Here is a 54,697-nt window from a genome sequence, read left to right on the forward strand (position 1 = left end):
TGTTATTGCCTATCAGCTTGAAAAGCACGGATTTAAAGGCGCTCTAAAGGTAATTAAAGCGCAAGTCCAAACACTACAGACAGCTCACTAAGATCTGTTCTTTTTTAGTGTCGTAAATATTGCTGAGCTAGGGAAACAAGCTTTTACGCTTTGCCGTGCTCACGCGTAAAGACGAACTCGGATGTATTCGAAAGATCAGACCGATAAGAATACCCGCCAGCCGTAAAATCTTTCAATCCTTCCACTTTGTCTATTTGCTCCTGAATCATGTATCGGGCCATCATTCCGCGCGCGCGCTTAGCTGAAAAACTTATTATTTTGGCTACACCATCCTTAATTTCTTTAAAGACGGGAGTGATGACTGTGCCCTCTAAATTTTTGACCTGAACAGCTTTAAAGTATTCATTAGAAGCAACATTAACCAAGACTTTATCATCTTGGTCAGCAAGCTGCTTATTCAGTTCTTTTGTAATTTTATCACCCCAAAAATCATACAAGTCTTCACCGTGGGGATTCCGAAGCTTTGTTCCCATTTCCAAGCGATAGGGCTGCATGAGATCCAAAGGACGAAGTAATCCGTAAAGCCCTGAAAGAATACGGAGATGATCCTGAGCATACTTTAATTCATCATTACTAAGACTTGCCGCGTCCAGGCCAACATAGGTATCACCCTTGAAGGTATCAACCGCTACTTTTGCGTTATCCAAGGTAAAAGGAAAAGAGAACTGACGGTAGCGCTGATAATTTAAGTCTGCCAGATTTTCACTAATACCCATCAGATTTCTAAGATCTGCACGGGTTAAATCTTTCGCCACAGAAAGAAGATCTTGTATCTGGTCCTCAAAGACAGGCTGAGAAGTTAAAAAATCTGTTTTAGCTGCACTCTCGTCTAGTTTTTTGGCAGGAGAAACAACAGCTAACATGAGAACCTCGGCATACAGATAATAATGAGTTAAGTTTGTTTTATAACGTAAGAACTAAAGCATCAACAAACAAGAAGCATATCCCCTTTTTCGCTATTTTTTTGGCCTTATTCTGATCACAATTGCTCACCAAAAGCTTACAATCAAAAATGCTCATCACGTGATACTCTGCTGGGCATGATAGTATACTTGGCTTGGTAGATACTGGGCTTGTTAATTAATCTACAAACGTTCGACGGATGACCTCATGCAGCGGCTTAAGCTTACATTTGAAAACTCTCAAGGTAATGCTCTTTCAGGAGCTCTTGAATTACCTGATCAGAAACCATTAGGTTATGCTCTCTTTGCACATTGTTTTTCTTGTGGGAAAGACATTCCTGCAGCCACAAGAATTAGCCGTAGTCTTGTCGAAAAAGGATTTGCTGTGTTCCGGTTTGATTTCACAGGACTAGGTGGCAGCAACGGTGACTTTGGGAACACGAACTTTTCATCCAACGTCTCAGATTTAGTTTCGGCGTCCGAATTACTCAAAGAACAATACCAGGCCCCAAGCCTTTTAATAGGTCATAGTCTGGGTGGTGCTGCTGTTCTTGCTGCTGCGGGCCATATACCCGAAGCCCAAGCCGTAATCACGATCGGCGCACCAAGTGATCCTGAACATGTAAGTCATCTTTTCTCAGATCAGGTAGAAACGATTGAAAAGGAAGGCGTAGCCCCCGTTAAGCTCGGGGCCCGAACTTTTAACATAACCAAGCAGTTCCTCACCGATATCTCTAACCACAATATGAAAGAGCACATCAGTAACCTGGGTAAAGCCCTGTTGGTTTTTCATTCACCCCGCGATACGACTGTCAGCATTGATGAAGCGAGTAAGATTTTTACAGCAGCCAAACATCCCAGAAGCTTTATTTCGCTTGATCAGGCCGATCATCTACTAACCAATGCTGCCGATGCGATCTATGTTGGTCATACAATCGCAGCTTGGGTAGAACGTTATGTATCAACCTCCCCTTCCCACAAAGGAAGCCTGCCGTCACCAGAAAAAGGACACGTCATTGTTAAAGAAGAAAACAAAGCCTTTTTAAGACACATAAAAACAGATCATCACAACTGGCTCGCAGATGAGCCCCTGGCAATGGGCGGTGGCAATCTGGGACCAGATCCATATGAAATGTTATTGGCAGCACTGGGCACCTGTACTTCTATGACAATTAGAATGTACGCCAACCACAAAAAATGGCCGCTGGAAGATCTAGATGTTGAGCTTTCTCACTCTCGGGAACATTGCCAAGACAGCGCTGAGTGCGAACAATCAGGACAGCAAATAGATCTCATTACCCGTAACATAACGTTAATAGGTGAAGAACTTACAGACGAGCAACGTCAACGTTTGTTACAAATAGCCGGAAAATGTCCCGTACATAAGACACTTAAGAATAAGATTGTTATACAGGATAACCTTAAGCACAAAGAGTGAGCTGACTGACTAAACAACGATGTCACTTGAAAACCTTCATCGCACTCTATATACATTTCATATACAAAACATATATGGATTCGTTAAATGGGAATTGTGAAGGTATCCAGCGAAATACACGAAAACATTCGTGTCGCGAGCAAAGCTATGACCAGATCAATCAATGCTCAGGCAGAACATTGGATGAAAGTTGGTATGCTTGCGGAAAGAAACCCGGGGCTTAATTACGGTGAAATTCTGTCACTGCTCCTCAAAGAAGCGGAGCAATCCACACAACCGGAAAATCAGAACACACCTGCGCAAAAAGCCCCGAATAGCCGGGTAACGGGAACTGACAAATAATGCAACAACCCGTCATTAAAACCTCAACTGAGATTGATAAAATGCGTGTTTCTGGCGCACTTACGGCCAAAGTCCTGGAAGAAGTCGAAAGCATCATCACGCCAGGGATTTCAACGATGGAGATCAATGATTTTTGTGACGATTTCATCCAAAATCAAATCAATGCTACTCCGGGAAGCAAAGGGCAATACGACTATCCCTTTGCCGTTAATACATCCGTTAATCATGTTATATGCCACGGCATACCATCAAAAACTGCAAAGCTGAAAAAAGGCGATATCATCAACGTCGATTTAACCGTTCTGAAAAATGGTTACTACGGTGATAGCAGCAAGATGTTTGCTGTTGGTAAAATCCAGCCTCATGCACAAAAGCTAATTGATATCACGCGAGAATGTTTGTATCAGGCGATACAGGTTGTTAAACCCGGAAAAACTTTTGGCGATATAGGATTTACAATCCAAACCCTGGCCGAAAAGAACGGTTACTCGGTTGTACAAGAATTTTGTGGCCACGGTATCGGCGCAGAGATGCATGAACCGCCAGAAGTCAGACATTACGGGAATACAGGTGAAGGTATTGTTCTCAAAGAAGGTATGACCTTTACAATTGAACCCATGATCAATCAGGGCAAGGCGGCCATAAGACAACATCCTGATGGCTGGACCGTATCGACAAAAGATCGACGCTTATCAGCCCAATGCGAACACACGATACTGGTGACAGCCAAAGGGTATGAAATATTAACCTATCGCGACGAAGAGAAAGAGTTTATCCCGAGGACAACGTCGTAAATGATGTTGATGGCAATGCCATAAATAACAACTTAATCACCTAACCTCTTCCCCATACTAACGCGAGGTTCAATGCTGTAGCCAAGGCTTTGATATAGCTTAACAGCCCCTTCATTGCCATCGCGTACTTGTAAATTCAATTTCGTACATCCGAGAGAAGCAAGTGCTTTTTCGGCAAGAGCAAGTAACTTACTGGCAATACCTTTCCGTCGATGGCTCGGTGTGACAACAACACTATATATCCAGCCTCGACGGCCGTCATACCCGGCCATAGTCGAACCGACAATCGTATCACCGTCTGCTGCAACAAAGAGTAAGCCGGGTTGATAGCTTTCTTTACTATCCAAAATATCCGTCGCTTTATTCCAGAGCGACGGATTGGGATCATCTTCTTCCCATAAACGGATTACCCCTGCCCTGTCTTCTGGGCGATAAGACCTGATATCCATAGTTCCCTCTTTATTGGACAGCTCCAGCGAATGCTTGCTTTCACAAGTCGCATATTTTGTCAAAGTTGGCGGTTTCCGACTTGCCTAGATCAAAGATATTGGTCTAGGGTTACCCTACTTGAAAGAAGATTCTTTTAAGTATGTGCAATTAGGCGCTTGTTCTCAGGGCAGGGTGAAATTCCCGACCGGCGGTAACTTTTGAACGCAATATGCAGAAGAAAGAAGCCCGCGAGCGCCCTTGGCTTTAAGATCTTTCGGGATCGAAAACCAAGGGGTCAGCAGATCTGGTGAAACTCCAGAGCCGACGGTAACAGTCCGGATGGGAGAGGATAGGCAGGAATAAACATGGCGGTAAGCCTGTTTGTTCTGCGTGTGCGGATGAGCTGTATCGAGCTGTGTATCTGGCAGATATTAATCATTCGCCCTTTCTGAACACGCCCTGATTCTGGTTACGCCGCTTATTAGGAGTGACAACCATGAATCAGATCGCAAATGATCATAATAATAGCCACCAGTCTCTGCTGGCGCAGTTCGGTACGCCGTATGAAAGAGTTGAAAAAGCTCTTACTTTCATGCGTGCTGGTAAAGGTGTCCTTGTCGTTGATAACGAAGACAGAGAAAATGAAGGCGATCTCATTTTCGCTGCTGAGACACTGACGAATGAACAGATGGCAATGCTTATCCGCGAATGTAGCGGTATCGTATGCCTTTGTATGACGGACGAAAAACTTCGTAGTCTTGATTTACCGCAAATGGTACAGGACAACAACTCGTCAATGGGAACTGGCTTTACGGTTACCATCGAAGCAAAGGTTGGGGTCACCACCGGTGTATCCGCAGCCGACCGTGTCACAACAGTCAAAACCGCAATTGCTGATGACTGTAAACCTGACGACTTGGCCCGTCCTGGTCATGTGTTCCCTTTGCGCGCCATGGCTGGCGGAGTTCTCACACGTCAAGGACACACAGAAGCTACCTGTGACCTATCAGCTATGGCGGGATGGAAGCCAGCCGGGGTTCTATGTGAAGTGACCAACCCCGATGGCACAATGGCCCGCTTGCCCGAAATTATTGAGTTCGGGCAAAAACACAATCTACCTGTTGTCTCTATTGACGATATTATCTTGTATCGCAAGAAAACAGAAACAGCTGCAATGGCTGTGTAAATAACAGTAATTCATGCTTATCACGACAAGGAGGCCTCTTATTTTAAGGGGCCTCTTTCTTTTCTGGGTTATCTTTATTGAATTACCCCTTTATTGAATTACCCCTTTATTGAATTACCCCTTTATTGAATTACAGGGCAAGAATCAGATATTCTGAACGAGCCTTTATCCGTTACCCCATTCCTCTATAAATTTATGGAGGTAACAATGTTAGAAAAAACAACAAACATTCAGTTTATTGCAATTCCAACAGAACGTGCACGACACCTTCAATCCGGTGGTACGGATGAAAATGGACACGAGCCAGAGACAATGGTTTCAGATGGCAACGGGTTTCCTTGTCGCCATTGCTTGAAAGGCATCGAAAAGAATGAAGAAGTTCTGGTGGTTGCATATCGCCCCTTCCCAGAAAAACAACCATATGCTGAATCCGGCCCTATTTTCCTACACAAGAAAGCTTGTACCTCTCAACAGAGCAACGGGAAAATACCAGATAATATAAAATCGCAGGGAATCACTCTTATTCGGGGATACAACAGTGAAAACAGGATTGTTTATGGCACAGGAAAAACCATCAAATCATTAGACATTGAAGCAGAAGCATTAAGAATGTTCGAAGCAGATAATGTTGCCTACATACATGCACGATCAGCCACAAACAATTGTTTCACATGTCGCATTGAACGTGCCTAATTTTCATGTCGTTCTGATCATCCTGAAATATAAAAAGCCCTGTGTTAACACAGGGCTTTAGTTTTTGAACGAACAGATCTTGCTATTGAACGAGCACCCATCCGCCATTAGTTTTCTTAGGCAACATAGATGCTATATCAGCATCTTTTTCAATTCGGAAATCGGTTGCAGATAGGACGCGGCCATCCCCGGCGCGAAGTAAGCGCAGATTAACAAAAACACTATGTTCGCTGATAGAGTAAGTTCCGGTTAAAACAGCCTGAGCATTTTGACGACCAGCCAAAAATGCAAGATCCCGGGAAAGCATCAACTCACCTTGTCTTGGACGAACGGCCAGCGAGTCCCGCATTTTAACCTCTGAAACACTATAGCCTAATTGTGCAATACGTCCGGAAAGCTGCTCACCAACTGTACGTCCAAATGTTGAACTGGTCTCCAGCGCATCAATATCAACAATCGACGAGACAAGAACAGACGCATTCTGATCCAACACTTGGTTAGATGTCATTACCAAGGTATCAGCAGCCCTATAAACCTCTGGCAACAATTCAACAGTTGTCTTCGGTTTTTCAACGGGTTCGCTATACACATTAAGAGATTGCGGTGAACAACCAGCTAATCCAATTATCAGCGCAGTCGACAGAAAAAGATGTTTCATAGTCATAACTCCCTACTGCGTCACAATGGCGATGGTTTGCACAGGTAATTTTTCTTCCGGCTTTGTGAGCGTAGCACGTGTTGGGCGGTCTGCGGGTAAACTTGTCATATACAAAGAAAGCTCTTCCGGACGAATATAAAGGACTTCTGATTTCTGGTGAACCAATTCTGCGCCATGAGCAACTGATGTCGTCAACACCAATTCAGCATCTGTAACGGCGCCATAATCAATTAATCCACGAACGAGTTCCGTTGCAACCAATCCAGCACCAATTGTACTCAAAGATCCCCAAGTCCCGTACTCTCGAATACCAATAGCAGTGGCCAGACCAAAAACAGATTCAGGCGATGCAGGCAAACGATACCCCTTATCATCATAGAAAAAGCTTTGTACTTGATAATTTACGATGATCGCATCTTTGGGAGAGGAAACAACAGGAACGCCTTTTGCCAGAAGTTCATTTTCAAGAATGCGTTTAAATGCGCGACTAAAGGGCATATCAAACGGGCCAGGTTGAACATAGAAAGGTTTAGGTGATGAATAGCTCGACGGCGCCTTCTCTTTCCCACCAGACGACGCGGCCTCTATAACAGGCGAAACCCCAAAGTCAGGCATTGCAGATAAATCGGACACAATGCGTGTTGAAGATCTCTGTCCCAGAAGATTCCAGTCATTCCAGGTAAGAACTTTGTATTGGCTGTGGGTCGTTTGAGGCTCTTGATCACGCTTCACCCAAGGCTTTCCACAAGCAGACAAAGTAAAGCTGGCAATAGCCAAAAGTATCACGGCTGGCTTCAACATGAAGCATCTCCAATACAGATTCAACACACGGCAATGTTAGACATTCATACTTATGCCTAACACCTGTTTACCGATAAACTCTTTCTGTACCGTTAATTTTCAGATGAAACTTAGTTCAATTATGCATCAAATTGAAAGTTCAACGAAAATCAGTTCACGCCACCCTCTGGCACCCAGCCCGTTTGCCACTGTTCCAGCGGGGATAAAGTCGCCTTTTCACCGTTCTTAAAAAAGGAACTATCGACAGACCACATATTGGATTTAGCACTATTATTCCCTGTGACCTGTTCCAGCACTGCCGTCGCATGAAGTATATTACCGTTAACCCAGCTTCGTAACATCGGCTCTCTCAATGCATGATATTTCAATAGGCCATCTCTCTCGATCAGAGAGATAAAATTAGAGGCATTAACTGCTTCATCAATGCAATCCAGTTGTCGATCACCAACGTCACTGATAAAGGTGCCTGCCTTATCTTTATCAGTACCGTTTTGCTGACCTGCAATTGCTTCTATACGCCCGATGGCAACTGTTATCGCCTGTCGTTCTTCGGCAGGTGAAAGTTCTTTCGCTTTAAATAACTTCTGTATCTCAAGCCACTGACCTTCACTTAACGAAACCAGTCCCTTGTGCTGACACCCATGACCGTAACAGTAACCGACTTCATCAACATCATAAGAGGTCGACAGGTGAGACAAAGCTTTCTCTGATGGTTTTGTAACATTGCAACCCGTGACTGCTAGTAACAAGAACATTCCAGAAATCAATAAGCTTTTGGACACAGAAAACTCCATCAAGGTAAAAATATCAGCCGCAGAAATGCCACTAGGCACCATCGATTGCAACAAGATATCGACACAGAAAGGTTGAACGAGATAATTTTATGACGATATTTCCTAAGAGATCCGCAGTTATCCATGTAAAATTCTAGACAGTGCAAGACAGATAAGCTACCAGCTTCATCTTGTAGAGACTGATAACGATATATCAGAGCTATAATTGACAGCTCACCCAAGGAGAAACCAATGAGCCAGCTGCAAATTCCAACAGAAATTCCTGTTCACGACGACAATCGTGATTTGATGAATGCGCTGCTCATGATTGCTCAACGGGCGGGTGAGATCATTATGGAAATTTACAACAGGCCTTCCGGAATTGAGGTAGAGGAAAAGGATGACTCCTCCCCCGTCACCGAAGCCGATAAAGCTGCGGAAGCATTTATTCTCGGTGCATTGAATACTGTAACACCAGATATTCCCGTCGTTTCAGAAGAAGCTGCCTCCGCAGGCGAAACGCCTGAAATTGACAATGGGTTATTTTGGCTGGTTGATCCTGTTGATGGCACAAAAGAATTTATCAATAAAAACGGTGAATTCACCGTTAACATCGGCCTGATCGAAAACGGCATTCCCGTTGCAGGCGTTGTCCATGCCCCTGCAAAAGGATTAACCTGGGTATCTGCAGATATCTGTGTTTTCTTTGAAGAAGGATACGAACCAGTTGTCGCTCAGGTACGTTCAATTCCTGCCGAAGGAGCCACCGTTGTCGCTAGCCGACGCCATGGTGATAACGACGACTTAAATGCCTTCTTGAAAACCCGTAAAATCCACGAACAAATCGGTGCTGGCTCTTCCCTTAAAATTTGTTTAATCGCGGCTGGCAGAGCAGACCTTTATCCGCGTTTTGGTCCGACAATGGAATGGGATACGGCCGCTGCGCATGCTGTTCTTCTTGCTGCCGGGGGACATCTGAGCGATGCGGATGGAGATCCTTTGACCTATGGAAAATTCAATTTCCGAAATCCGTATTTTGTTGCCGAAGGCGAACATCTGGATGCCGGTTTTGATTTATCTGACGAAGACCTTTCCACAGAAGAAACGTAAACAGATTTAATCCGATGGAATCAGTTTCCCAAAACAGATATCCAAATATCTTTAATGCAGACCAAGCAGGGTTGTTGAATGCTTGCAACTTGCTGCGTTCGGGTGAACTGGTCGCATTCCCAACAGAGACTGTTTATGGGCTTGGGGCTGATGCAACAAACCCAAAAGCCTGCGCATCTATATACGAAGCAAAGGGCAGACCAAGCTTCAATCCTTTGATCGTTCACTTCCATGATTTATCAGAGGCCCAAAAACGGGTCGTCTTTAATACAAAGGCGGAAAAGCTTGCCCAAGTCTTCTGGCCGGGTCCTTTAACGCTGGTTTTACCCAGAACAGAAAACTGCGATATTGCTGAACTTTGTTCTGCTGGTTTACCCAGCCTTGCTGTGCGTGTACCAGGCCACTCAATCGCCCATGCTTTACTCAAGCAATCAGGCCTTCCGCTGGCAGCCCCCAGCGCTAATGCATCCGGCAAGATAAGTCCGACAAAATCGGAACATGTCGCCTATTCATTAGGAAACAAAGTATCCTGTATCCTAGATGGCAAAGACACAGCTTGCGCAGTTGGACTTGAATCAACAGTCATTGATTTAACAGGAGACATTCCCGTGCTTCTTCGCCCGGGGAATATTACCAAGGAAGAGATAGAAACTGTTATAGGCTCCATCCAACTTGGCAAATCCTTAATGGAAAGCAAAGCAGAGCAACAAGTTTCATCTGAGACACCAACAACAGAAGATACATGCCAAACACAGAATCCGCTTAAATCCCCCGGCCTTTTGAAAAGCCATTACGCCCCCACACTCCCGTTACGGTTAAACGCTACAGAAGTAGCAGGAGATGAAGCCCTGCTCGCCTTTGGCAACAAACCATTGTTAGGTTCATCATGTTGCCTAAACCTAAGTGAAGAAGGCGATTTGTTAGAGGCAGCTGCAAATCTTTTTTCAGCTCTTCACGAGCTGGATCAAAAACAAGGTATCCAAGGCATTGCGGTCATGCCAATCCCCGATACGGGTTTGGGCCTTGCAATTAATGATCGACTAAAACGCGCGGCTGCCCCCAGATAAATACACCCTTTAAATCTATCTAGCCTTTTAAAACCCCGAACTCTTGCAACGCTTTATTCATGAGTGCTGGTTCTGTGAAGTGGATCGCTTTGAACCCCAAATCCTTGGCAACCATAATATTATCTTCACGGTCATCAATAAAAACGCACTCTTCCGCTTTCAAAGAAAAGTCAGATAACAAACGGTGGTAAATCCTTGGATCCGGTTTTGCCAGTTTAACAGTGCCAGAGACCGTTATGCCTTTGAAATACTGTAAAAAGGGAAAGCGTTTTTGAGCGTGAGGAAATGTCTCTTCCGACCAATTTGTTAAACCATAAAGCGGCGTCCGTTGAGCATGGAGTTTTTCAAGCGTTTCAACCGTTCCTGTAATTTCATCCCCAAGTGTATCGGGCCATCTTGTCAATAACAGGGCGAGCGCCTCTTTATATTCAGGAAATTTCCCCTGCAACTCACCAATGACACTGGAAAAACTTTCTCCGGCATCCAACCTGTGATTTGCCTCAAAGGTAAAGACATCACTTAAGTAACGCTCCATTTCTTCTGTACTGGAAAATTCTGGTTGGTAAAGGTAACGCAAATTCCAATCAATAAGCACGCCACCAAAATCGAAAACAACATTTTTTATCATGAATCTCTCGAGAAAAATCTGTTAAAACAAACGGGTAAAAGAATATTTCTGGCCCCCCAGAGAAAAGAGATTTAGGCTTAGGCCATCCCTTATCAATCAATCTTACAAGAAATCCTGTCAAAATAATGACCGACAAAAATATTTCTCCGAAGCTTCCCAAAGAATTCCTTTCTGACCTGGAAACAGCTATCGGCGCCAAGGCGATGATTACCAACCTTGATGACATTGCCCCTTATATGGTTGAGCAACGGGGTCGTTTTGTCGGGGAAACATCTTTGGTTGTAACCCCCAAAACAGCAGGGGAAGTATCAGACATAGTCAAACTATGTGCAGAACATAATATCGGAATAGTTCCTCAAGGCGGCCATACCGGGCTTGTAAGTGGCGGCATACCCTTTGTTGGTGACAATGCCATCGTACTTAACACCAGCCGCCTGAATAAAATACGGGCTATTGATCCGGTAAATAACACCATGATTGTCGAAGCCGGCTGTATTTTACAGACAATACAAGAATATGCAGCAAAACATGATCGCCTGTTTCCTTTATCCCTAGGCGCAGAAGGCAGTTGTCAGATTGGCGGGAATATTGCGACGAATGCCGGCGGCATTAATGTCATCCGCTACGGGAATACACGACAACTTGTGCTAGGCTTAGAAGTCGTTACTCCTACGGGTGAAATATGGAATGGCCTTAGGGCCTTGCAAAAGGATAATACAGGCTATGACCTGAAACAGCTCTACATTGGATCAGAAGGTACACTCGGGATTATCACAGCAGCCGTTCTTCAACTGTTTCCAAAACCGAAAGAGCAACAAACTGCAATTCTGGCACTTAAAGACCTAGAAGACGCCCTGCCGTTACTCAATCTGGCTCAATCAATGCTCGGTGATGCGTTGACCTCTTTCGAGCTATTGCCACGGATTGGTATAGATTTCTCTCTTAAACATGGTCAAGGCGTGGTTGATCCAATTGCAGGGCGATATGATTGGTACATTCTGATGGAAGCTTCTGTCGCGATCACCCATTCCAACCTACAAGAGCTTTTCGAAAGTTATTTGGAAACAGCCTTTGAAAGAAATTGGGTACAGGATGGTGTCTTGGCGCAAAACAAAGCGCAATCCGATAGCTTTTGGTTACTACGGGAAAACATCACACTGTGCCAAAGACCAGAAGGTGGCTCCATAAAACACGATGTTTCTGTTCCTGTTTCATCCGTACCTGCCTTTATCAAGACAGCCAATGAAGCCGTTCAGAAAATGATCCCAGGTATTCGACCTCATCCCTTTGGTCATTTAGGTGATGGCAACATTCACTACAATCTATCCCAGCCTCTGGATATGGATAAACAGGATTATTTGAATCGCTGGGAAGAAGTAAACAGGGTTGTTCACGACATCGTACATAGCTTTAACGGATCAATTTCAGCTGAACATGGCATAGGCCGTGTCAAACGAGATGAAAACCAACACTACAAATCACCAGTAGAAATGCAATTAATGAAAAGTATAAAAACCACGTTAGACCCCAAGGGCATTATGAACCCCGGAAAGTTAATACCAGAAAATTAGTACCTAAAAATCAAGACCCGTGAGCTAATAGCGATAAATTAAATTTCCTCAAAAGAGTGCATTCAGTAATGATTATTAGACCCCATAAGGCAGAAGATGCGGCCGAGCTGTTGCAACTGTTTCACGATACAGTCCACAACGTAAATATTCAGGACTATAGTCAAGAACAAATAAATGCGTGGGCACCGGAAAATTTTGACCTCAATCGTTGGCAGGAAAGAACAAAAGGTTATTTTATTTTCGTTGCAGAGGACGATAGCGGCATCGTTGGTTTTGCAGAACTTGAAACCAATGGTCACATCGATTGCTTTTATGTCCACCATCAAAAACAGGGTCTTGGTATCGGACACAAGCTAATTGAAGAAATAGAGCGAAAAGCCAAGGCCCTCAACCTGAATGAAATCTTCGCCGAAGTCAGCATTACAGCACGACCATTTTTTGAGAGAAAAGGTTTCAGAGTTCTAGAGGAACAAGAAGTTTCTATCAGGGGACAGAACCTTAAAAACTATAAAATGAATAGACTTCTTGTATAACCAATAACGGGCATCACTCTGCCTAACCATACCTGATTCAACAGATAGAAAAAGCCCCGGACGATTGGGCGTTCCGGGGCTTCTAACGAATACGAATGAAATTTATTTCATTGTCGGCATCATAAATTCGGCACCACTACGAATGCCCGTTGGCCAACGAGTTGTGACCGTCTTCAAACGGGTGTAGAAACGAATACCTTCAGGACCGTGCATGGAATGATCACCAAACAGAGATCTTTTCCAGCCGCCAAATGAATGGAATGCCATTGGTACCGGAATTGGCACATTTACCCCAACCATACCGATTTGGATTTTGTGCGAAAATTCGCGCGCGGAATCTCCGTCACGGGTAAAGATAGCGGTACCATTTCCGTATTCATGATCGTTGACCAACTTAACAGCTTCATCAAAGGTATCGACACGAACAACGGCCAACACTGGACCAAAGATCTCTTCTTTGTAGATGGTCATATCCGATGTGACGTTATCGAACAAACACCCACCGATGAAATAGCCGTTTTCAAGGCCTTCCGGTTTTTTACCGCGACCATCCACAACCAGTTTCGCGCCTTCATTCACGCCAGCATCAACAAAGCCAGTGACCTTTGCCAGATGCTCCGCAGAGATCAATGCCCCCATTTCGGCGTCAGCAACCTCGTAATGTGCAATTTTAAGAGCTTCAACTTTAGGCGCCAGCTTCTCAATAAGAGTATCCGCAGCTTCATCACCAACCGCAACAGCAACTGAAATGGCCATACAACGTTCGCCCGCGGAACCGTAAGCAGCCCCCATGAGCGCATCAACAGCTTGATCCATGTCGGCATCCGGCATCACAACCATATGGTTCTTTGCACCACCAAGAGCCTGAACCCGTTTACCATTCGCTGTACCTGTTTTATATACATATTCAGCAATCGGAGTTGATCCAACAAAGCTAATCGCTTTAACACGCTCGTCTTCCAACAGAGTGTCAACAGCTTCCTTATCACCATTGACAACGTTGAGAACACCATCTGGCAAACCAGCTTCTTTCAGAAGCTCGGCAAGTCGCAAGGGGCAAGATGGATCTTTTTCAGAAGGCTTCAGAACAAAGGTGTTACCGCAAGCGATTGCGATAGGGAACATCCACATGGGAACCATTGCCGGAAAGTTGAACGGTGTGATCCCCGCACAAACACCAACGGGTTGACGCGCAGAGTGACTATCGACACCAGTGCCAACATTTTCACTATGCTCACCTTTCAAAAGATGTGGAATACCACACGCAAATTCGACAACTTCCAAACCACGGGTGATTGACCCCACAGCATCGCTAATCACTTTACCATGCTCAGCGCTAACCATGGCCGCTAACTCATCCATGTTCTGTTCAATAAGCTCTTTGAACTTGAACATGACCCGCGCGCGGCGCAATGGTGGTGTTGCCGCCCACCCCGGTAACGCGGCTTCGGCTACAGCAATCGCGTCCCGAACTTCTTCAGCAGACGCCAATGCCACTTCACCAGAAACCTGCCCCAAAGCAGGGTTGTGAATCTTGGCTGATCGACCGCCTTTTCCTGCGATCTTTTGTCCATTAATAAAGTGCCCAATTTGTTGGCTCATTCGCCTACTCCCACATTACTAGTTTCAGCGATTTACACGCCGTAACAAGGTTTTCAATTTCGTATTTATCATTTTGAATTTTCACATTTTCGCTTGATGGCATTCGCAAAAATAACTTCTATTCCTAGCTAATACTTAAGAGTTAGAGCGTCCTTGCTCATATATCCAGTTTTATCTATTCTCTATATCCAGATAAAAATTCACGCCTTCTTCGGCTATATTTTCTGTGGATAAATTCCATACCAAATATACGTAAGGAAATTTTTGAATTTAACAGCCAACACAACAAATAGAATATACTATTCAAAATAATAAATTTTCAGAATATTAATTCCATATTGAGTAAGTATCAGGCGCATCCCCTGAATTCAAGAAAAAGACAAAGGATTCCACATTATGTCAGAAAGCCTTTTCATTCTGGACAAGGAAAGCGATGAATCTCTCCAATTACAGATCAGGAGAAAGTTTGTTTCTGCGATTTTAGGGGGAAGCTTACCAGCTAGAGAACCTGTTCCCTCCAGTCGAAAACTGGCTGAACAACTAGATGTGTCTCGGATCACTGTCACTCAGGCTTATAATTCTCTGATCGATGACGGATATCTGACATCCAGAGAACGCAGTGGTATCTATGTCAGCGATCGTCTAACCCTTCCATTAACCCGAGACCAGCGTCAACAACCAAAGGAAGCCCCCTTACCTAGCCCTGTTTTCCAGCAAATGAAACATCGGCCTAGTCACCAGCAAAACATTGAAAAACCAGCAAACTGGCGGGATTACCCTTATCCTTTTGTGACAGCTCAGGTTGATAAGTCACTCTTCCCGATTGCCGCGTGGAGAGAGTGCTCTAGACAGGCTTTAAGCCTGAATGCGATGGCCGATTGGACTGAAGACCGCCTAGGAACTGACGATCCCTTTCTCGTTGAACAGATCAGAACGCGGCTACTTCCCACACGTGGCATTCATGCAAGTGAAGAAGAAATTTTGGTAACAGCTGGTGCTCAAAACAGCCTTTATATACTTTGCCGCCTTTTCCTTAACAACAATACCTTGTTTGGTATGGAAAACCCGGGTTACCCGGACCTCCGGAATATTATTCAGTGTATCGGTTCACGTATACGGTACCTAAAACTGGACAATCATGGACTAATCCCTGACCAACAAATAGACACCTGCAATGTCCTGGCCGTCACGCCAAGCCACCAATTTCCAACAACCGTCACCATGCCCCTACAAAGAAGAAAGGAATTGCTTGAACGTGCAGAAACCAACAACACCTTAATCATTGAAGATGATTATGAGCCTGAATTGAATTTTGAAAGCTCTCCAACCCCTGCCCTGAAATCCCTCGATAATGCCGGACGTGTCGTTTATGTGGGCAGTCTTTCCAAGTCTTTCTTTCCCGGATTACGACTTGGGTACCTCGTTGCTTCAAAAGAAATTATCCAAGAAGCAAGAGCGCTTGGCCGACTTATGCATCGACATACCCCAACCAACAATCAACGGACGATGGCACTGTTCCTCGCTCTTGGACATCACGATGCTTTGCGCAAAAAATTAAGGAAGATTTATAAAAACAGATGGCTCGAGATGAAAACGGGACTGGAAACAATCGGTCTTAATTTTCAAAGATCTTCCGGAGGATCAAGCTTTTGGGTCAACGGTTCCAAAGACCTGGACAGCAAAGAGTTATTGCAAGAAGCCCTAAAGAAAGGTGTTGTTCTGGAACCCGGTGCAATTTACTACTTTGACGCAATTCCACCAAAAAATAATTTCCGTCTTGGATACACAGCAATCGAACATTCATCAATCAATAACGGCTTAGAGCAGCTTCGTCTTGCATTGAACGGGATAAATAAAACTTAATGAAGTGTCAGCCCAACAGTTGGAACTAAAACAAACTCTTCATCATCAATTAATTCCGGCATGGCCAGCATTACATCCTCTTGCTGCGAATCATCAGAATGCATATAAAAAGAAAGCATTCCCTGATCGAGGAAGGGTGTGGGACGATAAGAGTGCTCAGCATCTGTTGATACGATATCAATCTCAGTAAGAGCCTCACCAACATCGTCCAAAAATAAATCCGACATTTTGGACGAAATCGTTTCAATAGATCGAAGAGATTGATTTAAATCGCCAGAATCGGGCTGTGCATGGTTTTCAAAAGCAATTGAATTCGCCAACATATCCTGCAAAGCATGTACTCCTTGCTCTGAACCAGCTGGTATACTCAAAAGGCCTCTCTCTGCCTTTACCAGATGTTCTTCCCTGAATGTGTCAGCATAACTTTCGCTCAATTGTGCAACAGCAACCATAATACCCTCCTACAAGCAGGACTATTTTAGAAAATTAAATCTAAAATTTGCGTTAAATATTCGTTGACAGAAATTAACCATAAATTGTGATTTGCATTCTTTTGCCCGCTAGCTACAAACTGCTTAAAGTTTTTTTAATCACAATCAGTTATCGATAATTTCAACTCAAATGCTGTAAGGGAGATCTAGACGGTGAGTAAATCAGTTGAAGACCGCAGGGTATTTCCAAGGGCAGAAGTGATTCTGGCAGGGCGCGTTGATGGTAACCTGCGGAAAAAAGACTGCGCTGTCATGGATATCTCTTTAACTGGGGCAAAGCTCGAGTTTGATCAGCCTTTAACAGGCGAAACGATCGAAACTCTTCGCTTTTCAAAATCGGCAGCTCTCAATGTTTCTGTTGCTTGGGATCATGGCACAAATGTCGGCGTTAACTTCACCGATGCGCCCCATGACATCGCCAACGTTCTTGAGCCTCTTTTACCCAAAAGCTGCTTTGAGCCTTTTGATAACAAAAAATAAAACGCCTATTATTAATAGGAAACAAAAAAATCCTGCGAAACGATTTCGCAGGATTTTTTTTAATACATAGATTGTTTCATCAGAAAACTAAACGTCTTCTTCTTCCCCTGGAAGCCCCGGAAGGCCCCGCTCTTTTCTTGGTGTTCTGCCAAAGAAATCGCGATAACATTTAGAAAAGTGGGACGCCGATACAAAACCACACGCCAAAGCCACATCAATAACAGACATATTTGTTTGCAGTAGGAGAAGGCGAGCTTTGTTTAATCTCAGTTCCAAATAATATCGCGCAGGAGAACGGCCAAGATATTTACGAAAGAGTCGTTCTAGCTGCCGGGTTGAGAGCCCCGCATCTTTAGCCAACTGAATACGCGTCAAAGGCTCTTCCAAGTTTTCTTCCATCAACTTGATAACTGCCAGCAGTTTTGGATGCCGCACACCCAATCGAACTGGCATAGACATACGCTGTTGATCATGTTCATCACGAATACGATCATGCATAAACTGGTTTGCGACTTCCCCTGCCAGCTCATGCCCATACTGGGACGAAATAATATTGAGCATCATATCAAGCGAGGCAGTTCCACCAGCACAGGTGAAGCGGTTTCGATCGATTTCGAACAGTTCTGGGGTAACTTCGATTTCGGGAAAATCTTCTAGAAATCCAGCCAAATTTTCCCAATGAATTGTACAGCTGTAATCATCAAGTAACCCAGCTTTTGCCAAAATATGGGCTCCGGTACAAAGAGCTCCAATATCAACGCCTTTTCTCTCAATACGGCGTAACCAGGAATGAATACGCCTATCTTCTATCTTATGCGCATCTTCCCCGCTGCAAATAATTGCCGCATGAAAATTATCCAGCTCATCAAGATTAATATCCGGAGCAATAGGAATACCACAAGAAGACAATACAGGCTGATCATCTACGCTGACCAAATTCCAGCTATAGAGTTTTTTTCCTGCCTCTCTGTTCGCAAGCCTTAACGGCTCTACAGCAGATGTAAAAGCGATAAGAGAGAACTTTGGGACAAGGAAAAAAACGATGCGCTGTGGCAATTCTTGCGGGGCTTTTCTAATCATCTCTAAACTTTCACCTGACACGCATGTTAGCAATATGAAGATACATTTATTAGTAAGTGCGTATAAAGTATCACAAGAATGAAGGATAACATCATTCTCTTGCCCTAACCTTAAAAAGTACACTTATTTTATCTTGAGCTTTTTACTCTTTAAAATGCCAATTATCAGAAAGTTTAAAAGTAAACAAGAACCGAATACTACTTTTATTTTCCGCGCATAAGAAAAGGCGACAAAAGTCGCCTTTTCTTAACAAATAAGATCTAAGTAGGATACTTAGGTAAAAGCGTCCGGCATAGACTCTTTTTTCTTGGTGATGAATTCATTCAAGGCTTCATCAATCGACGCATCAAGATCAGGCGCGACATATTGCTCCAAAGTCTTTTTTACAACAGCATTTGCACGTTGATAGGCATCAAGGGAGCCTTCAGATTCCCACTGTTCGAAAGAATTGTTATCCGCAATATTAGAACGATAGAAGGCAGTCTCAAAGTTTGCCTGAGTATGAGCACAGCCAAGAAAATGGTTACCAGGACCAACTTCGCGAAGGGCATCCATAGCTTGACCGTTCTCGGTCATATCATAGCCTTCCAACATACGCTGCATCATACCCAGTTGGTCAGCATCCATCACGAGCTTCTCATAAGATGAAATCAAACCACCTTCGAGCCACCCGGCAGAGTGGAGGGTAAAGTTTACACCAGCAAGCGACGTTGGCAGGATTGTATTTGCTGACTCGTATGCTGCTTGCGCATCAGGAACCTTGGAACCACAAAGCGATCCACCAGAGCGGAATGGAACCCCAAGACGACGCGCGAGCTGTGCCATACCATAAAGAACCAAAGCAGGCTCAGGTGTTCCAAAAGTCGGCGCGCCAGACTGCATTGAAATCGAACTCGCGAACGACCCCAGAACAACCGGGGCCCCTTTGCGAACCATCTGTGCGAAAGCAATCCCGGCCATCCCCTCAGCAAGGGATTGCGCCATCACACCAGCTGCGGTCACTGGCGCCATAGCACCCGCCAGAATGAATGGTGTGACAATACAAGCCTGCATGTGGCGAGCATATACCTTCAAGGCACCAAGCATTGTATCGTCAAATGTCATCGGTGAGTTCGCGTTGATCAGACTGATCATTACCGTATTGTTTTCAACGAAATCATCGCCAAAAACCAATTTAGACATCGCAATGGAATCTTCAGCGCGTTCTGGTGCGGTAACTGATCCCATATAGGGTTTGTCTGAATAACGTATATGGGAATACAGCATATCCAGGTGACGTTTGTTCACCGGAATATCAACAGGCTCACAAACCGTACCACCAGAATGGTGAAGCGCAGGCATAGAATATGTCAACTTCACAAAGTTCCGGAAATCTTCAATCGTTGCATAGCGACGACCACCGTCGAGATCACGGACAAAGGGAGGTCCATATACAGGGGCAAAAACGGTATTCTTACCACCAATAATCACAGACCGTTCAGTGTTACGGGCGTGCTGGGTAAACTCACTTGGTGCATGGGAACACCATTGGCGTGCAAGACCGCGCGGGAAACGAACGCGCTCGCCCTGTACATCACAGCCATTGTCTTTAAGAATTTGAAGGGCTTCAGGATCGTCACGGAATTCAATCCCGATTTCTTCCAGAACAGTTTCAGCATTGTGTTCAATTATTTCAAGCGCTTCTGCATTCAGTGTCTCGAAATAAGGAATATTACGTGTAATGTATTTTAGTTGCTCTGCTGAACCACTTGATCTGGCAGCACGTCGTGAAGCAGCACCACCGCCACTACGACCTCGACCGGCGCGACCAGCGCGACCTGATCTTGTTTCTGTATCACTCATTAAATGCCCTCCTGTAGAGACCTCGAATATTCCCTTCTGGCGGATAAGGCTCTGTCTAGATTGCGACCGACAAAAAACCAAATGCGGCAAGGAGGGTTAACAAGCTTATTTCCCTAATAAAAACCGTGAGAACAGATTTAAATTTCTCCTCATTAAATCACACTTTTGAGAAATATTTAAATTGAAGGCCATCTTCTTCAACCGTAACACATACGAGTCGTTTTCAATAAACATGAGATAAAACGACTTTCTTTGTCCCTAAAAGGTCAAAATCTGCTAACGTCGAAATGTCGTAAAAGATCACTAATGTCGTAAACTGCGAGTGTGGTGACGCAAACCGATAGGACGTTCAGCGGACTGTTCCCCATCATCATAGCAGGATGTAATCGGTGGCTGCTACTGTACAAAAATTACCAAAACTTTTTGTCGTGTCGCAAAAAATACCGAAACATAACATACAACTTTGACCCTGTGCATAAGCACGTTTAGTCGCATTAATTTGGAGTCAGGCGATGAAATCTCACTACAAAGCCGTCGTTATCGGTGGTGGTGCTGTTGGTGTTGGTACACTTTACCACTTGGCAAAAAAAGGTTGGTCAGATGTTGCGCTTTTAGAGCGCCACGATCTGACATCTGGTTCCACCTGGCACGCTGCTGGCCTGCTGCCTCTGTTCAACATGAGCTACTCTGTTGGAAAAATCCACCAGTACTCAGTAGATCTCTATGCCCGCCTGGAAGAAGAAACCGGCCTGAATTCAGGCCTTAAACAGGTTTCGAACATTCGTCTGGCCCGGACACAAGACCGTATGGACGAGTACAGATACTACGTTGGTGTGGCTAAAACACTCGGCATTGATGTTAAATGGCTTTCTGTTGAAGAGCTCAAGGAAATTTGGCCGCTTTGTAACACAGACGGTATTCTTGGTGCGATCCAGCACGTGGATGACGGATATGTACAACCTGCTGAACTAACGCAAGCACTTGCAAAGGGTGCCCGTAATAACGGTGCAGAAATTCACCAGCACACAACTGTTCTCGGTATGGAACAGCAAGATGATGACAGCTGGATCGTTCAGACTGACAAGGGTGATATCTCTTGTGAGCACGTTATCTCTTGTACTGGTAACTTTGCCCGCAAGACGGGTGAAATGGTTGGTCTCGATATTCCAGTCATCCCGGTTGAGCACCAGTTCATCGTGACTGAGCCTCACCCGGACATTAAAGCACGTCACGCTGCTGGCCTTCCAGAAATGGGTGTTTTGCGTGAATCAGATTCTTCTTGGTACATGCGTGAAGAAGCTGGTGGCCTGTTGCTTGGCCCTTACGAAGTTGGCGCACCTTGCTGTTATGTTGACGGCCCAGCGCCAGACGCAAAATACGAGCTGTTCAACGGTGAACTAGAACGTCTGATGCCATACATCGAGACTGCTTTTGAACGTGTACCAGCCTTTGCAGAAGTTGGTATCAAAGAAGTTTACAACGGCGCGATTGCCTACACGCCTGATGGATCACCAATTATTGGTCCAGCCTGGGGCCTAAAGAACTTCTGGCTTAACGAAGGTCACTCCTTCGGTATTACAGCAACCGGTGGTGCTGGTTGGCAGCTGGCAGAGTGGATCGTAGACGGCGAGCCAACAATCGATATGTCTGGCGTTGACCCACGTCGTTTTGGCCCTTACGCAGGTCGTGGTTTCTTGAAAGAAAAGAACGAAGAAGCCTACGCAAATGTCTTTACGGTTCACTATCCGGATGAATCTCGCCCGGCAGCCCGTGGTCTAAAGCGCTCCCCTTCTTATGATCGCATGAAAGAACACGGTGCAGTTATGGGCACAATCTTTGGCTGGGAACGTCCAAACTGGTTCGCGCCAGAAGGCTATGGCTTGACCGAAGAAGATCTAAACCAAGACGACACAATCACACGTGAAAACCACGCCCCTGCTGATGAAGGAAAACTTCCTGTAGAGAAATGGTCTTTCCGTCGCTCCAACTACTTCGAGCACGTCGGCAACGAATGTAAGAACGTTATGGAAAACGTTGGCCTGCTTGACATGTCAGCCTTCTCTAAGTTCATCGTTAAAGGTCGTGGTGCAGAAGCTTGGTTGAGCAGCTTGGTTGCCAACAAAATTCCGAAAAAGATCGGTCGTATGGCGTTGACACACATGTTGACCCTACACGGAGGTGTTCGCGCTGAATTCACCATCCTAAAAACAGGCAAACAGAGCTACTACCTCGTATCTGCTGGTGCTCAGGAACGTCACGACTGGGATTACCTTACGAAGCTAAAACCAACAGACGGTTCAGTTGAACTAGAGAAGATCACAACTCAGCAAGGTGTTTTCATTATTGCCGGACCAAAATCCCGCCTCTTGATGGAAAAACTGTCTGATGCTGATTTCTCTAACAAAGCCTTCCCATGGTTGACCGCACAACAGATCTCTGTTGGCATTGCACCAGTCACTGCTGCACGTGTTAACTTTGTCGGTGAGTACGGTTGGGAGCTTCACCACCCAATTGAAATGCAGAACTATCTTTTTGATGTTCTCATGGAAGCTGGTGCTGAATTCGGCCTGAAACCATTTGGTATCCGCGCAATGGATTCCATGCGTCTGGAAAAATCCTACCGTTTGATCCCAACAGAAATGTCCATCGAATATTCTGCGCTCGAGACCGGCCTTGATCGTTTTGTGCGCCTAGATAAAGAAGATGATTTCATCGGGAAACAGGCATTGGCTGATTGGAAAGAGCGTGGTTTTGACAACCAGTTCGTTACGATGGAAGTCCATGGAGTGACCGATTGTGATGCCCGTGGATCCGAACCAATTTATCTCAACGGTGAAATGGTTGGCCGCGTAACATCCGGTGGATACGGTTTCCGTACTCAGAAATCTATTGCCCTCGCTATGGTACGCCCGGATTTGGCCGAAATTGGCACAGAGCTGGAAGTCTATATCCTTGGAAATCTTTTCAAAGCAACGGTTGTTGAAGAATCACCGTATGATCCAGAAAACAAAATTCTGCGTAACGTCGAATAACATCGACTTACGTTAAAAATAAAAAGCCGCAGAGTTATCCCAACTCTGCGGCTTTTTTATTTTGCACACTTTACTAAGACAATTACCGCCCTGCAGCATATCCTTGCATTGAGCGAGGATTTGCAGCCGCTTTCAACAAACCGTTTTCTTTGGTTGCTGCAGCCATGCGCCCCAGTGACCAATCTGGCTCGATAACTACTTTATGGCCCCGACGTTTCAATTCTTCAATGGTTTCCGAAGGAAAACGTCCTTCGAGTGAGAGATTACCCGGATCACATTCACGCGGATAAAACGAGCTTGGGAAATGCGCGGTTTGGAAAGCAGGCGCATCAATAGCTTCTTGTAGGTTCAGGCCAAAATGAACATGGCGCAGGAAGAAATGGAGCGACCATTGATCCTGTTGATCCCCACCCGGCGTTCCAAAAGCCATGTATGGCACACCATTTTTCAAGGCGAGTGAAGGTGTTAACGTTGTTCTTGGTAATTTTCCGGGAGCGATACATGCCGGAGAAGTTTCATCAAGCCAGAACATCTGCGCCCGATTTGTCAGGCAAAACCCAAGTCCTGGAATGACCGGTGAAGACTGTAACCACCCACCACTTGGTGTTGCTGAAACCATATTTCCCCAACGATCAATAATATCGAGATGACAGGTATCTCCCTTTACACCGCCTTTATCGTCTGGTGTTGGTTCATCATTAAACCGCGCAACTGTTGGCTCACCAAGATCGGTATTATCTTTGCCTTCGTCTGTGGTTCCTTTGATCCGAACCACCACATTTCCGCCCTTACCGGGGACAGTCCCTGGTCTGATTTCCAGAGATGCTTTGTCCGTGATGAGTTTACGGCGTTCATCGTTATAAGCTTCGGACAGCAAGACATCCATCGGCACATCAACAAAATCTGGATCGCCATAGAAAGCTTCCCGATCCGCAAAAGCTAACTTTGCACTTTCCGTGACAAGATGTACAAAATCTGGAGATTTTTCATCCAGACTATCCAGATCGAAAGCTTTCAACAACGCCAGTTGCTGCAAGAAAACGGGCCCCTGCCCCCATGCCGCAGTCTTACAAACGGTATAACCATGATAATCGAATGTAAGAGGTTCTTCGTAAGAAGCGGACCACGCAGTGAAATCACTTTTATCCAATAAGGCCTTGTGACGTCGTCCTGTCGTATCCATAACCTCTGCGGTTTCACAGAAATCCAAAATTGCCTGCGCGACAAAACCTTCTGACCAAATTTTTCTGGCAGCCTTGATTTGCTCTTCCCGACTATCCGATACAGCTTCCGCTTCAGAAACAATCCGGTCGTACATATCAGCCAGTTCAGGATTTTTAAAAAGATCACCAGCTTCCGGTACTTTACAGTCTTTCAGGTAAATATCAGCCGAAGAAGTCCATTCGGTCTCAAAGAGGTCCTTAACCCGGTTTATTGTATGCGAGATATTGGGAACCAAAGGATAACCATCACGCGCAAAATTAATCGCATAGGATAGAACGTCCCGCAAAGACATCGTGCCATAATCCAACAGCATCAACATCCATGCATCAAAGGCACCGGGAACTACGGCAGAAAGCATACCCGACCCCGGTACAATAGATAAATCCAAGGCCTGATAAGCTTCCAATGTCGCTTTCTTCGGCGCAGGTCCTTGCCCATTAATAACTTTAACGGGCCCATCTTCCGGAGCCACAATGATCGGCACTTCACCACCAGGACCGTTAAGATGTGGTTCGACAACTTGCAATGCAAAACCCGTTGCAACGGCAGCGTCATAGGCGTTTCCACCTCGTTCCAGAATGCCCATACCCGCTGCTGTAGCCAGCCAGTGGGTTGAGGTCACAACACCAAAAGTGCCTGTAATTTCCGGGCGCGTGGTGAAATCGCTCATACTCTACTCTCCTGATCGAATAAGATTCCCCGAATGCGGATATCTAGGAAAAACAAGTGACTAGACCCGTAAAAAGGTATCAAAACAACATAACTTGACAGGTAAGATAGATCATGACGATAATTGGTACAACCAATATAACTTGGTAAAACCAAAAAATTATTGAGACCATACGAAAGACAACTTGATCATCGGAGAGTTTCCCAACCAAGCATCAAGGCATCAAAACCCTTCACACTATATGGCATCAAGGTAATAGGTGCTGTAAAATTCAGTAAAAATAAATCTAAGCCGAGATACCACTCATTCTCTAACTTAAAAAATTACTTAGTCAGGCTTTACATAGATGGACGCACTCCTTTCCACAGATCTGCTTATTCTAGCAGCTATCCTATTGGCCACAGGCGTTGTTGCCGGGCTGATTGCCGGCCTTTTAGGCGTCGGCGGCGGCATTGTTATCGTTCCCGTTCTATATCACCTTTTCAGTCTAATAGGTGTCGACGAGTCCGTTCGCATGCACACCGCCGTTGGGACGTCATTGGCAACTATTCTTGTCACTGGTTTTGCCTCTGCCCGTTCTCATTATGCCAAAGGAGCTGTAGATACAGACCTCTTGAAAAGCTGGGGGCCTGCCATTGCGATTGGCGTCTTGATCGGGGTTGTTGTCGGCGGAAATATTGGCTCGGAAGCTTTGATTGCAGTCTTTGCAGTCATAGCGTTAGTCGTCGCTATGAATATGGCTTTCCGTCCTGAAGGTGCACATATTTCAGATCAGCTTCCCGGCTCCCCCTTTAAACAACTAATCGGGGTTTTCATCGGCGGAATATCGGTGTTAATGGGGATCGGCGGCGGAACCTTGTCTGTACCTATTCTCACCCTTTTTAACTACCCTATTCGCAAAGCTGTTGCGACGGCTTCTGCCATCGGTCTTATCATCGCGGTTCCCGGCTTTCTTGGTTATATTTATTACGGTTTGGGACTACCCGGAAGACCAGACTTCTCACTCGGCTATGTAAACCTGATTGGCTTTGCTCTGATTATCCCTACATCAGGGTTCTTTGCCCCAATCGGCGCGAAGATTGCCCATGCGATCCCGCCAAAACTTCTTAGACTGTCTTTTGCTTTTTTCCTCTTCATCACAAGCTTGCGCATGATACATGACTTGCTAACATAAGAACGCTGCCTTAGAAGGCAGTTAAGGGAGAGCACAAGTATGACAGAGCAAAGTCAATCTACGACGCTAGAGCAAGAAACTGAAACGAACGATAATTCAGTTTCAACAGTGCGCGCCTATGAAGACGTTATCGCCAAGATCAGAAAGTTGATCAGCGATGAAGACATGGGCCCTGGGGACGCGCTTCCTTCCGAACGACGTCTATCTGACTTGTTTTCTGTCTCACGCCATTCTGTCCGTGAAGCCATTCGTGTCTTACAAGAACAAGGTGTCCTAGCGCCGAAACGTGGAAGTGGCAACTACATCAGATCTTCAACAAGGGAAGAGCTAACCCGCGCTTTGTCCTCTTTGGTTTCTGGGGATGCAAGACGTCTTTTCGAAGTCTTCCAACTGCGTGAATTAATCGAGCCGCAAATTACCGCTCTTGCTGCAGAAATGATCCTGCCGGAACAATTAGCGGAAATGGATCAGCTTCTGAGAACTCAGATGACGACGGAAGATCTAAGTGAACTTCAAAAGATCGACAGGAGCTTTCACGCACTCATCGCCAAGGCAACTGGGAATACGCTCCTATCTGATCTCATGGACAAGATCAGCGCATCTATAGACCCATCCCGTACCGAGGGGCATCAAAGTGAAGAACGTCGTGTTGCTTCCATCACCGGTCACTGCCGGATCTTAGCTGCGCTTCAGGCCCATGAACCCGATGCCGCAGCCGAAGCAATGCGGGACCATATCAACGATATAAAACACGCGGTTTCACCCGATACCCCATAAAACTCTATTCAGCAGCCAATACCGTTGGATAAGGATAAAGCACATCCATCGCGACACTACGCCCTGTATCAAGAACGATCCGCGCATGATAACGCTTCAAGGCCCGCGCATCTGCCGCACCACAACTATGGGCAATGATTCCCACTTCTTTACGCATATTCTCGGCATAGCTGGCAACCCGTACTGACTTCGTTTCAGGGTCCAGACCAAATTGTAGTTTTTTATTGTGAGTAGTGATTCCTGTCGGGCATGTATTCTTATTGCATTGCAACGCCTGAATACACCCAAGCGCGAACATAAATCCACGCGCAGAGTTGACAAAATCTGCCCCTGCGCAATAGGCCCACGCCACATCAGACGGGTTAATCATTTTACCACTGGCACAAACTTTAATACGATCACGCAGCCCATGCCTGATCAGGGTATCGACCACATGAGGTAAGCTTTCCCGCAAAGGCACCCCCATGTTATCAATCAAGCTCATCGGGGCTGCCCCAGTCCCCCCGTCAGCACTATCAATTGTGATAAAATCGGGGGCGCTTTCAATACCTCGTTTTTTGATTTCCTCGCACAGGTTATCAAAAAAACCATAGGTCCCGACAACCATTTTAAAGCCAACAGGTTTCCCCGTTGTATCACGGATGTAAGCAAGCATATCCAGAAGTTCGCTCTCGGATTTCACTTCTGGATGACGATTTGGACTGATGGCAGATTGCCCTATAGGAATACCACGGATTTTGGAGATTTCTTCGGTGACCTTTTCTCCGGGTAAAATGCCTCCTTTCCCCGGTTTAGCCCCCTGTGAAAGCTTTAGCTCAAACATTTTAACCTGGTCATGCGCTGCAATTTCCAGAAGCTTGTCTTCGTCAAAACCACCTTCGGGCTTGCGAACACCAAACTTGGCGGTTCCAATCTGAAACACAATATCGGCCCCACCTTCCAGATGATAAGGCGACAAGCCGCCCTCGCCTGTATTCAACCAGATACCAGCCTTCTTGGCCCCTTTTGATAAAGCCCGCACAGCCGGAATAGAAATCGCGCCATAACTCATCCCTGAAATGTTAAAAATACTATCTGTTTCATATGGTTGCTGACAATAAGGGCCAATGATCACGTTACCGGGTTCAATAGCGTCTTCCGCCTGTGTCGGGAAAGGACAGTTCACAAAGAAAACCGTTCCCGCAGGCCTGAGATCACGGGTAGAACCAAAGGCCACGGTGGAATCAACATTCTTAGCCGCACGATAAACCCAGGATCTTTCAGCACGATTGAAGGGCATTTCTTCGCGGTCCAAGGCAAAGAAATACTGGCGAAAGAACTCCCCCAGATGCTCAAAGAAATAACGAAAACGTGCAATGACAGGATAATTTCGACGCAGTGTACTCTCTGTCTGCGTTACATCAGTGATGTAGGCATAAATCAACCACAGAAACCCGGCCCCGACAGCCGTTATAAAAAGAAAAGAGAGAAGCTCCAGAAAGGTGACAACGAAGTCAGGTATCTGTTCCATTAAAATCTCTCCCCATTATAATTTTCATTACAAAACTATAATAGGAAAACTCTCTTAAAAGCCAGTCACAAGAAAAGTAGCCGTTTGTGACAGCATAAATTTTATGCCTTTCCTATCTCATACATAGTAAATTACCCAAAAATAAAAGCGCTGGAAAACCAACACTTTTATTTCGAGTATTTCTTCTAAATGCCTTTTCAATATAGGCGCATTCAGATCATGACTAAATATGTAATGCATGTCCCAAGGTTTTAAGGGCGGCCTCTTGAAAGGCTTCGCTTTGTGTTGGGTGGGCGTGGATTGTTCCGGCGATATCTTCCAGACGCGCGCCCATTTCAAGGGCCAGCGCAAAACCTGCCGACATTTCGGAAACACCTGCACCGACGGCCTGAATACCAAGAACCAGATGATTATCTGCCCGGGCAACGATGCGGACAAACCCTTCTTCGCGTTCGGCAGACATGGCACGACCATTGGCCTGAAACGGGAAGAGATCCTCTTTAATCTCATGTCCCAACTTCTTGGCCTCTACCGGGGACAATCCTGCCGTTACGATTTCCGGGTCGGTAAAGCAAACCGCAGGAATACAAACTTTATCCCAAACGCGTTTTTCCCCGGCAATGATTTCAGCAACCATTTCTCCTTGCGCCATGGCACGATGGGCAAGCATTGGTTCCCCGGTAACATCACCAATCGCAAAAGTTCCACGCATAGATGTTTCACACTTATCATTGATATGAATGAAAGGTCCATCCATACGCAAGTCAATCTCTTCCAAACCCCAGCCTTCAGTTACAGGCTTTCGCCCGACAGTAACCAGAATTTTATCTGCCGTGACCTTAACGTCAGTGCCTGCACTATTCTCAACAAGCAAGGAATTCCCTTTTGTGGAAAGTCCCTTTGCTTTGGCATTGGTCATGACCTTGATACCAAGACTGCTTAATCGCTTGTTTATTGGACGCACCAAATCTTTGTCATACTGTGGCAAAACAGATTTAGCCGCCTCGACAACCGTTACCTTCGCCCCCAGTTTTGCATAGGCAATACCAAGCTCAAGCCCGATATACCCGCCACCAACAACAGCCAACTTTTCTGGCACTTCGGTTAACGACAGGGCCTCCGTTGAAGAAATAACCTTATCCCCGAAAGGTAGAAAAGGCAGTTCCACTGGCTTGGAACCTGTGGCAATCACGACGTATTCAGCCCGTATGATCTGCGGCCCTGTCGGCGTGGCGACCTCTACAGTTTTACCATCGCGGAACTTGGCCCAACCTTCGACAGTCTTAACCCCGTGCTTTTTTAAAAGCCCGGCAACACCAGAATTCAGGCGGCTGACAATGCCGTCTTTCCATTCCATTGTCTGTGCAAGATCAATAGAGGGTTTTGTCGTCGAAATCCCAAGCGCATTTTCGCCTGATAAATGAGCGACTTTATCGAACTCCTCTGCGGTATGTATCAAAGCTTTTGACGGAATACAACCAACATTCAAACAGGTTCCACCGGGTTTTCCCGCCTCGATAACAACCGTATCTATCCCCAACTGCCCCGCGCGAATGGCACAGATATATCCACCAGGACCTGCTCCGATCACGAGAAGCTTTGTTTTAATTTCCTTCACGGCTTAGCCCTCCATAAAAATCATTGCCGGGGTTTCAAGCAGGGATTTAATCCGTTGCACAAAAACGGCCGCATCCCAGCCATCAATAACCCTGTGGTCAAAGCTGGAAGAAATATTCATCATCTTACGTGGCACAAAATCGTTCCCATCCCACATAGGACGTACAGACATTTTGTTAACCCCAAGAATAGCGACTTCCGGATGATTAATAACAGGTGTAGTTGCAATAGCCCCCAAAGGCCCAAGCGATGTAATGGTAATGGTCGATCCACTTAACTCTTCGCGTGTTGCGGTCCCTGCTTTGGATGCAGCTGCTAGACGATTGACTTCTGCCGCACAGCCCCAGACATCCCTTGCTTCCGCATGTTTTATAACGGGCACCACCAATCCGTTCGGTGTTTGTGCAGCCATGCCAATATGGACACCGCCGTATTGATGAACAACACCCGCCTCGTCATCAAAAATTGCGTTGAGGTTAGGTTGTTCAGCGACAGCCTTGACCAATGCCCGCATCAAGAACGGCAAAAGTGTCAGCTTTGGATGATCTTCAGATCTGCTCTTGTTCAATGTCGCACGCAATTCTTCTAACGCCGTCATATCGACTTCTTCGACAATCGTAATATGCGGTATGCGCGATTTGGAAATCGACATCTTTTCCGCAATTTTACGACGTAAACCTACGATCTTGACTTCCGAGACCGACGTATTGGGGACAAGCCCCCCTTTTGGATGAACCGCAACACTGCTGCCATCAAAATAAGTATCCAGATCTTCGTGGGTAATGCGTCCGGCTGGCCCCGTTCCCGTGACTTGCCGAAGATCAACACCACCGTCCTGTGCACGTTTTCGAATGGCCGGAGATGCAATAGGCTTCTCCCCTTCTGCTCTGGCAGGACCAATAGACTGTTTACGGACTTGAGATGCCGATGGCTTTTCTATCTCCACCTTTGTCTTTGGCGGCTCAACAACAAAAACTTGTTCTTGTTTACGAGACGCCTTCTTCTCTGCTTTTCCCGACTTAGGAGTTTCAGGTTCAACAGATAGAGGTTTTGACGCGCTATCCTCTGTAGTGTTCCCCTCACCATCAACTTCTAGTTTGATAATCGGGGCACCAACCGACATTACATCTCCAGGCTCGGCCCCAAGCCAAATAACACGACCATCCACAGGGGATGGAATTTCGACCGTTGCCTTGTCAGTCATCACAGCGGCAAGGACAGCATCTTCCTGAACCACATCGCCAACTGAGACTTCCCACTCGACGATCTCGGCTTCCGCAACACCTTCGCCAACATCAGGAAGCTTGATTACATATTCACCCATTGATCAGGCCTCCATCACTTGTTTTAACGCACGGCTTACTCTGTCCGGTCCGGGAAAATAAGCCCATTCCTGCGCATGAGGATAAGGAGTGTCCCAGCCTGTCACCCGTTGGATTGGAGCTTCGAGATGATAGAAACAGGTTTCCTGAACACGAGAGAGAAGTTCGGCACCAAAACCAGATGTCAGCGTAGCTTCGTGAACAACAACACAACGTCCCGTCTTTTTAACCGACGCGATGATTGTCTCTTCATCCAGAGGTAACAGACACCGCAGATCAATTATCTCCGCATCAATTCCGGTTTCTTTGGCCGCAGCTTCAGCAACATGAACCATGGTGCCATAAGCAATAATTGTAACATCTGCTCCCTCACGGGTCACTTTGGCTTTGCCCAATGGAACATTATAGTACCCATCCGGCACTTCACCCATCTCATGTTTCGACCAAGGAGTTACCGGCTGGTCATGGTGACCATCAAAAGGCCCGTTATAAAGGCGCTTTGGTTCCAGATAGATAACGGGGTCATCATCCTCTATCGCCGAAATCAGAAGACCTTTGGCATCTGCAGGGTTGGAAGGCACAACAACCTTTAGGCCCGATACCTGGGTAAAGACCGCTTCGGGGCTTTGACTGTGTGTTTGTCCCCCAAAGATACCACCGCCCGTCGGCATTCTGATTGTTATCGGTGCCGTAAAATCGCCCGCAGAGCGATAGCGCAACCGCGCAGCTTCCGAGACGATCTGGTCATAAGCTGGGTAAACATAATCAGCAAACTGGACCTCTACGCAAGGCCGCAAACCATAGGCCGCCATACCAATTGCCGCACCGACAATCCCGGATTCATTGATCGGAGCATCAAAGCAGCGGTTCTTACCGTATTTTTCCTGCAATCCGTGAGTACAGCGAAAGACACCCCCGAAGTACCCAACGTCTTCACCAAAGACAACCACGTCGTCATTTTTTCCCATCATGACATCCATTGCATCACGGATGGCTTCAATCATCGTCATTCTGCTCATGAATTAAATCCCCGCTTCCTGACGTTGACGCCGTAAATGCGGCGGCATTTCTTTATATACATCTTCAAACATTTCACGCGCTGAAGGCGATCCCCCGGAATGGAGCGTACCGTGACTTTCTGCTTCTTTTTGTGCTGCCAGTACGGTGTCTTTAATTTCAGCTTGTGTTTGTAAGTCGCGCTCTTCCGACCAAACTCCCTTGCTGATCAGATGAAGTTTCAGACGCTCAATCGGATCGCCTAAGGGCCAGGCATCAGACTCTTCTTTGGGACGGTAAGCAGCGGGGTCATCCGAAGTCGAATGTCCACCAGCACGATAGGTCACGTATTCAATCATGGTTGGGCCAAGGTTCAAACGTGCGCGCTCAGCAGCCCACTTCGCAACGGCATAAACAGCGAGATAATCGTTCCCATCAACCCGAAGTGCTGGAATACCAAAACCGTGCCCACGTGCAGCAAAAGTCCCGGATCCGCCCTTCGCGATTCCTTGAAAAGTTGAAATCGCCCACTGATTATTCACCACGTTAAGAATAACAGGTGCTTTGTAGGTGGACGCAAAAACCAACGCTGCGTGGAAATCTGATTCAGCCGTAGATCCATCACCGATCCAGCCCGCTGCAATCTTGGTATCATTTTTAATCGCAGAAGCCATCGCCCAGCCTACAGCCTGAATATACTGCGTGCCCAAGTTACCGGAAATGGAGAAAAATCCGTACTCTTTCTCAGAATACATAATCGGAAGCTGACGACCTTTTAACGGATCTTCTTCGTTAGAGTAGATCTGGTTCATCATCTTGACCATCGGATAGTCCTGTGCCAACAAAAGACCCGCCTGACGGTACGTCGGGAAATTCATATCCCCTTTTTCCAGCGCACATTGAAAAGCAGTTGAAACAGCTTCTTCACCAAGGTGTTGCATGTAAAAGGATGTTTTTCCCTGCCTTTGCGCCATCATCATACGCGCATCGAAGGCCCGAAGCGTCATCATGTGACGCAGACCCTTGATTAATTCATCATCACTCAACAGATCAGCCCAAGGACCAACAGCATTCCCGTCTCTGTTCAGGACGCGAATAATGGAATAAGCAAGATCCCTGATTTCTTCTGGTGAAACATCAACATCAGGACGCCGAACAGAGCCTGCCTTGGGTATCGTGACGTTAGAGAAGTCCGGTTTATCTCCCGGACGAAATTCGGGCTCTGGCACATGAAGGTGAAGCCGTTGTTTTTCACTCATCTATTTTTCTCCGGCAATATATTTCCCCTGGCAAGATATCTATCTCTGGCACTTGTCGCTCCCTAGGTTCAGCCCTTTTTGCCGATTTCGGCTTGTTTTTAATTACACCATTAATCTCAAGTGCAATCTGGGGCGTAATCTCTGTCAGTAATTATGACATATTATCGCTGGTGATTATTCCTAAAGTCATTATGATAACAGACTAATTGAGCTATTTTTCTCTAATAAATACATCTTGAGTAGTGATTTATGGAACTTGATGCGATTGATATAAAGATTTTGCGAATCCTTCAAACCGAAGGGCGAATTCGTTCTATCGACCTGGCTGAGCGTGTAGGTTTGTCGCCAACCCCCTGTGCTAGACGCGTAAAAATGCTTGAGGATGAAGGCGTTATCACGGGTTATGCCGCCCGGGTCGACCAAACCAAACTGGGGTATATGATCAACATCTTTGTTTCGGTAGAATTGGAAAAACAGGCTTCGGAGAACTTGAAAAAATTTGAAGAGGAAATAGATAAGTTTGAAGAAGTTGTAGAGTGTTACCTGATGACAGGCAGCCAAGATTTTTTGCTTAAAGTCGTCGCGACCGATCTTATGGCCTTTGAAAAATTTCTGCAGGAAAAGCTGACCCGCATTCCAACAATCCGGGCAGTAAGGTCTCGTTTTGCCCTGCGCAGCATTGTAGAGAGAAACGCGCTGCCCAGCCCTCAACGAGCGTCCTAGAAATGCAAATACCCAACCAAAGTTAAGCACTCTGTACATTGTTGCTCCTGTAGCGATGCCCCAAGAACCTATCGATCACCCGTTATACACAACTACCGTATAAGTTGATCATGAACGTTATAGTACCATCGCTTAAACAAAAGAGATACGAAAATGGCCACCACAAAATTGTGATGGCCATTTTAAATCCTGCAGAATGTATCTCTTATATTTTTATTCAGCAGCTTCTGGCAAAGCATTACGGTTGCGGATCAACAAATCACCGATACTGTTGGCCTTGTGTTCCACCAACGTGTCCGGACCACCCCAAATCGGAACGGCACGGCCAAGTCTAGCCATAATGTCATAGATAATGAACTTCGCGACGCCATTCCCACCACGCGTTCCCTCATACAGCAATTGCAAGGGATAAGCAGCATTCCCAAGAACCGGGATGAACCCCAAAAGCAATGCAAACCAAGGTCGGCTTGTTCCTCGGGCGGTCGACGCAATAATACGACACGTCGTATAGATCGTCCGCACAATGACACCGCCACTAAAATAACCAATAATCCCGCCCAGAAGTCCGATAACATCAAAAGCCCCTAACCCGAAGACAATCGCCAGGGTTGTGACTTTCACAAATGGTTTCAGCGCCATCAATACACCAAAGTCTGTGATATAAAGGCTGCTCTCGCTGTTTTCCATTTCATGCTTCAAAACATCGGCTTCACGCTCAGTAAGTTGGCGGCGTTTTTGCCAATCTTCGATACTGCGGCCAACCAGTAATCTACTCAATTGCGTTCTGTAGGACGGCAGGAATATAAATGCTTTAACTTTTGGCAACAAGTTACCAAGCTGTTTGATCAATTTGCTCTCTTTAAAGAACGAACTGATTTTACCAGCAACCTTTTTCAAGCCCTCTTTAGCTTGTCGTCCGTACCAACGTAACGGATGCTTTTTGTAATAATGAGTCTCTTCTTCAGAGATTTTCCCACGGGCAAACCTTGACTGGATGCTACGTTGTAAGCGTGACATAAAGCGCCAATCATCAGGTTTATGAATAAGACCGGATACATCAACACAAAGGGCCTCGTATTCCTGTTCGTTCATCACCTCAAGAAGTGCGTTTTTATTTACAACAATGTAATCACGAAGTTTTGCAACATCCACATCATCATAAAGCGGACGACCATTCACAACAGTGCGCTGTAAGTAATACGTAAAGAGGAGCTTAGGATTTGCAGGGAACAGGGCTGGCACACCGGATTCCAGATCAACCCAGACCCAACGTGTTTCCCCCGTTTCAGTCGTTTCCAACAGAAAATTACTGGTCGCAACCGGATTGCCATAACCTGCCTGCCAGGCAAGTCCATCAAACCCAGCGTCAAGAAGTAATCCCTGTAGAGGTTTCATTACGTTCTCAACCAGATCCTGAATTTCAGTCTCTTTTTGCGAAGAATACGGATGGTGCAATGATGGCGCCCGCCCATCAATAAATTCCATGGTAATTTCATTGGCTCGGAACTCTTCGTTCCATGACACAGAAATAATCTCTGCTATACGAAGTTTACCGGGTAGCCAGAGTTTCATCAGGGCAGAAAGAACACGACGCCGACAGGCAGCTTCAAGGATTGATCCCTGATGCCAAATATAGGGATTGTTCGCGCCAAAGATCACATTGTGAACGAGGCCGGCCAAAGTGGAGCCGACAAATATCTTACGTGCTGTCGCCCGACCATCAGGAAGATGATCCAGATACACAGTAGCAGATCGGCCAGCGCCAATCTTTCGATCTTTTAAACTCGACATTTAATTATTTTCCAAGCCTTGTACGGTGCCCGTATTCGCCCCTTCGGTTCACAAAATACCGAAAATAGAAATCAAAGCTGCGGGGAAATTTTTCGCGAGCAGCATATATCTATACTTTTTTTGTTGAAAAAACCACCCATAGCGAAATAAAAATGTCACTTTTATGCCTCAAATGATTCATGAACGATCTATCTTGTTCTGAAATCACCACTAAGTAAGCACAAAATCCATATAAAGAAATCCTGATATAGCTTGCGTCACGTACAAAAAAAGCATAGTTTCTTCCGTAGATATAAATCTCAATCTTGTGCGGCGAGTAACTATGGCCAATAAATTTCTAGATCTTTTAAAAACACGCGACTGGCTACTTGCCGATGGCGCAACAGGCACCAACCTTTTCGAAGTAGGCTTGGAAACCGGCGATGCCCCCGAACTTTGGAACATCGACGAGCCAGAAAAAATTTACAATCTTCAGAAATCTTTTGTTGATGCTGGGTCAGACATTATTCTCACCAATACCTTTGGCGGCACGCGAAACCGTATGAAACTTCACAAAGCAGAAGACCGCGTTGCAGAAATAAACACTGCCGCCGTAAAGATCACTAAGCGCGTTGCCGACGAAGCGGGCCGTCCTGTGGTTGTCGCCGGGTCTATGGGCCCCACAGGTGATATCTTTGAACCCGTGGGGTCATTGACCCGCGAAGAAGGTATTGCTGCATTTCGTGAACAAGCTATCGCCCTTGCCGAAGCTGGTGCAGATGTTCTTTGGCTGGAAACAATCTCAGCACCGGAAGAGCTGGAAGCGGCGGTCACGGCATGTAGTGAAACTGGCTTACCTATTGTGACAACGTTAAGCTTTGACACCAATGGCCGCACGATGATGGGCCTGACCCCCGGCGACTTTGCCGGACGCGTCAAAGAGCTTTCAACAGTACCTGTCGCTTATGGTGCTAACTGTGGTGTCGGGGCATCTGAAATGGTCACCGCACTTCAAAACATGGCTATGTGCGCGAAAGAAGGCGATGTTTTGGTGTCAAAAAGTAACTGTGGCATTCCTGAATACGTCGATGGTGCTATCCGTTACACAGGCACACCAGAATTAATGGCTGACTACGCAAGAATTGCCGTCGATTCAGGTATTAAAATCATCGGCGGGTGCTGTGGAACATCCCCCAATCATGTCAGACACATGCGTGACGCCCTTGATAACCATACACGCGGTCCGAAGCCAAGTCTTGACGAAATCGTCGCGCGACTTGGTGAAATTTCCAACGGAGCACGTGAAATGAACGAAGCCGGACCACTTGGGGCAAAACCAAAAGAGCAAACTGGTGGAGGTCGCCGGCGTCGCGGGCGTGACCCAAAACGTAAAGCTGCAGACGATGGAAAAATGCCCGGTCAGGAATAAACGGACCAAGCATAAACCACAACCTGATAACCGTTTAAACATACGAAAAGGGGCTTCATTTGAGGCCCCTTTTGCTTCATCAGCTCAGTAACTACCATTCAGAAAGATTTACAGAGAAATTAACTTAATACGCTCTCAAGATCTTCAATCGACAAAAGAACATGATCCGCCAGGGTTGAAAGCTCTTCACGTCCAGTTGTGCCTGTCAGAACACCGACTTTCAAACCAGCCCCGGCATTCATTCCCATTTCCATATCATGCAAGTTATCGCCAACAACAACAACATTTTCTGGGGCCACGTCCATTGCCTTACAAAAGCCCTGAACCATACCCGCGGTTGGTTTCAGCCCATGCCCAGAATCATAACCAGCAATAAAGTCGAGCTTATCGATACAATCAAACCGTGACAAAGAACGCCTCGCCCCTTGTTCACTATCGCTTGTTGCAACACCAAGTTTAAGCCCTCGCTCTTTCAAGCGGATAAACAAAGCAGATAGATCAGTCACAGCAACCGCAGCAGATTCTCCTTCGTCCTGAAAAATTTTCTCAACCGTATCAATAAGAACGTCATAATTCGCATCAGGTAGGAACTCGCACCACTTCGCAACGATTTCACCATTGCTACAGGCTGCCAGCATAGATCCTGATAAAACACGCCCCAGTTCAGCATCAAATCCCGTAGCAGCCAACAGCTGTGCAGCAAGCCCTGCATCCCCTTTGGCAGCCATTAAAGCCGCTTTTTGGTTAAGGGGCGTCCAGCTTTGTTCGTAATCAAGAAGGGTACCATCCTTGTCGAACAGGATCGCCTTAATCGTCATTAGATCAAAACCCTTTATTCTGCTGCATCGGCAATTGAGCTCTGACGAAGAATACCTTGATAGATCTCTTCATCGCCAACAACGCCGACAAGCACACCATCTTCTGCAAGTAATACAGGATTGCCTGTTGATTGGCGAAGTTCAATTGCGCGCTTCATCGTTATGTCAGGCGAAGCGGCCACAATATTACAATCGGGAATATCATCTAGCGAATGCTCAGGTCCAAAACTAAAGACAGGCAGCTCTTCTTTATCTTCAAAAGTTACTTTCTGCACAGCTCCCTTACCATCCATAGCCAGCTTAAAAGCGTCGTACTTATCAAGAATAACACGGGCACCATCTTTACGAAGTTCGCTTACAGGCGTCATCAGCGACGCGCAACGCAGAACATTCAGCGGGTTCATATGAGCCACGAATTCAGCAACATATTCATTCGCAGGATTCAAGACGATCTCTTCCGGTTCGCCATATTGAACAATACGACCACCTTCCATAATCGCGATATGCGTACCGATTTTTAATGCTTCATCAAGATCATGGCTCACAAAGACAATCGTCTTTTTCAGGTTTCTCTGTAATTCAAGTAGCTCATCCTGTAAGTGATCCCTAATCAAAGGATCCAAAGCCGAGAAAGGCTCATCCATCAATAGAATATCTGCATCCGTCGCAAATGCTCGCGCAAGTCCCACGCGCTGCTGCATACCCCCAGACAATTCATGCGCGTATTTATCTTTCCACTGATCAAGACTAACCATCTTGAGCTTTTCTTCGACGATGGCTTCACGTTCGGCTTTTGGCACGCCCTTAAGCTCTAGTCCGAGGCCAACGTTTTCCGATACAGTGCGCCAAGGTAGAAGCGCAAATTGCTGGAAAACCATGGAAACCCGTTCCATGCGCATATGACGCAGTGTTTTGGCATCGCACGAAGCGACATCAACAAGGTCATCGCCATCACGCACAAGAACTTCACCGCGCGTGACTTTATTCAGACCATTCACTGCGCGTAACAGTGTTGATTTACCAGAACCGGAAAGCCCCATCAGAACACAAATTTCGCCTTCTTCAATTTTGATGGAACCATCAGCGACCCCGAGAACACATCCGGTTTCCTCAAGAATTTCCTCTCGTGTTTTCCCCGCATCAACCATTGGGATGGCTTCTTTTTGATTATCGCCAAAGACAATATCGACGTTTTTAAATTCTACAGCTGTCATTTTATTGCTCCATCCCTACCTTAAGCGCCATCAACCGGGGCATTACGCTGCTTACACAGACGGTCCAACAAAATCGCAACAATTACAATTGCGAGGCCAGCTTCAATGCCCATATCAAATTGACGTGAATTCAGAGCACGTACAACCGGCTTACCGAGTCCATTTGCGCCAACTAAAGCCCCAATCACCACCATTGAAAGCGAGAGCATAATACACTGCGTTACACCGGCTCTAATAGTTGGTAAAGCATATGGAATTTCAACCTTCCAAAGTAGCTGTTTCTTTGTTGCTCCAAATGCTTCTGCGGCCTCTACTAAAGGCTTTGGAACAGATGATATACCCAAATGTGTTAAACGTACTGGTGCAGCAACGGCAAAAACCACCGTTGCAACAAGTGCAGGTACCACTCCAAGACCAAAGAGCGTCATTGCAGGAATAAGATAAACAAACGTCGGAATTGTTTGGAGAAGATCAAGAACAGGCCTTAAAAGCGAAAAGAGCCATGGACGGTGAGCCGCAGCAATACCTAGCGGAACGCCTGTGATTATGCAGACAATCGTCGCATAAACGACAAGAACCAGAGACTCAACCGTTTCAGTCCAATAGCCAAGATTTACGATAAACAGCAAAGACAGGAACACAAACATGGAAAGTTTCCATGTGCGCTGTAAATACTGTGCAAGTCCAGTGATCATAATGATCACAACAATCGATGGTAAGAAAAGAAGTAAATCCACGGTTCCATCAATCAGGAAAGTGCCGCCATCAGTTATTGCGTCAAAAAAGCCCGCAAAGTTATCGATAAGAAAGTCGAAAAAACTTTCCCCCCATTTCCCGACGGGAATTTTATGATCAACCAACCATTGCTCGATGCCGGACATTGTTAATCCCTCTGCTCCAAAGCGAACCCATAAAACGATTGTTTATGTGTTCTTTTTTATCTGTTTTTTTCGTTACCACCAGATTCCAAGATAAATAGGCTTTAATAATAACCTGTATTTCCATCACTGGTTTTATTTTTATCTAACATACAAGAGGGCCGACAGAATGCCAGCCCTCTGTAAAAATTTCTCATGCGTTAAGACTTAAAGGCCGAGATGACCTTTTACTGCAGCAAGACCGTCACCACCATCAAATGTGGTTACACCTGCAAGCCATGCATCCAATGCATCTGGGTTTGCTTTTAACCATTCAGTTGCAGCAACCGGACCTTCTTTACCATCATCCAGGATAGCACCCATGATTTCATTTTCCATGGCAAGTGTGAAGCCCAGATTACCAAGAAGCTTACCCATGTTCGGGCATTCACTCGCATAGCCTTTTCTAACGTTTGTATGCACATTCGCACCACCAAAGTTAGGGCCAAAAATGTCATCACCACCTGTTAGGTAAGTCAGCTCGAAGTTTGCGTTCATTGGGTGAGGAGCCCAACCGAGGAAGACAACGCCTTTATCACGACGCGTAGAGCGCGCAACCTGAGACAACATGCCAGCTTCGGATGATTCAACAACTTCAAAATCTTTGAGGCCAAAGGTATCTTTGTCGATCATATCCTGGATAAGACGGTTACCATCGTTACCTGGCTCGATACCGTAAATTTTGCCGTCAAGATCGTCTTTGAATTTTGCGATATCCGCAAAATCTTTCAGGCCTTTGTCAGCAAGGTAAGTCGGAACGGCAAGGGTATATTTAGCCCCTTCGAGATTAACACGAACGGTCTCAACAGAACCTTCATCACGATAAGGTGCGATATCAGCTTCCATCGTTGGCATCCAGTTACCAAGGAAAACATCAACGTCACCGTTCTTTAGACCTGCATAAGTTACAGGAACAGAAAGGATTTGAGTTTCTGGCTCATAGCCAAGGCCTTCCAGAACAACAGATGCTACAGCAGTTGTTGCTGTGATATCAGTCCATCCAACATCGGAAAAAGTAACAGATTGACAGCTAGCTGGGTCAGCAGCATGCGCCCCAGTTGTAAAACCAGCTGCAGCGATGGCCAGTGTACTAGCCGAAATCAAGTGTTTGAGGTTCATTCACTTGTCTCCATTTTTACGCCACAAGAGGACCTCGTGGCTCTAATTTGATTTTAGCAAGATACCCGCAAGTTCATTATTATTCTAGCAGGATCTTTGCCTGATTAACTCCCTCGTACGATCGAAACTATCGTCGTAACTCCACTATCAATAATTTATTTTGATTGAACGTTCAATCAAAATAAATTATTGATAAATACAGCGCAGTCATCAAACCATGAACCAGTACTGTGATTTTGTAAGTTAAATCATAGGCTAAGTTCCAAATAATGCGTCACAAGACAGGAAATAAGCATATCGATTTTTTTGTTTCTTAAGTCTCCTAGAAGAGCTGAAACATTAAATAAAAAGGAAACAAGGTCTTGCCAAAAGTAGGAATGGAAGAGATTCGGAAAACCCAGTTGATCGAAGCAACAATTGCAATGATCCACGAGGAAGGGTTTACCAATGCCAGCATTTCGAAAATAAGCAAACGTGCAGGCCTGTCGTCGGGAATTGTCGCCCATTACTTTGATGATAAATCAGGGCTGTTAACAGCGACACTCCAATACCTAATGCGCAAGCTTGGCGAAGAAACAAAAAAACAACTGGAACACGCCAACACACCGATAGAACGCCTGCTTGCCGTCGTGAATTCAAACTTTTCAGATGAACAGTTCAAACCAGGCGTGGTTGATGTCTGGTTGGCATTCTGGGCTTTGGTTCCAACATCCGAAAAATTGGGACGCCTGCACAAAATCAATGAACGCCGCATGCAGAGCAATTTTCAACACGCGTTGAAACCTTTGCTTCCCGAACAGATGGTCGCCAGTACAGCCACAGGCTTGGCAGCCATGGTCGAAGGCCTCTGGATACGCTGTGCCCTGACAAAAGGCGGGGTCACGCCAAAAGAAGCCATAGCGATTATGGAAAGTTACATCAGCAGCCAGATATTGGCTCATCAGAAATAACTTAAGACATTAGATTTAAACAATTCAGATATATTTGAACAAGATATTAGAACTTTAGGGATCAAAATAATGGCAAAGCTTCCTACTCAACAGCTTTACATCAACGGTAAGTACACAAACGCCACATCCGGGGAAACATTTGAAACTACTAATCCGGCGACTGGTGACGTTATTTGTGATGTGCAGATTGCATCAACAGCAGATGTTGATAAAGCCGTCAAAGCCGCCCAGGCAGGTTTCAAGATCTGGTCCAAGATGAGTGGCACAGAAAGAAGTCGTATTCTTTTAAAAGCCGTTGCCTTGCTCCGCGAACGAAATGACGAGCTTGCCATTCTTGAAGTCATGGACACAGGTAAACCGATGCAGGAAGCAAACTGCGTTGACGTAGAATCAGGTGCTGAGTGCATAGAGTATTTCGCAGGGCTCGCGGCCTCTATCAATGGCGAACATATTCAACTCGCAAACGGTAACTTTGCCTATACGCGCAAAGAGCCGCTCGGTGTCTGTGCTGCCATCGGGGCATGGAACTATCCAATTCAGATTGCTTGCTGGAAATCTGCCCCTGCCCTCGCATGCGGAAATGCAGTGATCTTTAAAGCATCAGAAGTCACCCCGCTTACCGCACTAAAACTCGCAGAAATTTATACAGAAGCTGGCCTACCCGATGGTGTTTTCAACGTAGTGTCCGGTTTGGGGCCAGTTGGTCAAATGCTCGCTGAACACGAGGGTATCGAAAAGATCTCACTGACCGGTTCAGTCCCTACCGGAAAACGGGTAATGGAATCAGCGTCAAAAACGCTCAAACATGTGACACTCGAACTCGGCGGCAAATCACCTCTCATTGTTTTTGATGATGCAAATCTGGATAACGCTGTATCAGCTGCCATGCTTGCAAACTTTTATACCCAAGGTGAAATCTGTTCCAACGGAACCCGTGTATATGTTCACAAAGATATCAAAGACACCTTCTTGGAAAAGCTCATTGAGCGTACTTCCAAGATGATTATTGGCGACCCTATGGATCTGGAAACACATGTCGGATCACTCATCCACAAGGATCACATGGAAAAGGTTCTGAACTATATCGAAATTGGTAAAAACGAAGGGGCAACCCTTGCTTATGGCGGAAACCAAGTCACCGTTGAAGGCTTCGAAAAAGGCTGTTTTATTGAGCCAGCAATCTTCACAGATGTAAAAGCCGACATGCGCATTGCACGCGAAGAAATCTTTGGCGCTGTTATGTCTGTTATTACCTTCGATAGTGAAGATGAAGTCGTAGAAGCCGCCAATGATACACAGTTTGGTCTGGCTGCGGGTGTCTTTACACAGGACATCAATCGTGCCCATCGCGTGATAGAAAACCTCGAAGCCGGAACTTGCTGGATCAACAATTATAACATTACGCCAATCGAAATGCCTTTTGGTGGATACAAACAATCTGGTATTGGTCGTGAAAACGGCACCGCGGCAATCAATCACTTCACCCAACTAAAATCAGTTTATGTTGAGATGGGTGATGTGGATTGTCCTTACTAGGATAAGGACTAAATCATCATGGAATTTGCACTTCACGAACGTCTTGAAGCAGATACGGTAACCATAACAGAACTCTCGCATTGTCGGGTTCTGCTTATGAACGACAGCCAATATCCCTGGTTGATTCTGGTACCGCGTTACAACGACCTTCGTGATTTGCATGACCTGCCAAAAGGTCTCTTTTCGGCCGTAATGGAAGAAATCAGGTATATATCAGAAATACTCACAGAAGAATGTACAGCCTTTAAAATCAATGTCGCTGCACTGGGAAATATGGTTCCACAGCTTCACATCCATGTCATTGCACGCTTTGAAAATGACGCAGCCTGGCCAGGTCCGGTCTGGGGTGTAACAGAACCACAGCCCTATAGCCCAGATGATCTAGAAGCAATAAAAGTTAAACTTGAAACCGCAATCGAAAGTGGGCGCAAATTACCTGAGTAAAACTTCCTCCCTGAGCCATGCTCAAGTTGTTTTCCTCAGGCCTCCTGCCTTACCATACCCACCAATCGATTGCGGTTTCCTTTTTCGATCAATAATCTGTCTGTGAAGAGTTCCCATCCCATACAGATTACTTGACGAAGCCATCAGCTAACAAATAAAACACACTTATTTCTTAGCCAAACAAGACACCAAATTGTCACCCAGGCTCGTCATTAGGGCTTTATAGGCTTGAGGACCCTTCGCAAGGTTTGATCCCAAAGGATCTAACTCACCGATATTCGTATCAAGATTTTCCGCTAAGACATCAACCACAGCTGGTTTGAACTGTGGCTCCTTAAATATACAAGCTGCCTTTCTTTCCCGAATAACCTCACGTAACTCTGTAATCCGCTTGGCACCTGGCTTTCTTTCAGCATCAATGGTTACTGACCCAACCGCAGAAAGGGAAAATTCTTTTTCAAAATACTGATAGGCATCATGGAAAACCAGATAAGGCTTGTCCTGTACAACAGATAGCTGAACATCCAAATCCTGTTTTAACACCCCGAGATCAGCGGTAACCTTTTTTACATTGGCTTGATAGATGGCCGCATGATCAGGATCAATTTTGGCGAGCTCATCACCAACTCTCTCTACAATTGCCTTAGCATTGTTGATAGAAAGCCAAATGTGCGGATTAAATTGTCCGTGATCATGATCGTGATCTTCTTCATGGGCATGCTCGCCATGGTCTTCTTCGTCGTGATGTTCATTGGCATGCTCTTTATCATGGGCATGGTCATCATGATCTTTTGCATGATCGTGATCGTGCTCTTTATCATGATCATGTTCCGCTTCATGCTCATCATGCTCATCATGCTCATCATGCTCATCATGCTCATCATCGCCATGGTGATGGTCATGTTCCCACTGTCCAGAGCTACGATTTTCAAGAAGAGTGATACCTTTAATGTCCATCAACTCCAGGACTGTTTTTTTCCCTTCTTGCTGGGAAAGAGGCTTCTTCAGAAATGTTTCGAGACCTTCTCCAACCCAAACAACCATGTCAGCATCATTCAACATACGAACTTGGGAAGGACGCATACTATAGCCATGTGGAGAAGCACTCTTATCCATAATAAGTTCAGGCTCACCAACCCCTTCCATTATTGACTGCACAAGGGAATGAACTGGCAGGATCGATACAGCAACTTTAGGTGCCTCGCCCGCAGCAGCATTCATACTAAGTCCAGAAATGATAGAACTGGCCAGTAAAGAAACACGGAGAGGATTTCGTAACCCTGATTTTCTAGAGAACATCATAGTGAACCTTATAATTACACCTAAATCGGTGATGAAAAGTAAGATAATGGAGTAAATTTAAATAATGATATGTTATAACATTTACAGCAATGTCAAGACAGGATATCTATAGGGCATGAAAAACTTTGATACTGTTTCTCTCTCTTTTAGTGGCGGATCTCACGATCATAAACACTGCGTAAAGACAGCTTTAAACGACGCGGAAGCGCTATGCTCGGCTCGCGGTGCCCGCTTGACTGATGCTCGTAAACGCGTGTTGGAATTGGTGTGGGAAAGCCACCACCCCGTTGGTGCTTACGATGTACTTTCCAAACTTTCTCAGGAAAGCGGGAAAACAGCCCCACCGACAGTTTATAGAGCTTTAGATTTTCTTTTGGAACAAGGCCTTATACATAGAATTGAATCTTTAAACGCCTATGTCGGCTGTTCTCATCCATCAGAAGAACATTCTGGTGTTTTCCTTATTTGCAATAACTGTGGGTGCGCAGCTGAAGTTCACGATTCAACAATTGATCAAGCAATTTTAAAGAAGACAGATAGTCTTGGCTTTAAAACCGATCAGCGAATGCTGGAAGTTCGGGGAACTTGCCCGGATTGTCATTCAACACAGTAAGACAAAGAGCCCTTGGCTAAGAGTTAGCGACACATACCATGGAAGATATCCTTAGCGATAAAACCCCTAATTTCAGTGACCCGAGTTGTGGTTGCGGACATGACCATAACGCACCCGAGCCAAGTGGAGAGCCTCTCATCCAAGCCGAGAACCTGACAATTAATTTTGGTGGGAAAACAGCTATTCACGACGTCAGCTTAACAGTTCACAAGAATGAAATTGTTACTCTGATCGGGCCAAACGGTGCTGGAAAATCAACACTCCTTCGCGCACTACTACAGGCTATAAAACCAACAAAGGGTGAAATTTGGCGTAAACACGGCCTCGTCATTGGCTACGTCCCCCAAAAGCTAAATATCGACCCAATTATGCCCATGACTGTCGAACGCTTTTTATCCATACCGGACAAGCGTCCACTTTCAGAACGAGAAACAGCCCTCAAAGATGTTGGTGCTCATCACACTCTAAAGCAAGCCGTGCAAAGCTTGTCAGGTGGTGAATTCCAACGTGTTCTTCTCGCCCGCGCTATTCTCAGAAAACCCGATCTTCTGGTTTTGGATGAGCCAGTTCAAGGGGTCGATTTTCAAGGCCAGACTGAACTCTACAAACTGATTTCCCGCCTTAAAGAACAATCAGGCTTTGGCATATTGATGGTCTCTCATGACCTGCACATCGTCATGGCCGAAACAGATCGAGTTGTTTGCATTAACGGCCACGTCTGTTGCTCTGGTGCTCCGACACAAGTCAGCGACAGCCCAGAATATCTCGCGCTATTTGGTGGACAAACAAAACCCGGACTTGCCGTCTACCACCACCTTCATGATCACTCTCATGATTCTAGCCATGACCACCCCCATACGACGTCGGACCAAGCATGATATTTGAAGATTTCTTTCTGCGCGCACTTGTTGCTGGAATTGGTGTTGCCTTAATTTCCGGCCCCTTGGGCTGCTTTGTCGTCTGGCGTAGAATGGCCTATTTCGGTGATACGCTTGCGCACTCTGCACTACTCGGTGTCGCTCTTGGATTACTGCTGGGTTTTAATCTAACTGTTGGCATTATTGGAACTGCCATCATGATCGCTTTAACAGTTACGCTATTCCAACATCAAAAAAGAATCGCAAGCGATACATTACTGGGGATCATGGCCCATTCAAGCCTTGCGATCAGCCTTGTTGTCCTTGGACTATTACAAGGCTATAGGGTTGATTTGCTTTCCTATCTTTTCGGGGATGTTCTTGCTGTAAATTATGAAGATATTTACTGGATTTATGGTGGAGGTGCTGTTGCCCTGTCTCTCCTTGCCTATATCTGGAAAGACCTCCTTGCCCTCACCCTCCATGAAGAGCTCGCACGGGCAGAAGGCATAAATGTCATGCTTATTCAGACCCTTTTTATGATAACAGTCGCTATCGTTATAGCCATTGCAATGAAGGTGGTTGGCGTTCTTCTCATCACTTCTTTGCTCATTATTCCCGCAGCTGCTGCAAGAAGGTTTGCCAAAACACCAGAACAAATGGCCGTTATTGCATCCTTGATAGGTAGCCTTTCAATTATCATTGGTCTCTTCGGTTCTTTGGAATGGGATACACCATCAGGTCCATCCATTGTTGTCGCCGAAGTTATACTTTTTCTAAGTGGATTAATTTTTGGTGGCTTGCTAATGAGTAAAAGCCGCCGTCTTTCTTAATCGATAAGTTTTGCTAAAAACATCTCATGAGCAGCCCTTTTATTAATTACAGTGCTCTTTAACTTCATTCAGCAACCAATCTCTAAATTTTTTGATCTTTGGCATATTTCTACGAGCTTTAGGATACACAAGCCAATACCCTCGCCCTTCATCATGACAAACATCATCAAACGGTTGAATTAAACTGCCTCTTTTTAGAGAATCTCGGTAAAAATCTGGCGTTAAAATGGCGACCCCTTGCCCTGCCTCCGCCGCCCTTGCTTCTAACATCTGAATCCCCATTCGACTTCGCTTATTACCGCGAAGCCCTTCTGATTGTACCCCCATAGAATCAAACCAGAGTTTCCACCACGGATCAGAGGCATCAACTAATGGCAACTTCAAGAGATCTGAAGGCTTTTTAATACCACCAACTGATTGAGCTAAATCAGGACTTAACATCGGAGAAAACTTAGCTGGTATCAGTAAGTGAGTCTCGGCTCCTTGCCATTGCCCATCACCAGATCGAATGCCCAAATCAAAATCTTCACGCGAAAAATCTACGACGGACATAGAGGTATCCAGGCGAACGGCGAGATCGTCATGTAAAATTTGAAAATTACCTAATCTTTCAGCCAGAAAATTAGTCGCGAAAGTCGTAACGGTTGTTATAGACAAAAGGTTATGGCTTGCATCTTCAGCCATAACAAATGCGGCACGCAACAGTTCAAATGCCTCTGTTACAACTGGCGCAATACGTTCACCCGTCTCAGTCAGACTCACCTGCCGAGGCTTACGTAAAAAAAGTGGTGTACCCACTCTCTCTTCAAGGATCTTCATTTGATAACTAACTGCGGCTTGGGTCATCCCCAGTTCTTTTGATGCACGCGTAAAGCTACCATGACGCGCCGCAGCTTCAAATACACGAAGAGACGAAAGGGGCGGTAATTTTGAAGGCATAATACATAAAATCTCCTTATGTATAGTAATCAGAATTTAGTTGGATATTCAAATCACTATTACGCACATTGCAAACAAGAGATAAAGAAATCATCAGGAGAAAAGAAAATGGCTATCGTAAATAATCCATGTAATTCGCATTATGTCGCAACATCAATCAAAAGTAGGAATAGCTTATGGACAGTCCGTAACCTATTTAAAAAATTATTTAAATTAAATAAAAGGAAGAAAATTACATCTCTTAAAAATATGCATAACCTTCCAACTCATATAAAAGAGGACATTGGCTTTTGGAATATAAGACCTGCTGAACGCCATCCTTTACCGACCGACCACTAATAATAAACCTAGATTGAGCACAGTGAGCCCGACAACACATTGCACTCAACCACCTTATCAATTGCATGGCTAAGGAGTGATCGACTTTCAGGGGCAGTCAAACAGATACGGATATGATTAGTCGGCTGAGGGACGGTCGAAAATAAATCCCCAGAAACCACATCAATACCAGCGTCATGAAGCCTGTCAACAACGTCACTCACCTTACCTGAAACCGCGAGCCAAAGATGGGGACATGGTGTTTTCTCCCAATTCACAGATCCCATTTTTTTAAATCGCGATTTCGCGAGGCTCCACCGAGCCTCGACTTCGTGTCTTTGCCAGTCAGCCCTGGCAAAGGCACGTCCCTCTAATATCCACATGTTTGCTAATTCAATCATAAAGGGGCTCATAGCCCAGTTTGTAGCATGAACTTCTGCATCAATTGACTTAATCAGACGCTGACACCCACTGACAAACCCATATCGTAGACCCGGGGCCACCGACTTGGATAGGCTTGAAATCAAAACAGCATGATCTGGCATAAGGACAGACAGAGGCTTATTGCCACTTAAAGGCCCGTACACATCATCCTCAATAACAACGATGTTATGACGCTTGATAATTCCAACAATATCAGAGCGCCTTTGCTCTGAAGTCGTAAAGCCTGTGGGATTGTTCAAGTTAGGGTTAAGGACAAGGATTTTTCCGCCACTTGCAGTTAAGGCCTTTTCCAAGCTCTCTGGCTCTATACCCTCCTCATCACAGTCAATCCCAACCAACTTCAGTCTTAACTGTCGGGCAACAGCCTTCATCCCGGGAAAGGTATATTTTTCAACAAGTACTTTATCCCCAGGTTCACATAGAGCGAGCAGAGATGCCAAAAGTGCCTGCTGCCCCCCGGCACAAGGAACAATATCGCTCGGCTTCACTTCATAACCGCGCCAAGATAACCATTGGCTCGCCGCAAATCTGGTCCGCATCAGTAAATCAGATGAATGGTACGAAAAAGCCTCTCTTCCGGCACCTCTCTCAACTGCCTCAAACAGTAGCTTTTGCGCGTCCTGATCATCCGGATGTATGGCAGGAATGTTGGTAGATAAATCAAAATTCCTGTTCCCGAATGAATTTTTCCCATAATCCTTAAGGGCAAAAAGCTCTGCTTCTCGGCTTGTTGCAAGAACATAGGTTCCCCGCCCAACTTCCCCACCAATCAAATGTCGTCTTGTCGCTTCCTTATAGGCCTGACTAACCGTACTGACATTTAACTTCAACTCCCAAGCAAGATCACGATGGGTCGGCAAACGTTCTCCAGGCAATAGTTCACCTTGCTGGATCGCCGTTGAGATAGCCTCAACAATTGCCAAATATTTAGTTTTGATTTTCGGATTTAATTCAGGTTTCCACATACCATCTACTTTATTGTGTGCCATACAATATTAATATTGAACCATACAATCAAGCTGCTACTCTTAAAAAAATACAGCGAGGAATAGTCAATTCTCATCATCAGCAAAATAACCCCACTGCTGACAAAGCATTCAGAAAGAGACGACCATGTTTACAAAGCAACAGCTTGAAAGTGCTGCGCAATATATTTACCAACATATGTCTGCGACCCCGCAATACAGCTGGCCACAAATAAATGCAAAAGCTGGTTGTCATATTGTCGTCAAGCATGAAAATCACACGCCAATCGGCGCTTTCAAAGCACGTGGCGGGTTAACTTTCATGAGCTGGTTGCGTGCAAATCATCCTGACATAAAAGGAATCATTACCGCAACACGGGGTAATCACGGACAGGCACAAGCTTTTGCAGCGACAATGGCCGGGATCAAATCTGTTATTGTTGTTCCTCACGGAAATTCATCAGAAAAAAACAATGCCATGCGTGCTTTTGGTGCCGAGCTGATTGAATATGGGGCCGACTTCAACGAAGCCCTTGTCGAAGTTGCCCGGCTAGCAAAGGAAAGAGACCTATTTGTCGTTCCTCCTTTTCACGAACAAATAATGTTGGGCGTGGCAACCTATGGATTGGAACTCATGACAGCCCATCCGAATTTGGATTATATTTACGTCCCTATCGGCTGCGGTTCAGGCATATGCGGTACCATAACCGCCAGAAATGCTCTGAATTTGAAAACAAAAATAATTGGTGTCGTTTCTGACCAGTTTCCAGCGGCAAAAAAATCCTTTGAAAGCGGTCAAATTATAAATACAGAAGCTGCAAACTCCTTCGCTGACGGAATGGCCGTTCGTGCACCAGTCGCAGATGCCTATAGTATCTATTCGAAAGGCGCAGAACGTATTTTAGAAGTCAGTGATGATGAAATCGCCAAAGCGACCAGAATGTATTTCAGCGATACACATAACAACGCAGAGGGAGCCGGCGCCGCCTCACTCGCTGCGGTGATGAAAGAAAGAGATAAATTAACACATAAAAAGGTCGGTGTTATTCTCACAGGAGGGAATATTGATACTAATCAGTTTAAAACTATTCTGGAGGGAATCACGCCAACTTGATAACGATTAAGTGAAGAGCTCAGCGTTAGTTAACAAAATCATCACCCAATAGCACTTCCATTTCAGAAAACGAAGAATTCAATAAAATATATTTTGAAAACCGTTTCATAAAGGGGGCGAATTCGCCCCCTAAGTAGTGATAAAGAAAGGCCGTTTTAATTTTCTGGAATTTTTTTGGCATAATCTGAAAGCCGTTTTTATTCAAATGGGAAACAACGGAAAAATCAGACGACAAGAATGCACCAACCTCTCCATTATCAAAGGCACGAAAAGCATCTTCAACACTGTTAAATATCTTACCACGACGTCCATCCATGTAATTTTCCTGCCACAAAACTCCCCGCACATACCCGACAGGTAATTGAAATGACAGGTCCTAGTTGGGATGTCTCCACAATGAATGATTAACCGTAAAAATAGGAGTATCCGATCGGACGAAAGTTCGCTTGTATTTACTCTCTGCGATACGTAATCGATAGAGTTCGCCATCTAAAGAAGCATTATTGAAGGCGGCAAGAGCTCTTCGCCCCGGCAAAGCTTCAACAATTATATCACAGCCAAGAGCTTTATATACTTCCTTGAGAATACGCGCGCCGGTATCTGCTATAACACTTTCGCTGATACTGGCAATTTTCCGAGGACAATTACTCTTTACCTCTTCAGAGTATGCCACTGAAGAGGTAAAAAATATTAAGATCGTAAATATCCATCGTACCGTAAACGGAATCACAATAACCTACGCCAAGCAAAGCAATTTGCTAATTCTAAAAAAAGGATATTAACTTTCGATTACTTTTTTCAAAGGCACTATTTGTAAAAGAAAACCAACAATATTTGACCTGTCATCTGCACACTCGTAAACAGAGCTAAAGAAAAAAGGGCTGTAGCAAATGCCACAGCCCAAGTTTAGCTAACCTGACACAAACACCTAAAATGTCAAGCCGCCTTCCAATTCCTCTAATACCTCAATTTATAGTATTATGGCAACGTATAAGTTAAATTTGCTGAAACAGATTAGGTATTTATCACCCGGCAAACAGTTACCATCATCATTCATTCTGACTGCAAAAAAGAAGGGGAAGCTTTTGCTTCCCCTTTAGTCATATCACCTAATCTATACGAGATTCCCAATTTTAAGCATCACTAAATACTTAAAACAAACCAACTGGGCGTGGCTAAAACCAACCAGAAACACCACGAGGCACAGATACTCAGCAGAGTGTCATTACATTCCTCAGAGCCAAGGCAATGAGTAGGTCTTTACGTTTGTATAGCTCTTCATGGCTTCAATAACGCCCTCTTTATACCCAAGACCGGAATCTTTGATGCCACCAAACGGTGACATTTCAATACGGTATCCAGGAACTTCCCAAACGTTCACAGTTCCTGTACGCAATTCTTTAATGAAGCGCTGAATATATTTAAAGTTATCGGTACACACGCCGGATGACAGGCCAAAAGCCGTTGAATTCGCCACACGGATCGCGTCGTCAATATCCTTTACGCGGATAATTGGAATGGCCGGCCCAAAAGTCTCTTCACGAACCAATTCACAATCGAATGGTACGTGGTCGACCACAGTCGGCGGATAAAGCGCGCCATCACGATTATTACCATAAAGCAGCTTTGCTCCTACTTCGACGGCATCATTCACACGACGTTCAAACATTGACGCAGATTCAGCATCAATAACACAACCGAGATCTGTTTCCGGATCCATCGGATCGCCGTACTTGATTTTTTGTGCTTTTTCGAGAACCAGTTTGGAAAACTCATCCGCGATTTCTTCAACAACCAGAATACGCTTAACAGCAGTGCAGCGCTGACCAGAGTTCTTGGTAGCACCAGAGACAGCAAGTTCCGCAGCTTTATCGAGGTCGGCATCTTCCATCACGATAAGCGGAGCATTACCCCCAAGTTCCAGAACCGTACGGCGATATCCTGCATTCTCGGCAATATACTTGCCCACAGGAACACCACCTGTGAAAGTCACAAGCTCAATATTCTCATTCCTGATAAACTCGTTACCAAGATCTTCTGGAAGGCCAGTGATAATTGTCAGCATTTCTTTTGGCAGACCAGCTTCATAAATGATATCAGCCAAGATCAATGCCGTAAGCGGTGTTTTTTCGGTTGGTTTACAAACGATACAGTTGTTTGTTGCGATTGCTGGCGCAATCTTGTGCGAGATCATATTCAGTGGGTGGTTAAACGGTGTGATCGCAGAAATTGCTTTTAAAGGCTCACGCTCTGTGAAGATTTTACGTGACTTACCATGAGGTGTGATATCGCAAGAGAAAATCTCCCCATCGTCCAGAATACACATCTGACCAGCCAGTGTATAAACATCATAGGCACGACCAACTTCGTATAGTGAATCCTTCTTACAAAGACCCGATTCAGCAGTGATGATGTCTGAAATCTCTTCTTTACGATCGTTCAAAATCTCTGCCACGCGGAAGAGACTT

General features: G+C 45.5%; 49 protein-coding genes and 1 riboswitch. Of the genes, 23 read left to right on the forward strand and 26 right to left on the reverse strand.

The genetic code is table 11. From position 1 onward, the window contains the following. Window positions 1–143 precede the first annotated feature (143 nt). Entirely contained in the window at window positions 144–923 is a 780-nt protein-coding gene (gene yaaA, locus Q0241_RS05685; protein WP_299374442.1) for a peroxide stress protein YaaA, read from the reverse strand. 247 nt (window positions 924–1,170) lie between these two features. On the opposite strand from yaaA, the gene Q0241_RS05690 reads away from it, so the two are divergent. The 3 genes from Q0241_RS05690 (at window position 1,171) to map (ending at window position 3,536) form a co-directional block, all read left to right on the forward strand. Further along, window positions 1,171–2,400 carry a bifunctional alpha/beta hydrolase/OsmC family protein gene (locus Q0241_RS05690; RefSeq protein WP_299374445.1) on the forward strand — a complete coding sequence of 410 codons (1,230 nt, stop codon included), beginning with the start codon at window positions 1,171–1,173 and terminating at the stop codon, window positions 2,398–2,400. Window positions 2,401–2,487: 87 nt separating this feature from the next. Continuing rightward, window positions 2,488–2,742, forward strand: coding sequence for a ParD-like family protein (locus tag Q0241_RS05695; RefSeq protein ID WP_299374448.1), 255 nt, complete (start codon window positions 2,488–2,490; stop codon window positions 2,740–2,742). Beyond that, the gene (gene map / locus Q0241_RS05700; protein ID WP_299374451.1) at window positions 2,742–3,536 is read left to right on the forward strand and encodes a type I methionyl aminopeptidase; all 795 of its coding nucleotides are present in this window, start codon (window positions 2,742–2,744) and stop codon (window positions 3,534–3,536) included. The genes Q0241_RS05695 and map overlap by 1 nt, the downstream gene beginning before the upstream one ends. Window positions 3,537–3,568: 32 nt before the next feature. Here map and Q0241_RS05705 read toward each other — a convergent pair whose 3' ends face one another. Next, entirely contained in the window at window positions 3,569–3,985 is a 417-nt protein-coding gene (locus Q0241_RS05705; RefSeq protein ID WP_299374454.1) for a GNAT family acetyltransferase, read from the reverse strand. 154 nt (window positions 3,986–4,139) lie between these two features. Beyond that, window positions 4,140–4,320, forward strand: a riboswitch (FMN riboswitch). 141 nt (window positions 4,321–4,461) lie between these two features. Here Q0241_RS05705 and ribB point away from each other — a divergent pair. Next, on the forward strand, window positions 4,462–5,151 hold the full coding sequence (gene ribB, locus Q0241_RS05710) for a 3,4-dihydroxy-2-butanone-4-phosphate synthase (RefSeq protein WP_299374457.1): 690 nt from the start codon (window positions 4,462–4,464) through the stop codon (window positions 5,149–5,151). 207 nt (window positions 5,152–5,358) lie between these two features. Beyond that, entirely contained in the window at window positions 5,359–5,844 is a 486-nt protein-coding gene (locus Q0241_RS05715) for a DUF1203 domain-containing protein (RefSeq protein ID WP_299374460.1), read from the forward strand. Window positions 5,845–5,926: 82 nt separating this feature from the next. Here the strand turns inward: Q0241_RS05715 and Q0241_RS05720 are convergent, their stop codons facing one another. The 3 genes from Q0241_RS05720 to Q0241_RS05730 form a co-directional block, all read right to left on the reverse strand. Next, a complete protein-coding gene (locus Q0241_RS05720; RefSeq protein ID WP_299374463.1) occupies window positions 5,927–6,502 on the reverse strand; it encodes a FlgO family outer membrane protein in 576 nt (191 codons plus the stop codon). 12 nt (window positions 6,503–6,514) lie between these two features. Beyond that, complete coding sequence (locus Q0241_RS05725) at window positions 6,515–7,303, reverse strand: hypothetical protein (protein WP_299374466.1); 789 nt, start codon at window positions 7,301–7,303, stop codon at window positions 6,515–6,517. A 149-nt stretch (window positions 7,304–7,452) separates the two neighbouring features. Further along, window positions 7,453–8,085 carry a hypothetical protein gene (locus Q0241_RS05730; RefSeq protein ID WP_299374470.1) on the reverse strand — a complete coding sequence of 211 codons (633 nt, stop codon included), beginning with the start codon at window positions 8,083–8,085 and terminating at the stop codon, window positions 7,453–7,455. Window positions 8,086–8,328: 243 nt separating this feature from the next. On the opposite strand from Q0241_RS05730, the gene cysQ reads away from it, so the two are divergent. Together cysQ and Q0241_RS05740 are read left to right on the forward strand one after the other, a co-directional pair. Beyond that, window positions 8,329–9,186, forward strand: a complete 858-nt coding sequence (gene cysQ, locus Q0241_RS05735; protein ID WP_299374473.1) for a 3'(2'),5'-bisphosphate nucleotidase CysQ — start codon at window positions 8,329–8,331, stop codon at window positions 9,184–9,186. 14 nt (window positions 9,187–9,200) lie between these two features. Next, window positions 9,201–10,253 (forward strand): L-threonylcarbamoyladenylate synthase, encoded by a 1,053-nt coding sequence (locus Q0241_RS05740; protein WP_299374476.1) that lies wholly within the window; start codon window positions 9,201–9,203, stop codon window positions 10,251–10,253. Window positions 10,254–10,272: 19 nt separating this feature from the next. Here Q0241_RS05740 and Q0241_RS05745 read toward each other — a convergent pair whose 3' ends face one another. Beyond that, complete coding sequence (locus tag Q0241_RS05745) at window positions 10,273–10,881, reverse strand: HAD family phosphatase (protein ID WP_299374478.1); 609 nt, start codon at window positions 10,879–10,881, stop codon at window positions 10,273–10,275. A gap of 125 nt (window positions 10,882–11,006) precedes the next feature. On the opposite strand from Q0241_RS05745, the gene Q0241_RS05750 reads away from it, so the two are divergent. Both Q0241_RS05750 and Q0241_RS05755 read left to right on the forward strand, forming a co-directional pair. Further along, entirely contained in the window at window positions 11,007–12,452 is a 1,446-nt protein-coding gene (locus tag Q0241_RS05750) for an FAD-binding oxidoreductase (protein WP_299374481.1), read from the forward strand. 68 nt (window positions 12,453–12,520) lie between these two features. Further along, the gene (locus Q0241_RS05755; protein WP_299374485.1) at window positions 12,521–12,985 is read left to right on the forward strand and encodes a GNAT family N-acetyltransferase; all 465 of its coding nucleotides are present in this window, start codon (window positions 12,521–12,523) and stop codon (window positions 12,983–12,985) included. A gap of 102 nt (window positions 12,986–13,087) precedes the next feature. Here Q0241_RS05755 and Q0241_RS05760 read toward each other — a convergent pair whose 3' ends face one another. Next, the gene (locus Q0241_RS05760) at window positions 13,088–14,587 is read right to left on the reverse strand and encodes a CoA-acylating methylmalonate-semialdehyde dehydrogenase (RefSeq protein WP_299374488.1); all 1,500 of its coding nucleotides are present in this window, start codon (window positions 14,585–14,587) and stop codon (window positions 13,088–13,090) included. Window positions 14,588–14,983: 396 nt separating this feature from the next. On the opposite strand from Q0241_RS05760, the gene Q0241_RS05765 reads away from it, so the two are divergent. Beyond that, window positions 14,984–16,450, forward strand: coding sequence for a PLP-dependent aminotransferase family protein (locus Q0241_RS05765; RefSeq protein WP_299374491.1), 1,467 nt, complete (start codon window positions 14,984–14,986; stop codon window positions 16,448–16,450). On the opposite strand, the gene Q0241_RS05770 is transcribed toward Q0241_RS05765, so the two are convergent. After that, window positions 16,447–16,902 carry a hypothetical protein gene (locus Q0241_RS05770; RefSeq protein ID WP_299374494.1) on the reverse strand — a complete coding sequence of 152 codons (456 nt, stop codon included), beginning with the start codon at window positions 16,900–16,902 and terminating at the stop codon, window positions 16,447–16,449. The genes Q0241_RS05765 and Q0241_RS05770 overlap by 4 nt on opposite strands. Window positions 16,903–17,094: 192 nt before the next feature. On the opposite strand from Q0241_RS05770, the gene Q0241_RS05775 reads away from it, so the two are divergent. Further along, window positions 17,095–17,421, forward strand: coding sequence for a PilZ domain-containing protein (locus tag Q0241_RS05775; RefSeq protein ID WP_299374497.1), 327 nt, complete (start codon window positions 17,095–17,097; stop codon window positions 17,419–17,421). An 87-nt stretch (window positions 17,422–17,508) separates the two neighbouring features. Here the strand turns inward: Q0241_RS05775 and Q0241_RS05780 are convergent, their stop codons facing one another. Both Q0241_RS05780 and Q0241_RS05785 read right to left on the reverse strand, forming a co-directional pair. Then, window positions 17,509–18,501 (reverse strand): GlxA family transcriptional regulator, encoded by a 993-nt coding sequence (locus tag Q0241_RS05780; protein WP_299374500.1) that lies wholly within the window; start codon window positions 18,499–18,501, stop codon window positions 17,509–17,511. A gap of 273 nt (window positions 18,502–18,774) precedes the next feature. Then, window positions 18,775–20,343 (reverse strand): trimethylamine methyltransferase family protein, encoded by a 1,569-nt coding sequence (locus tag Q0241_RS05785; RefSeq protein WP_299374503.1) that lies wholly within the window; start codon window positions 20,341–20,343, stop codon window positions 18,775–18,777. 512 nt (window positions 20,344–20,855) lie between these two features. On the opposite strand from Q0241_RS05785, the gene Q0241_RS05790 reads away from it, so the two are divergent. Next, the gene (locus tag Q0241_RS05790; protein ID WP_299374506.1) at window positions 20,856–23,375 is read left to right on the forward strand and encodes an FAD-dependent oxidoreductase; all 2,520 of its coding nucleotides are present in this window, start codon (window positions 20,856–20,858) and stop codon (window positions 23,373–23,375) included. 82 nt (window positions 23,376–23,457) lie between these two features. Here Q0241_RS05790 and Q0241_RS05795 read toward each other — a convergent pair whose 3' ends face one another. Next, window positions 23,458–25,269, reverse strand: coding sequence for a gamma-glutamyltransferase family protein (locus Q0241_RS05795; protein ID WP_299374509.1), 1,812 nt, complete (start codon window positions 25,267–25,269; stop codon window positions 23,458–23,460). Between the two features lie 346 nt (window positions 25,270–25,615). On the opposite strand from Q0241_RS05795, the gene Q0241_RS05800 reads away from it, so the two are divergent. After that, window positions 25,616–26,443 (forward strand): sulfite exporter TauE/SafE family protein, encoded by an 828-nt coding sequence (locus Q0241_RS05800; RefSeq protein ID WP_299374511.1) that lies wholly within the window; start codon window positions 25,616–25,618, stop codon window positions 26,441–26,443. 39 nt (window positions 26,444–26,482) lie between these two features. Continuing rightward, complete coding sequence (locus tag Q0241_RS05805; RefSeq protein ID WP_299374514.1) at window positions 26,483–27,220, forward strand: FadR/GntR family transcriptional regulator; 738 nt, start codon at window positions 26,483–26,485, stop codon at window positions 27,218–27,220. Window positions 27,221–27,224: 4 nt separating this feature from the next. Here the strand turns inward: Q0241_RS05805 and Q0241_RS05810 are convergent, their stop codons facing one another. From Q0241_RS05810 to Q0241_RS05830, 5 genes are all read right to left on the reverse strand, one after another. Continuing rightward, window positions 27,225–28,730, reverse strand: coding sequence for an FMN-binding glutamate synthase family protein (locus tag Q0241_RS05810; RefSeq protein ID WP_299374517.1), 1,506 nt, complete (start codon window positions 28,728–28,730; stop codon window positions 27,225–27,227). A 223-nt stretch (window positions 28,731–28,953) separates the two neighbouring features. Continuing rightward, window positions 28,954–30,348 carry a dihydrolipoyl dehydrogenase gene (lpdA, locus tag Q0241_RS05815; protein WP_299374520.1) on the reverse strand — a complete coding sequence of 465 codons (1,395 nt, stop codon included), beginning with the start codon at window positions 30,346–30,348 and terminating at the stop codon, window positions 28,954–28,956. 3 nt (window positions 30,349–30,351) lie between these two features. Then, on the reverse strand, window positions 30,352–31,671 hold the full coding sequence (locus Q0241_RS05820) for a dihydrolipoamide acetyltransferase family protein (protein WP_299374523.1): 1,320 nt from the start codon (window positions 31,669–31,671) through the stop codon (window positions 30,352–30,354). Between the two features lie 3 nt (window positions 31,672–31,674). Continuing rightward, the gene (locus Q0241_RS05825) at window positions 31,675–32,688 is read right to left on the reverse strand and encodes an alpha-ketoacid dehydrogenase subunit beta (RefSeq protein ID WP_299374526.1); all 1,014 of its coding nucleotides are present in this window, start codon (window positions 32,686–32,688) and stop codon (window positions 31,675–31,677) included. A gap of 3 nt (window positions 32,689–32,691) precedes the next feature. Then, the gene (locus tag Q0241_RS05830) at window positions 32,692–33,924 is read right to left on the reverse strand and encodes a 3-methyl-2-oxobutanoate dehydrogenase (2-methylpropanoyl-transferring) subunit alpha (RefSeq protein ID WP_299374529.1); all 1,233 of its coding nucleotides are present in this window, start codon (window positions 33,922–33,924) and stop codon (window positions 32,692–32,694) included. 249 nt (window positions 33,925–34,173) lie between these two features. Between Q0241_RS05830 and Q0241_RS05835 the strand changes: the two genes are divergently transcribed. Then, window positions 34,174–34,647, forward strand: coding sequence for an Lrp/AsnC family transcriptional regulator (locus tag Q0241_RS05835; protein WP_299374532.1), 474 nt, complete (start codon window positions 34,174–34,176; stop codon window positions 34,645–34,647). A gap of 213 nt (window positions 34,648–34,860) precedes the next feature. Here Q0241_RS05835 and Q0241_RS05840 read toward each other — a convergent pair whose 3' ends face one another. After that, window positions 34,861–36,438 (reverse strand): hypothetical protein, encoded by a 1,578-nt coding sequence (locus Q0241_RS05840; protein WP_299374535.1) that lies wholly within the window; start codon window positions 36,436–36,438, stop codon window positions 34,861–34,863. 322 nt (window positions 36,439–36,760) lie between these two features. Between Q0241_RS05840 and bmt the strand changes: the two genes are divergently transcribed. Further along, the gene (bmt, locus tag Q0241_RS05845; protein ID WP_299374538.1) at window positions 36,761–37,846 is read left to right on the forward strand and encodes a betaine--homocysteine S-methyltransferase; all 1,086 of its coding nucleotides are present in this window, start codon (window positions 36,761–36,763) and stop codon (window positions 37,844–37,846) included. 119 nt (window positions 37,847–37,965) lie between these two features. On the opposite strand, the gene Q0241_RS05850 is transcribed toward bmt, so the two are convergent. From Q0241_RS05850 to Q0241_RS05865, 4 genes are all read right to left on the reverse strand, one after another. Next, window positions 37,966–38,664, reverse strand: a complete 699-nt coding sequence (locus Q0241_RS05850; protein ID WP_299374541.1) for an HAD family hydrolase — start codon at window positions 38,662–38,664, stop codon at window positions 37,966–37,968. Window positions 38,665–38,678: 14 nt separating this feature from the next. After that, window positions 38,679–39,878, reverse strand: coding sequence for a choline ABC transporter ATP-binding protein (gene choV / locus Q0241_RS05855; protein ID WP_299374544.1), 1,200 nt, complete (start codon window positions 39,876–39,878; stop codon window positions 38,679–38,681). A 20-nt stretch (window positions 39,879–39,898) separates the two neighbouring features. Further along, window positions 39,899–40,759, reverse strand: coding sequence for a choline ABC transporter permease subunit (gene choW, locus Q0241_RS05860; RefSeq protein WP_299374547.1), 861 nt, complete (start codon window positions 40,757–40,759; stop codon window positions 39,899–39,901). A gap of 204 nt (window positions 40,760–40,963) precedes the next feature. Beyond that, on the reverse strand, window positions 40,964–41,914 hold the full coding sequence (locus tag Q0241_RS05865) for a choline ABC transporter substrate-binding protein (RefSeq protein ID WP_299374550.1): 951 nt from the start codon (window positions 41,912–41,914) through the stop codon (window positions 40,964–40,966). Between the two features lie 362 nt (window positions 41,915–42,276). Between Q0241_RS05865 and betI the strand changes: the two genes are divergently transcribed. The 3 genes from betI (at window position 42,277) to Q0241_RS05880 (ending at window position 44,844) form a co-directional block, all read left to right on the forward strand. Continuing rightward, complete coding sequence (gene betI, locus Q0241_RS05870; protein WP_299374553.1) at window positions 42,277–42,864, forward strand: transcriptional regulator BetI; 588 nt, start codon at window positions 42,277–42,279, stop codon at window positions 42,862–42,864. 69 nt (window positions 42,865–42,933) lie between these two features. Continuing rightward, a complete protein-coding gene (gene betB / locus Q0241_RS05875; RefSeq protein ID WP_299374556.1) occupies window positions 42,934–44,400 on the forward strand; it encodes a betaine-aldehyde dehydrogenase in 1,467 nt (488 codons plus the stop codon). 18 nt (window positions 44,401–44,418) lie between these two features. After that, a complete protein-coding gene (locus tag Q0241_RS05880) occupies window positions 44,419–44,844 on the forward strand; it encodes an HIT family protein (protein WP_299374559.1) in 426 nt (141 codons plus the stop codon). 165 nt (window positions 44,845–45,009) lie between these two features. Here Q0241_RS05880 and Q0241_RS05885 read toward each other — a convergent pair whose 3' ends face one another. Beyond that, complete coding sequence (locus Q0241_RS05885; protein WP_299374562.1) at window positions 45,010–46,065, reverse strand: zinc ABC transporter substrate-binding protein; 1,056 nt, start codon at window positions 46,063–46,065, stop codon at window positions 45,010–45,012. 196 nt (window positions 46,066–46,261) lie between these two features. On the opposite strand from Q0241_RS05885, the gene Q0241_RS05890 reads away from it, so the two are divergent. The 3 genes from Q0241_RS05890 to Q0241_RS05900 are packed head-to-tail and all read left to right on the forward strand — an operon-like array spanning window position 46,262 to window position 48,449. Continuing rightward, entirely contained in the window at window positions 46,262–46,759 is a 498-nt protein-coding gene (locus Q0241_RS05890) for a Fur family transcriptional regulator (RefSeq protein ID WP_299374566.1), read from the forward strand. A 38-nt stretch (window positions 46,760–46,797) separates the two neighbouring features. Continuing rightward, window positions 46,798–47,637 carry a metal ABC transporter ATP-binding protein gene (locus Q0241_RS05895; RefSeq protein WP_299374569.1) on the forward strand — a complete coding sequence of 280 codons (840 nt, stop codon included), beginning with the start codon at window positions 46,798–46,800 and terminating at the stop codon, window positions 47,635–47,637. Continuing rightward, complete coding sequence (locus Q0241_RS05900; protein WP_299374572.1) at window positions 47,634–48,449, forward strand: iron chelate uptake ABC transporter family permease subunit; 816 nt, start codon at window positions 47,634–47,636, stop codon at window positions 48,447–48,449. Before Q0241_RS05895 ends, Q0241_RS05900 begins: the two co-directional genes overlap by 4 nt. A 42-nt stretch (window positions 48,450–48,491) precedes the next feature. Here Q0241_RS05900 and Q0241_RS05905 read toward each other — a convergent pair whose 3' ends face one another. Beyond that, the gene (locus Q0241_RS05905) at window positions 48,492–49,388 is read right to left on the reverse strand and encodes a LysR substrate-binding domain-containing protein (RefSeq protein ID WP_299374575.1); all 897 of its coding nucleotides are present in this window, start codon (window positions 49,386–49,388) and stop codon (window positions 48,492–48,494) included. A 347-nt stretch (window positions 49,389–49,735) separates the two neighbouring features. Then, entirely contained in the window at window positions 49,736–51,115 is a 1,380-nt protein-coding gene (locus tag Q0241_RS05910) for a PLP-dependent aminotransferase family protein (RefSeq protein WP_299374578.1), read from the reverse strand. 148 nt (window positions 51,116–51,263) lie between these two features. On the opposite strand from Q0241_RS05910, the gene Q0241_RS05915 reads away from it, so the two are divergent. Further along, window positions 51,264–52,229 (forward strand): threonine dehydratase, encoded by a 966-nt coding sequence (locus Q0241_RS05915; protein WP_299374581.1) that lies wholly within the window; start codon window positions 51,264–51,266, stop codon window positions 52,227–52,229. 25 nt (window positions 52,230–52,254) lie between these two features. Here the strand turns inward: Q0241_RS05915 and Q0241_RS05920 are convergent, their stop codons facing one another. Continuing rightward, the gene (locus Q0241_RS05920) at window positions 52,255–52,545 is read right to left on the reverse strand and encodes a hypothetical protein (RefSeq protein WP_299374583.1); all 291 of its coding nucleotides are present in this window, start codon (window positions 52,543–52,545) and stop codon (window positions 52,255–52,257) included. A 918-nt stretch (window positions 52,546–53,463) separates the two neighbouring features. Further along, the coding region (phnY, locus tag Q0241_RS05925; protein WP_299374586.1) for a phosphonoacetaldehyde dehydrogenase at window positions 53,464–54,697 on the reverse strand (1,234 nt) is incomplete at its 5' end.

This window comes from uncultured Kiloniella sp., from assembly GCF_937128705.1.
Taxonomy (GTDB): domain Bacteria; phylum Pseudomonadota; class Alphaproteobacteria; order Kiloniellales; family Kiloniellaceae; genus Kiloniella.

Bases quoted from the DNA above. Each gene is read 5' to 3' on its own strand.
- yaaA (WP_299374442.1), bottom strand. From the start codon at position 923: ATGTTAGCTGTTGTTTCTCCTGCCAAAAAACTAGACGAGAGTGCAGCT.
- Q0241_RS05690 (WP_299374445.1), top strand. From the start codon at position 1,171: ATGCAGCGGCTTAAGCTTACATTTGAAAACTCTCAAGGTAATGCTCTT.
- Q0241_RS05695 (WP_299374448.1), top strand. From the start codon at position 2,488: ATGGGAATTGTGAAGGTATCCAGCGAAATACACGAAAACATTCGTGTC.
- map (WP_299374451.1), top strand. From the start codon at position 2,742: ATGCAACAACCCGTCATTAAAACCTCAACTGAGATTGATAAAATGCGT.
- Q0241_RS05705 (WP_299374454.1), bottom strand. From the start codon at position 3,985: ATGGATATCAGGTCTTATCGCCCAGAAGACAGGGCAGGGGTAATCCGT.
- ribB (WP_299374457.1), top strand. From the start codon at position 4,462: ATGAATCAGATCGCAAATGATCATAATAATAGCCACCAGTCTCTGCTG.
- Q0241_RS05715 (WP_299374460.1), top strand. From the start codon at position 5,359: ATGTTAGAAAAAACAACAAACATTCAGTTTATTGCAATTCCAACAGAA.
- Q0241_RS05720 (WP_299374463.1), bottom strand. From the start codon at position 6,502: ATGAAACATCTTTTTCTGTCGACTGCGCTGATAATTGGATTAGCTGGT.
- Q0241_RS05725 (WP_299374466.1), bottom strand. From the start codon at position 7,303: ATGTTGAAGCCAGCCGTGATACTTTTGGCTATTGCCAGCTTTACTTTG.
- cysQ (WP_299374473.1), top strand. From the start codon at position 8,329: ATGAGCCAGCTGCAAATTCCAACAGAAATTCCTGTTCACGACGACAAT.
- Q0241_RS05740 (WP_299374476.1), top strand. From the start codon at position 9,201: ATGGAATCAGTTTCCCAAAACAGATATCCAAATATCTTTAATGCAGAC.
- Q0241_RS05745 (WP_299374478.1), bottom strand. From the start codon at position 10,881: ATGATAAAAAATGTTGTTTTCGATTTTGGTGGCGTGCTTATTGATTGG.
- Q0241_RS05750 (WP_299374481.1), top strand. From the start codon at position 11,007: ATGACCGACAAAAATATTTCTCCGAAGCTTCCCAAAGAATTCCTTTCT.
- Q0241_RS05755 (WP_299374485.1), top strand. From the start codon at position 12,521: ATGATTATTAGACCCCATAAGGCAGAAGATGCGGCCGAGCTGTTGCAA.
- Q0241_RS05760 (WP_299374488.1), bottom strand. From the start codon at position 14,587: ATGAGCCAACAAATTGGGCACTTTATTAATGGACAAAAGATCGCAGGA.
- Q0241_RS05765 (WP_299374491.1), top strand. From the start codon at position 14,984: ATGTCAGAAAGCCTTTTCATTCTGGACAAGGAAAGCGATGAATCTCTC.
- Q0241_RS05770 (WP_299374494.1), bottom strand. From the start codon at position 16,902: ATGGTTGCTGTTGCACAATTGAGCGAAAGTTATGCTGACACATTCAGG.
- Q0241_RS05780 (WP_299374500.1), bottom strand. From the start codon at position 18,501: ATGATTAGAAAAGCCCCGCAAGAATTGCCACAGCGCATCGTTTTTTTC.
- Q0241_RS05785 (WP_299374503.1), bottom strand. From the start codon at position 20,343: ATGAGTGATACAGAAACAAGATCAGGTCGCGCTGGTCGCGCCGGTCGA.
- Q0241_RS05790 (WP_299374506.1), top strand. From the start codon at position 20,856: ATGAAATCTCACTACAAAGCCGTCGTTATCGGTGGTGGTGCTGTTGGT.
- Q0241_RS05795 (WP_299374509.1), bottom strand. From the start codon at position 25,269: ATGAGCGATTTCACCACGCGCCCGGAAATTACAGGCACTTTTGGTGTT.
- Q0241_RS05800 (WP_299374511.1), top strand. From the start codon at position 25,616: ATGGACGCACTCCTTTCCACAGATCTGCTTATTCTAGCAGCTATCCTA.
- Q0241_RS05805 (WP_299374514.1), top strand. From the start codon at position 26,483: ATGACAGAGCAAAGTCAATCTACGACGCTAGAGCAAGAAACTGAAACG.
- Q0241_RS05810 (WP_299374517.1), bottom strand. From the start codon at position 28,730: ATGGAACAGATACCTGACTTCGTTGTCACCTTTCTGGAGCTTCTCTCT.
- Q0241_RS05820 (WP_299374523.1), bottom strand. From the start codon at position 31,671: ATGGGTGAATATGTAATCAAGCTTCCTGATGTTGGCGAAGGTGTTGCG.
- Q0241_RS05825 (WP_299374526.1), bottom strand. From the start codon at position 32,688: ATGAGCAGAATGACGATGATTGAAGCCATCCGTGATGCAATGGATGTC.
- Q0241_RS05830 (WP_299374529.1), bottom strand. From the start codon at position 33,924: ATGAGTGAAAAACAACGGCTTCACCTTCATGTGCCAGAGCCCGAATTT.
- Q0241_RS05835 (WP_299374532.1), top strand. From the start codon at position 34,174: ATGGAACTTGATGCGATTGATATAAAGATTTTGCGAATCCTTCAAACC.
- Q0241_RS05840 (WP_299374535.1), bottom strand. From the start codon at position 36,438: ATGTCGAGTTTAAAAGATCGAAAGATTGGCGCTGGCCGATCTGCTACT.
- bmt (WP_299374538.1), top strand. From the start codon at position 36,761: ATGGCCAATAAATTTCTAGATCTTTTAAAAACACGCGACTGGCTACTT.
- Q0241_RS05850 (WP_299374541.1), bottom strand. From the start codon at position 38,664: ATGACGATTAAGGCGATCCTGTTCGACAAGGATGGTACCCTTCTTGAT.
- choV (WP_299374544.1), bottom strand. From the start codon at position 39,878: ATGACAGCTGTAGAATTTAAAAACGTCGATATTGTCTTTGGCGATAAT.
- choW (WP_299374547.1), bottom strand. From the start codon at position 40,759: ATGTCCGGCATCGAGCAATGGTTGGTTGATCATAAAATTCCCGTCGGG.
- Q0241_RS05865 (WP_299374550.1), bottom strand. From the start codon at position 41,914: ATGAACCTCAAACACTTGATTTCGGCTAGTACACTGGCCATCGCTGCA.
- betB (WP_299374556.1), top strand. From the start codon at position 42,934: ATGGCAAAGCTTCCTACTCAACAGCTTTACATCAACGGTAAGTACACA.
- Q0241_RS05880 (WP_299374559.1), top strand. From the start codon at position 44,419: ATGGAATTTGCACTTCACGAACGTCTTGAAGCAGATACGGTAACCATA.
- Q0241_RS05885 (WP_299374562.1), bottom strand. From the start codon at position 46,065: ATGAATGCTGCTGCGGGCGAGGCACCTAAAGTTGCTGTATCGATCCTG.
- Q0241_RS05890 (WP_299374566.1), top strand. From the start codon at position 46,262: ATGAAAAACTTTGATACTGTTTCTCTCTCTTTTAGTGGCGGATCTCAC.
- Q0241_RS05895 (WP_299374569.1), top strand. From the start codon at position 46,798: ATGGAAGATATCCTTAGCGATAAAACCCCTAATTTCAGTGACCCGAGT.
- Q0241_RS05900 (WP_299374572.1), top strand. From the start codon at position 47,634: ATGATATTTGAAGATTTCTTTCTGCGCGCACTTGTTGCTGGAATTGGT.
- Q0241_RS05905 (WP_299374575.1), bottom strand. From the start codon at position 49,388: ATGCCTTCAAAATTACCGCCCCTTTCGTCTCTTCGTGTATTTGAAGCT.
- Q0241_RS05910 (WP_299374578.1), bottom strand. From the start codon at position 51,115: ATGTGGAAACCTGAATTAAATCCGAAAATCAAAACTAAATATTTGGCA.
- Q0241_RS05915 (WP_299374581.1), top strand. From the start codon at position 51,264: ATGTTTACAAAGCAACAGCTTGAAAGTGCTGCGCAATATATTTACCAA.
- Q0241_RS05920 (WP_299374583.1), bottom strand. From the start codon at position 52,545: ATGGATGGACGTCGTGGTAAGATATTTAACAGTGTTGAAGATGCTTTT.